This window comes from Streptomyces sp. NPDC031265, from assembly GCF_055570295.1.
On the sequence record NZ_JBVIHM010000020.1, the window covers coordinates 97,673 to 151,517 of the forward strand.

Consider the following 53,845-nt stretch of genomic DNA (forward strand, 5'->3'; position numbering starts at 1 on the left):
GTAAAAAGGAAAGAAAGAAACACAGAAAAGACGAAACGGTTGGGGCGGCCCTCTACCAAGCGAACGGGGGTGAGCGGGTTCAAAAAAAACGCGGGGGGGGGGGGGGGGGGTGGTGGGGGGTTCCCCCCGCCACCCCAACCCCCCCCCACCGACGTATGCACCGCCCCCACCCCACGTGAATGCCGCTCCCACCCACGTAAATGAAGCTTCAACCGTCCTGTGTCACACGCGAGTTGGCGGGCAGTCAAGGTGACTGGCACCGGGCGCACATGGCATGATCGGCCTTCGCGTTACTCCCGAGTAACGACCCCCCTCCTCCCATCCGAAGGTCACATCCACGTGCGCACGTTCACCACACGCCTCCTGGTGCCCGGCCTGGCCACCCTGGCCCTCGCCGCCACCGGCTGCTCCTCGACCGGGCACAGCAGTGCGGCGCAGCCGGGCAGCACCGCCACCACCGCGGCGGCCGCCGACGACACGAAGCAGCTCGACGTGGCCGCGGCGCCGCAGGAGGCGTCCGCGCCGACGGCCGTGGCCCGCACCCGTACGGGCAAGGGCCGGCCGGAGAGGTCCTCGCTGAAGGTCGCCTCCTACGACAAGACGAGCCGACGGGCCGTCATATCCACCGCCCCGCAGCGGCACACCGCCGCGCCCAGCCACTCCCCCGCGCCCGACAAGCCCGTCGCGGTCGGCGATGTCATCGCCAGCGCTCCGGCGCCGGGCGCCCCCAACGGACTGCTCGCCAAGGTCACCGAGGTCGTCGGGAAGACCGGGAGCGGCACCGAGGTGAAGACCGCGCCCACGACGCTGGCCTCGGTCCTCAAGGACGACAAGGCCGACGGCAAGGTCCCGGTCGACCCGTCCTCGGTCAAGGTCGAGCCCCTGATGAAGGGCGTCACCTTCTCCTGGGCCAAGGGCAAGGGCCTCACGTACGGGCCCAAGGGCGCCAAGCTGCCCCTCGGCAATCTGCGCCTGGACGTGAACGCCGCGGTGGACACCGCCAAGGACGCCCCGGCCTCCGCCGGCGCCGCGGTCTCCGGTTTCGTCCAGCTCGCCCCCGAGGTGGAGTTCTCGTACGACGGCAGCTCCGGCGGCTTCGGACCGCGCTCCGCGTTCCTCGGCATGAGCGGCGACTGGTCCTCGCAGTGGGCGCTCAAGGGCCGCGCCGCCGCGAGCACCGGCGCACCCAAGCGCATTCCCTTCGCCAAGCTGCACAGTGCGCCCGTCATCCAGGTCGGGCCGGTCCCCGTCGTCGTCAACCTCGACCTGACCTGCTACGTCCAGGTCGAGGCCGACGGCCATGTCACGCTCGACGTCCAGCAGGACGTCAAGGGCGACTTCCGCGTCGGCGGCAGCTACACCTCCGGCAAGGGCTGGACCCCGGTCAGCACCTCCGCCGTGCACAGCTCGCCGGTGACGGCCACCGTCACCGCGGCCGGGCGCGTCAAGGGCGCCCTCGGCGCCGAGGCCTCCGTCGGTCTGTACGGGGCCGTCGGCGTCAGCGCCGACTTCGCCCCCTATCTGCGCGGCGAGGCCGACGCCAAGGCGACCGCGTCCTCCGACGGCAAGGCGTCCGTCTCCGGTGCCTGGGCCGTCTACGGCGGCCTCGACCTGAGCGGCCAGCTCCACTTCCAGCTGTCCCTGTTCGGCACGCCGGTCATCGAGCGCCGCATCCCGCTCGGCGCCCTCCACCGCGAGTGGCCGCTAGCGAGCGGGCACGCGGAGAGCTAGGGCCTGTCCCCGCCCCCGAAGAGGGGTGAGTGGGCCGGAAGGCGGGTCGCCTTCCGGCCCACTCGTGTGTACGCGCCCGGGGCGCGCGGAGTGTCAGAGCACCGTGATGCCGAGCATCCGCGCGCCGCTCTCGCTGCGCGGCCGGTGGCGGCTGCCGGGCGCGAACACCACGTAGGTACCGGCGGCGTGGCGCTCCTCCCCCTCGATCACCTCCCCGCTGAGCACGTAGTAGCGCTCCTCGGTGGCGTGGACGTCGATCTCGGGCCACTCACTGCCCGGCGCGAAGTCGATCAGCCAGCCGCGCGCGTGCTCGGTGATCCCCACTCTGCGGCGCACGATGCCGGGGGCGACGTCGATCGGCTCCACCTCCTCGACGCGCACGACGGTCTTCAGCGGTCCTGTTCCGGTGATCTCGCTCATGGCACCACTGTGGATCACATCGGATCCGCTGCCCGAGAGTCCAGAAAGACATCTGCGGGTACATTCCTGCCATGGACCGTCACCGTGTCGTGGCCCTGATCAACCCACCGCAGTCGCCCTTCGAACTCGCCTGCGCCGCCGAGGTCTTCGGCGCCGTACGCCCGGATCTCCCCGACGCGTACACCTTCGAGGTGTGCACCGAGCGGCCCGGGCCGGTACCGACCACCGTCGGCTGCCCGATGCTCGTCGAGGCCGGGCTCGGCGCGCTGGAGACGGCGGACACCGTGGTCGTGCCCGGCTGGCAGCCGGTCGGCGGGGCCGTGCCGGAGGCCGTCCTGGACGCCCTGCGGGCCGCCCACCGGCGCGGCGCCCGGATCGTGTCCATCTGCACGGGCGCCTTCGTCCTCGCCCGCGCCGGGCTGCTCGACGGCCGCCGCGCCACCACCCACTGGCGCCGCACCGACCAGCTCGCCACCGAGCATCCCGAGGTCGAGGTGGACCCGGACGTCCTGTACGTCGACCACGGCGACGTGGCGACCAGCGCCGGGAGCGGGGCCGGGATCGATCTGTGCCTGCACCTCGTGCGGACCGACCACGGCGCGGCCCACGCCGCCCGGATCGCCCGCAGCATGGTCCTGCCGCCGCACCGCGAGGGCAGCCAACTCCAGTACGCGGCCCCGCCCGTGCCCGCCCGGGCCGCCGACGAGTCACTGGCGCCACTGCTCGAATGGGCCGACGCACGCCTGCACACCCCGCTCACCCTCGACCGGCTCGCCGCACACGCGGGGCTCTCCGGCCGCACCCTCGCCCGGCGCTTCAACGGCCAGCTCGGCGTCAGCCCCGGCCAGTGGCTGCTGCGCCGCCGCATCGACGCGGCGCGGGTCCTCCTGGAGGAGACCGGCCTGCCGGTCGAGGCCATCGCCACGCGCGTCGGCCTCGCCTCCGCCGTCAACCTCCGCCGCCGCTTCCGCACCGCGCTCGGGACGACACCGGGCGCCTACCGCCGTACGTTCGGGGAGGCACCGGGCGGATCCTCGGCCCGCGCCGCCCCCTGAACCCGGGGCCTCTCGGCCCCCGGCCACCCGGTCGCCGCCCACGAGGTGCGGGCCACCGGCCCCGGGGCGCATTCTTGCTCTATCACCTACCGCGCGGCACGCGGACGAGGGCAGACCGATGACTGAGAGCGCCGAGAACCAGCACTGGGCGCCGGGAAGACTGACCGCACTGCTCACCGGGGCCGTGGCGGAGGCCATGCGCGCCGTCGGCGGCCACGTGGGAGGCGTGTACCTGCGCTCCAGCACACCCGGGCTGCTGCGGCTGGCCGTGCTCTCCGGGCTGCCAGGACCGCTGTTCCGCCCCTGGTGGCGCATGCACGTGGACCGGCCGTTCCCGGTGGCCGACGCCCATCGCCTCGGCGTCGAGATCCAGCTCGCCGACCCCACCGAGACCATGCGCCGCTACCCCCAGCTGGCGGCCGGGCTGCCGTTCCGGTTCGGCTCGGTGTACGTGCCCGTGGTGGGGGCGTCGACGGCGTACGGAGTCCTCAGCGTGCTGCGCCCCGCGTCACTGGACGCCTCCTCGGCGCCCCTGGACCGCGACCGCCTCACGGAGGCGGCACAGGCCCTGGGCGCCGCCCTCCTCGAACTGGAGGCGGACGGCCCCGGGGTCGTCTGGGACGGCGAGCCGCTGTGCGTACAGCCCCCGACCGACGGCGCTTCCCCGGGGCACGCGGGCCGCGGCACCCCCGGGGACGGCGCGGCCGATCTGCTCCCCGAGGGCGTGTTCACGCTGGACCGCCTCGGGCTGTTCAGCTACGTCAACCCGCGCGCCGCCCTGCTCCTCGGCCACCCGCCCAGCGAACTGCTCGGGCGGTCCCTGTGGCACGCGGTGCCGTGGCTGGAGCAGCCCACGTACGAGGACCATCTGCGCGGCGCGCTGCTGTCGAGGGACCCCGTGCACTTCCAGGTCAGACGCCCGCCGGCACCCGGTGAGGGGCCGGGGTCCGGGGAGCGGTACGGCGACCGGCTCTCGCTGTCCGTCTACCCGGGACCGAACGGTCTGACGTTCACGGCGGTCCCGCTGGGCCGGGATGCCGGCGCCGCCAAGGCCGCCTCCCTCCCCGGCGGCACCGCCCTCGACGGGCAGGAGCGCGGCGACCCGCCGTTCGGGCCGCTGACGGCCCCGGCGGCGCTCGCGGACGACCCGGCCGCCCCCGCCGCGGCGGCGAACCGGACGGAGGCCCTCTACCCGCCCGTCTTCCTCGCCCTGGCACTGAGCGAGGCGGTCACCGCCCGCCAGGTCTCGGCCGTAGTGATGCAGGAGCTGCTACCGGCGTTCGGCGGCCGTCGCCTCGCCATCTATCTGCTCCAGGACCGCCACCTCTACCTCGCCTGGGAGAGCGGCTTCCCCAAAGGCTTCCTGGACCCCTTCGACGGGGTCGCGCTCGACGTGCGGCTGCCCGGCGTCGAGACGCTCACCAGTGGCCGCCCGCTCTTCTTCGAGTCCATGCAGCAGCTCGCGGCGGCCTATCCCGGCATCGCCCTCGACGCCGAGGAGGGCGCCCGCGCCTTCCTGCCGCTGATCGCCTCCGGCCGGCCGGTCGGCTCCTGCATCCTCGGCTTCGACCGGCCGCGCGGCTTCAGCCCGCAGGAGCGCACGGTCCTCACCGCGCTCGCCGGGCTCATCGCCCAGGCGCTGGAGCGGGCTCAGCGCTACGACACGGAGGCCGCCCTCGCCCGCGGCCTCCAGGCGGCCCTGCTCCCCCACCGCCTTCCCGTACACCCCCAGGTGGAGACGGCGGGACGGTATCTGCCCGGCACCCAGGGCATGGACGTGGGCGGCGACTGGTACGACGTGGTCGAGGCCGGGGACGGACTGGCCCTGGTCATCGGCGATGTCCAGGGACACGGGGTGCAGGCCGCGGCCACCATGGGTCAACTGCGCAGCGCGGTACGGGCCTTCGCGCTCGGCGGGCATCCGCCCGAGGAGGTCATGAGCGGCACCAACCGGCTGCTCATCGACCTCGACCCGGGCCAGTTCGCCAGCTGCTGCTACATCAGGCTCGACCCGCTCACCGGCGCCGCCCGGGCCGCCCGCGCCGGACACCCGCAGCCGCTGCTGCGCCAACCCGACGGCCGTACCGAGGTCCTGGACCTGCCCGGTGGCGTGGTGCTCGGGGTGGCCCCGGACGCCGTGTACCCGGTGGTGGACCTGTGCCTGGAGCCGGGGGCGGTGCTCGCCCTGTACACCGACGGGCTGGTCGAGCGGCCGGGCAGCGACATCGACGAGGGCATCGAGCGGCTCCGCGCGGCCCTGTCCCGCGCCGCCACCCCCACCCGCCGCACCGGCCCGTCCCTGGGCGGCACCGCGGACCTGCTCATCGAGGAGGCCCGCCAGGCCACGGACCGCCCGGACGACATCGCGCTCCTGCTGACCACCCGCCGCGCCACGCGCTGACGCCGGGCGCGGCCCCTTCCGGGCACCGTGACCTTCGCCGCAAACCGTGCCTCCCCGTTGTGGACCGGACCGGGGAGCGGATCAAGTACGCACGACATCACGTACGAGCGCGCCGCGAAGCCGCTCCGCCGCGCGGGAGTCCAGCAGAACACCCCATGACGACCGGGTACTTCACGTCCGTGGACGATGTCTCCGCGCGCCTCGCCGAGACCGGCTATCGAGATGCACGTGTGCCGCAACGCGCACCAGCTCGGCGGCCTCCTCGCACGGCTGCTGCCGGTGTGACGGGGCCGCCGGACAAGCCCTAACCGTGGGCGGGTTCGATGTTCTGGTTGGCGTGGAAGAGGTTGTGCGGGTCGTAGGCGCGCTTGACCGCGGCAAGGCGGTCGTACTGGTCGCGGTAGGTGGCCCTGACCCGCTCCTGGCCCTCGCCGACGCCGATGAAGTTCACGTAACTGCCGCCCATGGAGTGCGGCTGCAGTTCCTCCCAGTAGTCCACGCACCACTGCTTGACGGTCTCGGCGTTGGCCGGGTCGGGGTCGATGCCGCCGATGACCCCGGACCAGACGGCGTCCCGGTAGCCCCAGGCCGTGTCGCCCGGCTTGACCCGGTGGGCGGCGCCGTCGACCGGGTACAGGTGCATGGTGGAGAGGTCGGTGGGGATGCCCTCGGCGTACTTGGCGTGGACGTCGATGGCCCCGTCGGTGATGCGGTCGAAGAACGCGCCGCGCCAGTACCACTGCAGGCCCTTGGGGATCAGCTCGTCGAACATGCTCTGCACCATCGGGTACGGCATGGGCGCCGTGAAGTGGAAGGCGGGCGGGCCGGGTTCGCCGACCGGCTCGAAGACCTTCTCGGCCTCGTCCGGGTCGCCGGTCCAGCACCACACCACGCCGCACATCTTCTGCCCGTGGATCTCCTCCGGGAACGGCGGCCCCGGCGGGACGACGAGCACCGCGAAGAACCCGTTCAGGTCCTCGGGCGCCTGCGGCAGGAACTCGCGGTACCACCGCAGCACGTCACCGATGCGGTCGAGCGTCCAGAGGGTGACGCCGAGCACCACGGTGTGCACCGGGTGCAACGAGAAGGTGAAGGCGGTGACGACGCCGAAGTTCCCACCGCCGCCGCGCAGCGCCCAGAACAGGTCCGGGTGGTTGCGCTCGTTGGTGGTGACGAAGCTACCGTCCGCGAGCACCACGTCGGCCGCCAGCAGGTTGTCGATGGTCAGGCCGTACTTGCGGGTCAGATGGCCGTGGCCGCCGCCGAGGGTCAGTCCGCCGACGCCGGTCGTCGACATGATGCCGGCCGGGGTGGCCAGGCCGAACGCGTGGGCGGCGTGGTCCAGGTCGCGTATCAGGGAGCCGCCGCCGACCTGGGCGATCTCCGCCGAGGGGTCGACGCGCACCCAGCGCATGGGCGACAGGTCGACGGTGACGCCGTCGTCCACCAGGCACAGGCCCGGGCCGCTGTGCCCGCCGCCGCGGACGGCGAGTTCGAGGCCGTGGTCGCGGACGAAGTCGACCGCGTCGATGACGTCGCCCGCGTCCGCGCACCGGACGACCGCGGCGGGCCGCCGGTCGATCATCGCGTTGTAGATCGTGCGGGCTTCGGTGTACTCCGGGTCCTGCGGGCCGATGACCGGACCGCGCAGTACGGTCCGCATCGCCTCCAGCGTCGTGCCGTCCATGGCGATCTCCTAGCAGCGGCACGGTACGGTCCGTGGACCCGCCCGGCCCTTCCCCTGCTGGGCCGCCGGTGGGTTCGTGCACGCCGGTGCCCCGGCGTCCCCACCGGTCTCGGCCGTGAACGGGCGCCACAGGGCTGACACCTCAAGCGTCTCGCCGCGAGCGGAGACTCGCAATCCCCGGCCGCCCCGGCCCCGGAGATGACCGGGCCCGGTCGCGGGCGCACGATGGGGTCATGGACGGGCGTATCGGTGACATCAGTACGCCGGGGCGTCTCGCCGGCCCGGCGGAGGGCATCAGCCCCGAGGAACTCGCCCTGGCGGCCCGCAACCACGGGCTGCCCCTGGAGGCCCTGCGCTACGACGTCACCCCGCCCGGACTGCACTACGTACTGGTCCACTACGACATCCCGTACGCCGACGCGGACGACTGGGAGCTCACCGTAGGCGGCCGGGTGCGCACCGCGCTCACCCTGGACCTGGCGGCCCTGCGCGCCTTCCCGGCGGCCACACACCGGGTGACCATGGAGTGCGCGGGCAACGGCCGGGCCCGGCTCGCCCCGCGTCCCGTCAGCCAGCCGTGGCTGGTCGAGGGGGTGGGGACCGCCGAGTGGACCGGGGTGCCGCTGCGCACACTGCTCGCCGAGGCGGGGATGGAGCGGGACGCCGTCGAGGCGGTCTTCACCGGCGCGGACCACGGCGTCGAGCGCGGGGTGGAGCAGGACTACCAGCGCAGTCTGCCGGTGACGGACGCGGTCGGCCGGGACCCCGAGGTGCTGGTGGCGTACGAGATGAACGGCGCCCCGCTGCCGCCGCAGCACGGCCACCCGCTGCGCCTCGTGGTCCCCGGGTGGTACGGCATGGCGCACGTGAAGTGGCTGCGCGCCATCACGCTCACCGCGACCCCCTTCACCGGCTTCCAGCAGCAAGTCGCCTACCGCTACCGGCAGTCCGCCGACGATCCCGGTGATCCGGTCACCCGCATGGCCCCGCGCGCGCTGATGATCCCGCCCGGCTTCCCGGACTTCATGTCCCGCACGCGGGTCGTACACCCCGGCCGGATCCTGCTGGAGGGCCGGGCCTGGTCGGGGCGGGCGCCCGTCACCCGCGTCGAGGTGAGCACGGACGACGGGCACAGCTGGTACGAGGCGGAACTCGCCCCGGCGGACGGCCACGACTGGGCCTGGCGCCGCTGGCGGGCGCCCTGGACGGCCACCCCTGGCAGCCACGTCCTGAGCGCCCGCGCCACCGACGCCGAAGGCGCCACCCAGCCGCTCGCCCAGCCCTGGAACCGCGGCGGCTTCGCCAACAACCTCGTCCAGCGGGTCGGTGTGTTCTGCCCGCGGGACGGCTGAGCCGCAAGGCAGGTGCGCTCAGGAGGGCTTCGTGGCGGAGAGCGCCGTGACCTTCACGGTGTTGTCGCACTCGGCGATCACGCCGTCGTCCAGGGCGGTCTGATGACGCCCGGCACCCGGTACCCCGAGGACGAGCGTCGGGTACGAGACCGGCTCGGCACCGGACGCGCAGATCCCGTCGGCCTCGCCCTGGACCTGGACGAAGGTGAGCTTCGTCCAGGCGTGGGCGCCGGGGGCGAGCGTGACCGTGGAGGCGGTGCCGGTGTGGGTGGCGGCGAGGGGGACGTTGTGGTCCGGTGAGCCGTTCCCCGCGCCGCCCACGGTGACGAACCCCTTCACCGTGCAGGGGTGCGCGGAGGTGTTGGCGAACCCGACGACCGCCGCGCCCGTGCCCGTACCCGGCGGGCGGTTGGCCGCCTGGTGGGCCGGGGTGACCTTCAGGTCGCTGATCCCGCACTTGGGGGCCGCGTGCTTGGGCTTGGCGGTACCTGCCGGGGCCGTGGGGGCCTTCGCGGTGGGTGCGGTGGTGTGCGGTGTGGCCTGGGCGCTCGGGATGACGGGGGACGCGGCCCCCGTGTCGCGCCCCTTGCCGCCGCCCGGCTCACAGCCGACCACCAGCACACCGGCCACCACGGCTGTCGCCGCCACCGTCATCGCCCGACGCATGTGTGAGTAGTCCATGACTCCCCCGAGGATATGGCCGGTACACCCCGGCACTCGCCGTACAACACACCGCGGCGGCCGCAATGGTTCACACGTATGGTCGGGTGTGGCACGACGGTTACAAACCACCGTCCAACACCGCCGAAAGCGGCACATCCGCCACCTCGGCGGCGGGACGCGACAGATACAGCGCGGTGTGGAAGCAGCCGTCGCTCTCCTTGCCCCGGGGGTCCTCACCGGCCGCGGTCACCGCGTCCACGGCGTAGCGCCGCTCCTGATCATCGGTGAAGCGGCGCTGCGGGAAGGTGGGAGCGGTCAGCTTCTCGGTGACCAGGCCGTGGGCGGCCAGGCTGTGCGCGATGTCCCGGTAGGAGCCGGTGCGCAGCACGAACGCCGCCACCCACACGGGGCCCTCGATGCTCGCGAGGAGCGGTGCGAAGGTACGGGCGGAGAGGAAGCTGGCTCCGCCGGTGACGGTGATCAGGCGGGTGTGCCGTACGGCCCGGAGCAGCGCCCGGCTCGGCGGCGCCGCCTCCAGGTTCTCGGCGAAGCCCTCGTCGAGCAATCCGACCGCCTGCGCGTACGCGACGGCGTGCCCGGCCATGTCTAGCCCGATGACGCGCGCCGCGTCGGGGTGGCGGTGGGCCGCGTAGAAGGAGCGGTCGCGCTGCTTCAGCTCGGCAGTGGTGAGTGCGGCGGTGTGCGCCGAGGTGTAGTGCTCGTACAAGTCCTCCAGGGTCAGGTCGTGGTGGAGGAGGGCGGCGTTGACGCCGTACGAACAGCAGAGGTCGAGCACGGTCGCCGGGCCTTGCTCGCGCCCGGCGGCCGTACGTGCGGCGAGCAGGCGCCGGAACACGCGCTGGGCGTGGTGGGGTGTCCGGTATCCCCAGGGGCGCAGCGCGCGGAAGTAGGCGCGCGGGTCCGGCTGGTCGTAGGCGTCGTCGAAGCGCGTCATCCCCTGGGTGCCGGAGTGCGCCGTACGCGACACGTCGTCCCCTGCGGGAACTTGGCCCTTCGGCTGTGCCTCGGTCATGACCGCCGCCCTTCCCCGCGCGCCGCCGTGGTGCGCCAAGCCATACGTAACGTGGCGCGCGGGCGGCGGGGAAGGGCGCGAATCCGCCAGGGCGGGCGCCGGTCTCCCCCGTGTCAGCGGAACGCCACCACCACCGCACCCCACTGGGCCGTCGTGGTGCCGGTCGCCGCGCACGACGGGTCCGCCGGGGCGACGCGGTAGGCGCCGGACAGACGGTAGGACGACAGCCTCAGCACGGGCAGCGCGCTCCACTCGGTCGAGTAGACGGGCGCGGTACCGCTGTTGGTGCCCACGGCGGCCACCACCAGGTCACCGGGCGCGCACTCCACCCTGCTGTGGCTGGTGGTGAAGGCGGTACCACCGGCCTCGCCGTGGGCTTCCGCCCGGGCCACGACCGTGCTGACGCCCCGGAACTCGTCGACCGCGATGTGGTACTTGCTGGCGCTCGGGTACACCACCCGGATCGAGTCGGCGGTGGTGAGCGGGTGCACGTGGAAGCCTGCCAGGAGCAGGGTGCGGTGCCTGCGGGTGTCGGTGACCTCGCCCACGACGCGGAACCGGTCCCCCTGGGTGTCGGTCACCGTGACCGGGCCGGGGCAGGTGCTGGTCAGCATGACGCTGACGATCAATGCGTCCCCGCCGGTCACCGGGGAGGTCACCGGAAGGTCGACGTCTGTGTCGGAGAGGATCTGCGCGTCGGATGCGGGGCGGCCCACCCAGGCGGGGCGCGCCTGCACCACACGCGCCGGAGAACCGCTGGAGGGCGACCGGCCGGGGCCGGCGGAGGCGGGCAGCCGAGGGTCGGCCGAGACGGGCAGGCCGGGGTCGGCGCTCCGTGACGCGGTGGCGGGCGGACAGGTCTCGGCCTCCGCGGGACCGCCCCCTCCCGGCGAACCGCCCGCCGAGCCGACGAGCCCGAACACGGCCACGGCCCCGAGCACGGCGCCGACCCCCAGCAGGCTGCCGTGCATCAGCGCACGGCGCCCGGGACGGACCCGCGCGCGGGGTACGGCGGAGACCTCGGGCTCGGCCGCACCCGCTTGCTGAACCTCCCCTTCCGGGGGCTCGGCGGGCTGCTCTCCGGCCTCCGGTTCCGGTTCCCCGTCGCCGCCCGCACCTTTGGCCGAATCGAGCCGGATGCGCGTCCACGCGTCCTTCCAACTCGCCAGCGCTTCTCCCCGTACGCCGAACGCCCGCAGCAGCGCCTGCACCCGGTCCCACGGCGGCAGCGACGGACGCTCGTCGTTCAGCGCATGGGCGATGGTCGTCCGCGGCAGCCCGGTACGCCGCTGCAACTCGCGCAGGGACAGGCTCTCCACCGCCTTGAGCGCCCGCAGCGCCCCGACGAACTCCCCGACCGTGCCCAGCGCCCCCGGATCCGGCAGACCGCCGCCGTCCGGTCCCGGTCTGTCATTCTCGATGCTCGTCATGACTCCCCCATTGACCTCGGACCCGCGGCCGGTTCGACCGCCGGGCGGCCGGATCGTACGCCGCGCGCCGCCACCGCCGATATGGATCAATCAGCCACGCCCCGCAGCCCCTTGGCCGGCGCAGTCGCGAGGAAAGCGAACGCCGACGCCCGCCCGTGCCCGGCGAAAACCGGGGCCCGGCATGATCGGAGCGACGACGCACAAGACCCTCACCCTGAAGGACGACCATGCCGTTCCAGCCCGACCGACTCTCCGTTCCGCTCGTCCAGGCGCCGATGGCGGGCGGCGCCTCCACCCCCGAACTGGCCGCCGCCGTGAGCGGAGTGGGCGGACTCGGCTTCCTGGCCGCCGGATACCGCACCGCGCAGGGCATGCGGGAGCAGATCGTCCGGACCCGGGAGCTGACGGGCGGCCCGTTCGGGGTCAACCTCTTCGTGCCGGGTCCCCCGGCCCCGTCGAGCGCCGAGGCGGTGGCCGCCTACCGTGCGGAGCTCCTCGCCGAGGCCGCCGAGTACGGCATCACCCTGCCCGTGCCCACCGACGAGGGCGACGACGACGGGTGGGACGAGAAGCTCGACGTACTGGTGCGCGAGCCCGTGCCGGTGGTGTCGTTCACCTTCGGGCTGCCCGGCGCGTCCGTCGTCGAGGCGCTGCACCGGGCGGGCAGCCATCTGATCGGGACCGCCACCACCGTCGCCGAGGCCGAGGCGGCTGAGGCCCGCGGGGTGGACGCGCTCTGCCTCCAGGGCCCGGACGCGGGCGGCCACCGGGCCACCCACGACGCCCAGGCCGAGCCGTCGGACCTGCCGCTGCCCGACCTGCTGGCGGCCGTCCGCGAACGTGTGCGGATCCCCCTGATCGCGGCGGGCGGCCTCGGCACCGGGGAGGACATCGCCGCCGCGCTGGCGGCCGGTGCCGTCGCCGCGCAGCTCGGCACCGTATATCTGCGCACCCACGAGTCGGGGGCCTCGCGGACGCACCAGGACGCCCTCGTCGACCCGCGCTTCGACCGCACCGTGGTCACGCGCGCGTTCTCCGGGCGGCCCGCGCGGGGCCTGCGCAACCGGTTCATCGACGCGCACGACGCGAGCGCCCCCGACGCGTATCCGCAGGTGCACCATCTGACCAAGGAGCTGCGCGCCGCCGCGGCCAAGGCCGGGGACGCGGACCGGCTCCATCTGTGGGCGGGCAGCCGCTTCCGCCTCGCCCGGGCCGTACCGGCGGCCGCCCTCACCCGCGACCTGTGGGAGGCGGCCCGGGCGGCCGCCATGTGATCCGCTCTCCCGTTGTCCGCGCGCGTTTGACAGGTCCTCGTCGCGGACACCATGATTCCACTAGTCAACTAGTGGAATCATGGAAAGGGGGGAGGCGCGTGCGCGACATGACCGCTCCTGGCGCGGCCGACACCCGGTGGGCCCTGGAAGCACGTGGGCTGGGGAGGAAATACCGACGGGGCTGGGCCCTGCGGGACTGCACCTTCCGGATTCCGGCCGGGCGCATCTGCGGCCTCGTGGGACCCAACGGCGCCGGAAAGAGCACCCTGCTGAATCTGGCCACCCGGCTCGTCGAGCCGAGCGCCGGGGAGCTGCGGATCTTCGGCACCCCGGCCGACTCTCCCGCCGCCATGCCCCGGTACGCGTATCTCGCCCAGGACAAGCCGATGTTCAAGCGGTTCACCGTGGCCGAGTCGCTGCGCCTGGGCCAGGAGCTCAACCCGGGCTGGGACCAGGCGGCGGCCGAGCGCATCGTGCGCGCCGGGCGGATCCCGATGGATGCCCGGATCGGCACCCTGTCGGGCGGCCAGCGCACCCGCGTGGCCTTCGCGCTCGCCTTCGGCAAGCGGCCCGAACTGCTGCTCCTGGACGAGCCGATGGCCGATCTCGACCCGGTCGCCCGCGACGAGCTGAGCTCGCTGCTGATGTCCGAGGCCGTCGAGCGCGGCACCACGGTCCTGATGTCCTCCCACATGCTCAGCGAGCTTGAGCACATGTGCGACTACCTCCTCGTCCTCGCCGACGGCCGGGTCCGGATGGCCGGTGAGACCGACGAGCTGGTGCCGATGCACACCCTGGTCACCGGGGTCGCCACGGACCAGGGCCTGCCCATCGCGCTGAGCACCCACACGGTGATCGAATCCCGCACCGCGGGACGGCAGTTCACCGCGATGGTGCGCACCGAGGGCCCGTTGACCGGCGACTGGCAGCTCGCCGAGCCCAGCATGGAAGAGGTGCTGCTCGCCTACCTCCGCAACCCCGAGGCGCCCGCGCTGCTTTCCCCGGCCGCCGCTCCCGGCCACCAAGAGGAGTACGCCGTATGAGCACGCTCACCCGCCCCGCCGTCGCCGAAGAGCCGGCCCGCACCAAGCCCAGGAGGCTGCGCGGACTGCTCTGGCTCGTGACACGCCAGCACCGGGCCGTCCTCTTCGCCTGCGCGGCGGCCATCGTCCTCGGCTCGGCCTGGATCATCTACCAGCGCGGAGTCCTGCTGGACGACGCACACGCCGCCGGCTGGCCCTCCACCCCTGTCGACGACATCGACGGCGCCCTGCGCCTGCGGCTGGAGAACAGCTTCGAAGGCATCGCGCGCTACGTGGGGTATCTCCCGCTGCTCTTCGGTGTCTTCCTCGGCGCCCCGCTCCTCGCCTCGGACCAGGAGAACGGCACGGCGCGGCTGGTCACCACCCAGTCGGTGCCCCGGACACACTGGCTGCTGTGGAAGCTCGGCTTCACCGTGGTGCTCGTCGCGGTGACCACCGCGGTCCTGGGCGCGCTGCTGACCTGGTACTGGCACGCCGCCCGGCCGTTCGTCTCCACCGACTGGCTCGAAGCGTCGATCTTCGACAACACAGGCCCCGTACTGCTCACGACAGCGCTGTTCACCACGTCGCTCGGCATCGTCATCGGCGCACTGGTGCGCCGTGCGGTGACCGCGATGACGCTCACCTTCTTCGGCGCGTTCGCCTTCTCGGTGGCCTTCGACTACCTCAAGCCGCACCTCGCCACACCCCGACGGGTCGCGTTCCCCCTGGACGGCGACCACCCGGCGGTGCTCAACGGCTCGGTCCAGGTGGACCAGTGGATCGGCACCGCCTCGGGCAAGCTGTACGGGTGGGGTACCTGCGTCAGTGACGCCGACTCCGACGCCTGCCGCGCCCGGAAGGGCATCGTCAACTCGGTGTGGGACTACTTCGGTTACGACCAGATGGCCACCCTGCAGTGGACCGCGGCCGCTCTGCTGGCCGTGGCGACCGCGGCCCTGCTCGCACTGGCCGTGTGGCGGACCCGCCGCCAGGCGTTCTAGGGCCTGTCCGGCCCGGAGCGGGAAACCGGCGGCATAGGCTGTACGCCACGGTACGAAGGGTGGAGCACCCGGGTGTTGAGGCCCGGGACTCGCATCCACCAGACACCCACGACGCGAAGGAGGCAGGTGCGATGGTCGTGTTCCGCGTGGACCGCCGCAGCGGCCTGCCCGCCTACCTCCAGATCGTCCACCAGGTGGAGCAGGCGCTGCGCATGGGGGCGCTGGCCGAGGGCGACAAACTACCGACGGCGGCCCAGGTGGCGGCCACCACGAAGGTCAACCCCAACACCACTCTCAAGGCCTACCGGGAGCTGGAGCGCTCCGGGCTGGTCGAAGTGCGCCAGGGGGCGGGGACGTTCATCACCCGCTCGCTGGCCACCCCGCAGACCGCTCCGGAGTCACCGCTGCGCACCCGGCTCGGCGAGTGGCTGCGCGAGGCGCGGGCGGAGGGCCTGAGCGAACACGACGTCACGACGCTGTTCGACGCCCTGCTCACCGAGACCTTCCCGGCGGCGGCGCCCACGCACACCCCCGCCCACTGAGCACCGACCGGCCCCGAGGGCCTGTCGTCGAATTTCCGCCTGCCCCGCGACGCCTGGCACGCTCCCCCGAGCTCTTCGAGCAGGGGGGACCCCCACTCGCCGCACCGGACGAAAGCCCGAGTACGTCCCGTACGAGGACTTCCGCCCGGCACTCCCCCGAGCTCTTCGAGCAGGGGGGACCCCCAGAGCACGCACCAGAGGCCGCGGACCGCCCTCGGGCGACGACGGGAATGTGACGACACGCCCCGGGCCGAGCGGCGCCCCGGCTTATGCCGAGCGGCGTACGCGTGCCGCCTTGCGGGCCTCGGCGAGTTGCTGGGCCTCGGTGGTCCGGCGGCTGCCGCCGGAGCGGCCGGGGGTGGTGCCGATGCCCCGGAACGGGGCTCCGCCGCGCTTGGGGCGCTCGGCCGCCGGCGCGTTGCCGATCGGGACGCCCGACGGGGTCTGCGCGCCGGTGATGCGGTTCAGCTCGGCCTCGCCGGAGCGGACCTGGGTGATCTGCGGCCGGATGCCCGCATCCGCCATCAGCCGGGTCATGTCGCGGCGCTGGTTGGGCGTCACCAGCGTGACGACGCTGCCGGACTCACCGGCACGGGCGGTACGGCCGCCGCGGTGCAGATAGTCCTTGTGGTCGGCGGGCGGGTCGACGTTGACGACCAGGTCGAGGTCGTCGACGTGGATGCCCCGGGCCGCGACGTTGGTCGCCACCAGGGTGGTGACCTGCCCGTCCTTGAACTGGGCCAGGGTGCGCGTGCGCTGCGGCTGCGACTTGCCGCCGTGCAGCGCGGCCGCCCGTACTCCGCTGCTCATCAGGTGCTTGGTGAACTGGTCTACGGCGTGCTTGGTGTCCAGGAACATGATCACCCGGCCCTCGCGGGCGGCGATCTCCGTGGCGGTGGCGTACTTGTCGGCGCCGTGCACGTGCAGCAGGTGGTGTTCCATCGTGGTGACCGCGGCCGCCGAGGGGTCGACGGAGTGGACCACCGGGTCGGTCAGGTACTGGCGCACCAGCAGGTCCACATTGCGGTCCAGGGTGGCCGAGAACAGCATCCGCTGCCCGCCGGGGCGCACCAGGTCCAGCAGCTCGGTGACCTGCGGCATGAAGCCCATGTCGGCCATCTGGTCGGCCTCGTCCAGGACGGTGATGTCCACCCGGTCGAGGCGGCAGTCGCGGCGCTCGACGAGGTCCTTGAGGCGGCCGGGCGTCGCCACGACGACCTCGGCGCCCGAGCGCAGCGCCCCGGCCTGCCGTCCGATCGACATCCCGCCGACGACCGTGGCGAGGCGCAGCCTCAGCGACCGGGCGTACGGGGTGAGCGCGTCGGTGACCTGCTGGGCCAGCTCGCGGGTGGGGACGAGGATCAGGGCCAGCGGCTGCTTGGAGTCGGCGCGCTTGCCCGCCGTACGGGCCAGGAGCGCGAGGCCGAAGGCGAGGGTCTTGCCCGAGCCGGTGCGGCCCCGGCCGAGTACGTCACGGCCCGCGAGCGAGTTCGGCAGCGTGGCCGCCTGGATCGGGAACGGCACCGTCACACCCTCGCCGGTGAGCGCCGCGAGCAGGGGGGCGGGCATGTCCAGGTCGGCGAAGGCCTCGGCTGCGGGCAGTGCCGGGGTGAGCGTGGCGGGGAGCGCGAACTCGCCCTGCGGGGCGGAGGGGCGCCGGGTGCGGCCGCCGGAGCGGCTCTGCGCCTGCGCCTGGGCCTGGGCGCGGTAGCGGGCGCCGCCGGAGCCGGAGCCCTTGCGGGCGCCGAAGGAGCGGTCATTCGTGCGAGCTGATCGGTTCATACAGAACCTTCCTCGATATGGCACGTATCGAGGAATTCGCGGCGGATATGACTGCCGGGGAATCGCAAGAACGAGCCGAAAGAAAAGACGAAAACGAGCCCGGGTCGGCCGCGACGCTGCGGGCCGTTGCCGGGCCTCGGAATACCTGCCGCGCGCCGGCCCGAGGGGATGACCCCGGCGGGGCGATGGTGCGCGCGGCGGCGGTACCCGGTGTCATGCACACCGTGGAGTGCCGTCCACGGCGCGGCGGGCACGCACCCCGCGAGGGGCGCATGCCCGGAGACAGCAACGAGCTGGGGCCCGTACACAAAGTGCGGGCCCCAGCTGCGTCATACTTGCGCTTCAGCGACGTCAGGCGGGGAGGATGTTCTCCGCCTGGGGGCCCTTCTGGCCCTGCGTGACGTCGAAGGTCACCTTCTGGCCTTCCTGAAGCTCACGGAAGCCCTGGGTGGCGATGTTCGAGTAGTGGGCGAACACGTCCGGGCCGCCACCCTCCTGCTCGATGAAGCCGAAGCCCTTTTCCGAGTTGAACCACTTCACGGTGCCAGTAGCCATGTCATATCTCCTTCGGGGCATTGCCCTGGGATTCACACTGTGTGAATCCCGGCGTCGCCGTGATGATTGCCCCGTCCGGATAACTGCACCGGAAATACAAAAGTGCCGGACGGAAGAAACCCGCCCAGGCACTTGAAGTCTTTGGGAACCACAACTGCAACTGGATCAACCGTAGCACGGTGTGGCCGTCCCGTACAGCAAATGCCGACTTCCCCAGCCACGCCCCCGGGAATCCCTGATCCCCCAAGGAAAAATCACTCAACCAACCCCGAACCTGCCGCCACAGATGTTTGCGTACGTAAAGCTTACTTTCGGGGTACGGGGAGGAGCGGCGGGGTGGCGCGGAGGAGGCGGTGAGGAGGCCGGGTGAGGCGCCGAGGACGGGCCCCGTGCCTGTGCCAGAGTGTGCCCGTGCTCACCGAGGCCCCGCAGCTCCCCTTCTTCACGGCCGACTTCACCTCCCCCGCGCAGTGGGTCGCGGGCCGCTCCTGGGCGTATCCGGACGGCGGCCCGGTCAACCCCGGCGACGACAAACTCGACCACCTGGTCCCCGACGCCGCGTACAGCCGCACCGGCACGTTCTGGGCGAGGCGCCGCCCCGAGGGCGCGTGGAGCACGGGGCTGCTGACCACCGAGGGCAGCGACGAGGACTTCATGGTGCGCGCGGGCGACGTCCTGGAGGCCCGGGTCCGGCTGCCGCACGCCACAGGAGCCTGGCCGGCGATCTGGACCTGGCGGGACGGCGGCCAGGAGGTCGACGTGTTCGAGTACCACCCCGACAACCCCGACCTCCTGGAACTGACCAACCACGTCCGGGACGCCCACCACTCCTACCGCGATCCGTCCATCGCCCCCGGCGGCCTCCTCGACCTGCGGGTCGAGTTCGGCGCCCGCTCGGTCACGTGGTGGGTGAACGGCGCCCACGCCTTCGCCGACCACCGCGGAGTGGGCAGCCGCTGGCACGCCCACCTCATCGTCAACCTCTCGGTCAGCGCGGGCCGCTTCCACCCGGCCCCCGCCCCGGAGGTGTCGGAGATGTCGTTCGAGGTCCCCGGGCTGCGGGTGTACCGGGGCGGGCACTGACGTCCCGTCAAAGGCGGGACGCCGTCCCGTTGATGTCCTTGGTTTCCAGGACATGCACGCGGGCGCCCTCCGTCGCGACAGCGATCATCGCTCGGCCCAGTTGCTCCGTCGTGGTGACGTGGTTCGGGGCCAGTCGTCTCAGGACGGGGTAGAGCGGCTTCGTGAACACGTACGCGGCCCGGTAGAGGCGGGTCTTCGAGGTGATGCCGTGCAGGGGCTGGATGTATCCGGGGCGGAACATGTACGCGTCCAGGTCCAGCGCCAGCAGGTCGTTCTCCGTCCTGCCCTTGATCCGGGCCCACTTGATCCGGCCCTGCTCAGTGGCGTCGGTGCCCTGGCCGGAGACGTAGACGAAGGTGGAGCGCGGGTTCCAGGAGGACAGGGCGCGGGCGGCCGTGAGGGTGAGGTCGTGGGTGATGCGGCGGTAGGTGTTCTCGTCCATGCCCGCCGAGGAGACGCCCAGGCAGAAGAAGCAGGCGTCGTATCCGGTGAGTTGGGCCTGGGTGGCGGGCAGGCTCATCAGGGCAGCCAGGTCGGGGTGGACGAGTTCGCGCAGTTTCGGGTGCTCGGCACCGAGCGGGGTGCGTCCCACGGCGAGGACGCTCTCGACCCTGTCGTCGCGCAGGCACTCCCGCAGCACCCCCTGGCCGACCATGCCGGTCGCGCCGAAGAGGATCACCTTGATGGGCATGGACTCGCTCCCCGTCTGTTCTTGTGACCGTTCTTGTCACCGACCGGCGAAGTTCCGTGACGTCGAAGGGTGTTGAGGTCTGCGTATCACGTCCGGCGCCCCGTCGAGGCGGTTGGCGTCCGCGAAACCCGTTGTTGCACCTGCCCGGCGGGCGCTCAGGCGCGGTCGTCGGTGCGGAAGGTGACGTCCTTGCCGGAGAGCGTCGCGGTGAGTCCGTCGGGAGTCGTGGTGAGGGACTTGAGCGCCAGGCCGTCCGGGATGCCGTCGAGCTTCAGCTCACGCTCCAGCATGCCGGTCACGATCGTCCGCATCGCCTTCGGCAGGCCGTCGCCCACCTTCACGGACCGGAAGGCGAGCGCGTGGTCGCCCGCCATGTCGACCCGTGCACTCGCCGTGGCCTTGCCGACCAGCGGCAGGCTCGCGGTGGCCGCGACGCGCGGCTCCGCCTTCGTACTGTCCTGGCTGTAGCCGATCTCGACGCCGAGCGCGGCGGACAGGTCCTGGTAGGACACGAAGGCGGTGGCCTTGGCGGAGGCGGCGTGGGCCTCGGAGGCGTCCGATGAGCGGCGCAGACGGTCGAGCTCGACATTCAGCGTGGTGATCGGGAGCCTGCCGCCGTCGCGGCCCGCGGGGATGTCGGACGCTTCGATGTCGACGCGGTCGAGCGTTCCCCCGGCCAGCTGGGTCAGTACCGGAAAGCCGTGCACCTGCACGTGCGGCGCGGCCTTGAGCCCCTGGGCCTTCTGGAACGCGTCGGCCGTACGGTGTTCCGTCCAGGCGGCCGCGGCCCGGTCGCCCGCCACGCCCAGCCCGGCCAGGACGACCGCGGCGACGGCGTACTTCCGCCACCCCCGAAGCGCCCAGCCCGCCACAGCCCGCGGCCTCATGCGGAACCCTCGCGGAGTACGGGGTGCGCCGAGATCCCGCACGCGGCACGGAAGGCCCGCAGCAGCGGGGCGCGCAGCAGGTCGTCCGGTACGTCCTGGCGTGCGGCGACGGTGCTGACCAGGCCGGTCAAGGCCAGCTGCGCCCGGATCGCGCCCTCCAGGTCATCAGGGTCCGCGAAGGCGGCGAGGGTCTCGGTGCGGTGGTCGCCCAGATCCCCCATGCCCTCCACTCCGGCGAGCGCGCCGGGCAGCACCGGCAGCCCGGAGTTGAAGAGCAGGGCGAGCCGGGAGCGGTGGCGCAGCGCCAGGTCGACCAGATCGGCCGAGGCCCGCCGGTGCCGCTCGGGGCCGTCCGGCAGGGCGCTCCAGGTGGCGCGCAGGGCGGCGAACTCGGTCAGCGGCCCGATGAGCGTCGCCGCGAGCAGCCGCTCCTTGGAGGGGAACCGGTGCAACAGCCCGGTCTTGGAGTAGCCGACCCGGTCCGCGATCTCCTGCACCGAGGTGCCGAGGTAGCCCTGCGCGGTGAAGAGCTCGGCGGCGGCTTCGACGATCTCGGCGTCGAGCTCGGCGCGCGTCGGGCGTGGCATGACGGTCCTCCCCTGAGCCTGGTCGGCTCACCGTAACAGACCATCTGGTCCATGATGGACCAGATGGTCTGCCACCCCGGCCGTCCCCTCCTCAGTAGTCGACCGGGGGCCGCCGTCGACCGTCGGCCGCCGTCAGTACGCGCCGTTCACGTTGTCGATCGAGCCGTATGTGTTGGCCGCGTAGTTGCACGCGGCGACGATGTTGGCGACGGGGTCGTAGCTGTCCGTCGACGTGCCGGCGACGTGGAAGGCCTGGAAGGTGGGGTCGATGACCTGGAGGAGGCCCTTGGAGGGCGTGCCGGCCACGGCGTTGGAGTCCCAGTTGTTGATGGCCAGCGGGTTGCCCGACGACTCGCGCATGATGTTGCGGTAGATGCCGTCGTAGGAGCCGGGGATGCCGTGCTGGGCCATGATGTCCAGGGACTGCCGGATCCAGCCGTCCAGGTTGTCGGAGTACGTCGCCGTCTTCGCCACGGCGGCGGTCGCCTGCTGGGGCAGCGTGGTCGTACGGGCCGAACGGTCGGCCCGGGCCGAGGTGGCCGTACGGTCGGCGGACGCCGCCGGAGCCTTCGCCTTCTTGCCCACCGCCAGTTCGAGGCCGGGGTGGATCAGGGCCGGGTTGCCGCCGATGGCCTGGCGGTTGTCCTGGTACAGCTTCTTCCAGCCGCCGCTGACGTCGAGGTCCTGGGCGATCTTGGAGAGGCAGTCCCCGGCGACGACGGAGTAGGTCGTCGCAGCGGCCTTCTTCGCCACGATCGGCTTGGCGGACACCGCGCCCTTCGCGGCGGCCGCGACGGCGGGCGCGGACTTCGCGGCGGTGCCGGAGTGCGGCGCCGCCGAAGGCGCGGCACCGGCGCCGGTCGCGCCGAGCACCGGAATGATGAGCGCGGCGCCGCCCGTACCCGCGGCGGCGATGCCCCGGGTCAGGGTGCGGGACTTGGGGCGGCGGTGCTTACCCGTAGCGGGCATGGCGAATTCCTCTCCTTCGCCTGCGAGGTGAGCTGTCGGGTTCGGGCGAGAGCTGCCCGGCCGCGGCGCACGCGGCTTCACCCCGAGCCGTTCCGTCTCCGGATTCGGCGGCCTACCTGGTTTCCCCGCTCCTGCCATTTCGTGTGTGGGGGGTTTCCGGACAGCGGCAGGATTCGGCGGTCCATCCGGATTTGACGGTGACCGTAAACGAATAGGACTGGCCGAAACAAGACCTCAATTCACCACGGCAGCCGCGAGAAAGATCCACCACGGGCGGGAAATGCGGGCCCCTGCCTCCCCGCACCCCCAACTCGCCCCGCGCGGAACGGAATGCGCGCGTCACGGGGGGCCCGCCGACAAGGGGCCGCGTGACCCATTTCACTCCTTGCGTCGGTAATAGCAATTACACCGACAGCACCCAAACGAAATCTTAAGCCGCCCTATCATTCCCAATGAATAGATTGGCGACATAGGAGGGAAACTGCCCCTCTGGGGTTCATTTCGGACATCGAGAGAGGGGCTCGGCAGCCTCAGCTCGGGGACCCGAGCAGCTCCATCTCCTCGTCCGTGAGCCGCAGCGCGCCCGCGGCGACGTTCTCCACCAGGTGTTCCGGGTTGCCGGTGCCGGGGATGGCCAGCACGTGCTCGCCCTGCCGCAGCGTCCACGCGAGGCGGACCTGTGCGGACGTCACCCTGTGAGCGCGGGCGACCGCGAGGACCGCCTCGCTGTCCGTGCCGCCTCCCTGTCCCGCACCGCTCTCGCGCCCCTCCCCGGCGATGGCGAAGAACGGGACGAACGCGATGCCCTGCTCCCCGCAGAGCCGCAGCACTTCGTCGGAGCCCGTACGCCGGCTGTCCAGGCCGTACCGGTTCTGCACACAGACCACCGGCGCGATGGCCTGGGCCTCCGCGAGGTGCTCGGGGGCGATGTTGGAGATGCCCAGGTGGCGGATGAGCCCGGCGTCGCGCAGCTCGGCCAGTGCGCCGAAGTGCTCGGCGAGCGAACCCGGCCCGTTGAGGCGCAGGTTGACCACATCGAGGTGGTCGCGGCCGAGCTGGCGCAGGTTCTCCTCGACCTGGCCGCGCAGCTGCTCCGGCGTGGCCCAGGACAGCCACTCGCCCGACGCGTCGCGCCCCGGACCGACCTTGGTGACGATGACCAGATCGTCCGGGTAGGGCGCCAGCGCCCGGTTGATGAGTTCGTTGGCGGACCGGAGCCGGGAGAAGTAGAAGGCCGCGGTGTCGATGTGATTGACGCCGAGTTCGACCGCGCGCCGCAGCACGCCGATGGACCGCTCGCGGTCGCTGGGCGTGCCGAGGTCGAACGCGGCGCTGCCGGTGAGGCGCATCGCGCCGAATCCCAGCCGGTTGACCGACAGGTCACCGAGTTTCCAGGCGCCCGCGGCCGCCGCGTTGATCGTCTCCGTAGTCATGATCGCAGTCTGCCATCCGCGCTCGCGTCGCTGAAACGACCGAACTCCATCGCCTCATGGGAGAAGTACGGCCGGAAAGCACCCGTCGCATTTGAGCCCTCTCGGCCGCGTTGCCGCGAATCCACGCGGTGCTGCAAACGATCAGACAGGATTGCCCGGAAAGGCAACGGGCAATGAAAACGCGGTATTCCGAAGCCGAAACGACCACCACTGGGGGGACAGTTAAATGCACGAGAGACGGAGACTGAGCCGAAGAAGCGTATTACGGACGGGGCTGGGTGCAGGGGGGCTGGCCATGGCGGCGAATCTGCTGCCCGTTCCCGGGTTGCGTTCCGGCCCCGTCTGGGCCGAATCGCTCGGCACCGCCCACACACCCGTCGCCGGCGTCTCCTTTCCCGAATGGGCCCGCTTCGCCCGCATCGCGGACGGCACCTTCGACGACGACGCCGACCCGAACCTCGACATGAAGCCGGTGATCGCCGGACTCAAGGCGCAGAACGTGAGCGTCATCGAGGTCGACACCATCTTGTCGAACTGGCTGACGGACCAGCAGTTCACCGAGCACATGGGCAAGGTCAGGAGCTTTGTGCAGCTGGCGCACGCCGCCGGGATCCGGGTGGTCATGTACTACCCGTCGATGGAGCTCATCAGCGCGGGCGGCGAGAAGGGCCCGTCGTTCTACAAGAACAGCGACGGCAAGGACCGGGTCCAGCGCGGCCTCGACGGCAAACCCAACGTCTTCTACGGCAGCCTGGTCGTCTGGGTCGACCCGGGAGACGAGAGCTGCTGGCTGAGCCCCAACTCGCCCTGGCGGGACTACTACCTGACCCGCGTCAAGGCGCTCGCCGCCACCCGCCTCGACGCGATCTGGCCGGACGTGCCGATCTATTTCGACGGCGCGCTGAGCTGGTGCGACACCTCGACCTGGGCGACCGCAGCGTTCAAGGCCGACACCGGCCTCAGTATGCCCGTCAAGGCCGACTTCACGAACCTCACCTTCCGGCGCTACGTCGAGTGGCGCCACCGCAACCTGCTCCAGTGGCAGCTCGACATCGCCGCCGCGGGGCGCTCCGTCAACCCCGACCTGGTCACGTTCGTGGAGACCGTGACCATGGACTACCAGTACTCCACCCTGGTCGGTCTCGACGGAGCCTATCTACGCAAGGCCGAGGGCGTCAGCCATGTATGGGAGGTGGACATCCTCGGCGACTACGACGGGATGCGCCACGCCACGGCGACCGACTGGACGTGTCTGATCTCGATGTACAAATACGCGCGCGCCGCCAGCGGGACCAAGCCCGCCTGGGCGTTCTCGTACGGCTGGAAGGCCGACGACGCCTCACTGGTGATGGCCGAGGTGCTGGCGGCGGGCTGCAACCCGTACGAGGTCAAGACGCCGTTCAAGACCGAGACGACCGACAAGGCGATGCGGACCCGGATGTACGGGTTCGCCCGGCGCCCTCGGGGTTTGCGCCAGAGCCTGCCCGGGTGGGGTCAGGCGGCCCGCCACAGCGCGGGCGCGTTCGGCGGCTCCCAGCCCGGCTGGGCGGTGTGAGCCTGGAGGAGGCAGAGGTAGGTGCGGCCGCCGTGGCCGACGCGGTCGCCCGGGCCGTAGGCGGTGCCGACGGCCCAGGTGGTTCCGGGCGGTGGGCCGGTGGGCGTGGCGGTCGGCGTCGGCGACTGGGCCACGTCGAGCACGAAGTCGAACGCCGCCTCCTTCGCGCCGCCCGCGTCCCGTACGGTCATGAGCAGCCGTGCGTCGAACAGCGAGTCGGTGTTGTTGCGCGGTTCGCCGGGGAAGTAGAGCTGCGTGGTGAGCACCGGCCGACCGGGGGCCTGGGCCTTCACGTGGAGATGGCGGGTGCGGCCCGGGTAGAGCCCCGGCACGACGGTGGTCAGCGTGAACGCCCCGCGCGCGTCGGTGTATTGGTGGCCCCGGAGGCGGAAGCCGGTGTTGTCGTACGCGCCGTTGGCGTCCGCCTGCCAGAAGTCGGCACCTCGAGCCGATGCAACGGCGGCGCCCCACCGGCAGCCTCACACCCGTTGCCGCCCTCCCCCGGTAACACGGTCGCCCCACGCATCCGCCCACTCCCGACTGCGGTGCCGCACGGCGGGACCGCCGCACGAACGACGAGATGGTCCAGACCAGTTGGTCCGGGCATCACGATGGCGCGCGGGCGGGGCATGCGGAACACCGCCTTCAGAAGTCACTGCACGACGCAGCGGCGAACGGCCCGGAGGCTGTGGCGGTCAACCCCGTCGGCGAACAGCGCGAAGACCGCCGCGCAGCCGCCCTCCGACAGCAGGGCGATGACCAGCAGCACCCATGGCCACCGCCTGCGCTCATGTTGGGGGTTGTACGGGCCTCCGGAGCGGGGCAGCGGGCCCCACGAACCCGGCGGCGTCGGGGGCTGGGGCCGGGGGCCCATCGGCCGGGGTCGCTGGGGCCGGGGCCCGATGGCTCGCTCATGCAACCAGGGCGATTCAGGCCGCCCGCGCCCGCGACTCGCCGCCACCGGTCGGTCGGCCCGACCCCGGAGGGACCTCCCCCTTCTCCCATTTCTATGTTCGATCGAACATTTATGTGTTAGAAAAGGGCCATGGGTGTCGCCAATCGTCTCGATCTGACCCTGCGGCTCGTACAGGGCTCCGGTCAGGTCTCCGTGTCCGAACTCTCCCAGCGACTGGGGGTGTCCGAGATGACCGTGCGCCGGGATCTGGACGCGCTGGAGCGCCAGGGGCTGCTCCGGCGGGTGCACGGCGGGGCGGTCGCCGGGCCGCCCCGTGAGGAGGGCGCGGGGTTCGCCGCCCGCGAGGCGTGGCAGGCCGCTACGAAGGACCGGCTCGGTGCGGCGGTGGCCGCGCTGGTGGAGCCCGGGTCGCGCGTGCTGCTTGACGCCGGAACCACCACTGTGCACGTCGCGGAGCACCTGGCCGCCCGGGCCCCGCTCACGGTCGCGGTGCTCAGTCTCCAGGCGGCGGCCTGCCTGGCGGACCGGCCCGGGATCGAACTCCTCGTCGTGGGAGGCCGCTCCCGGCCCGGCGAGTGCTCCTTGGTGGGCCCCCTGGCCCTGCGCACGCTGGAATCCCTCGTCTTCGACTGCTTCGTGATGTCCATCGGCGGCGTCCACGCCGACCACGGCTGGTCGGAGTTCTCACTGGAGGACGCGGCCGTCAAGCAGGCCGGGCTCGCCCAGGCCGCCCGCACGATCGGGGTGGCCGACGCGACCAAACTCGGCGTCCGCGCGTTCGGCCAGGTCGCCCCGCTCGGCTCGGTGCACGGCTTCGTCACCGACGCCGCGGCAGAGGACGCCGACACCCACCCCAGCGGTCCGGCGACGCTGAAGGCGTTGCGGGACGCGGGCGTCGAGACGGTCCTCGCCCGATGACCGCCGGCATCGACACCCCCGACCGCCGCGGCCGCACCGGCCTGGACCAGCACGGACGCGACCTGACCGGCAACCCGCAGGTGCGGATCACCGACGTCGAGGTGCTCTCCTGCGACTGGTACGTCCTGCGCAAGACCACCTTCGACTACCGCCACAGCGACGGCCACTGGAGCCGCGAGCAGCGCGAGACGTACGACCGGGGCGACGGCGCGACGATCCTCCTGTACGACGCCGACCGCAGGACCGTGCTGCTGACGCGCCAGTTCCGGTTGCCCGCGTACGTCAACGGGCACCCCGACGGCATGCTCGTCGAGACCGCCGCCGGGCTTCTCGACGGGGACAGCCCGGAGGAGGCCATCCGGCGGGAAGCGGCCGAGGAGACGGGCCACACCGTCGGCGTGCCCGAACCGGTCTTCGCGGTCTATATGAGCCCCGGCTCGGTCACCGAGCGGCTGCACTTCTTCGCGGCCCCGTACGGCCCGGGCACCGCCACCGCCGAAGGAGGCGGGGTCGCGGCCGAGGGCGAGGACATCGCCGTCGTGGAACTCCCCTTCGCCGAGGCCCTGGACAGGGTCCGCAGCGGGGAGATCACCGACGCCAAGACCGTCATGCTGCTCCAATGGGCGGCCCTGGACGGCCCGTTCGCCGTCCGCCTGCCGCCTACGGCAGCGACCACCGGTTGACCCACAGGCCGGAGTCGTCGGTGAGGACGAACACGTACGGCCACCGGGCCGCCTGCGGGTCGTCCTTCATGGTGACGGCGCCCACCGCGGCCCGGACGGCGACCGCGGTGGTGTGCTTGTGCTGCCCGTTCCGCTGCCATGAACCCATCGTGTTCCCTCTCCGACCCCAGGCCCGACACAATCCGGACAATCCACCGAGGCGAACACCGGGCCACCCCCCACACACCCCCACTCTCCACCACAATCAAACAAAAAATTCCAACAAAACTGTTCAGTTTCTGGTCGTCGAGGCGTAGGTTCCGGTTCGGATCAGTTCGCGCGACGAAGCGGGTACGTATGCAATCTCTGGCCGAAGGGCTCCGGCTCCCCACCAATGGGCTCGACTACACGATTCTGGCGATCTACTTCGTCGTGGTTCTGGGCATCGGCTTCGCCGCCCGCGCGAGCGTGAAGACCAGCCTCGACTTCTTCCTCTCCGGGCGCTCGCTGCCCGCCTGGGTGACCGGGCTCGCCTTCGTCGCCGCCAACCTGGGTGCGACCGAGATACTCGGGATGGCCGCCACCGGCGCCCAGTACGGCGTGGCGGTCGTCCACTGGTACTGGATCGGCGCCATCCCCGCCATGGTCTTCCTCGGCCTGGTGATGATGCCCTTCTACTACCGCTCCAAGGTCCGCTCGGTGCCGGAGTTCCTGCTCCAGCGGTTCGACGCGTCCGCGCACCTGCTCAGCTCGGCGCTGTTCGCCTTCGCCGCGATCCTGATCGCGGGCGTCAACCTCTACGCCCTGTCGATCGTGGTCGAGGCGCTCCTCGGCTGGCCGCAGTGGGTGGCCATCGTCGTCGCCGGGCTCTTCGTGCTCGCGTACATCACCGTCGGCGGACTCTCCTCGGCGATCTACAACGAAGTGCTCCAGTTCTTCGTGATCCTCGCCGCGCTCATCCCGCTGGTCGTCCTCGGCCTCAAGCGGGTCGGCGGCTGGGGCGCGCTCAGCGACAACCTGGAGTCGGCGCACGGCCACAACTACCTCACCGCCTGGGGCGGCACCGGTATCGGGCAGAGCAACCCGCTCGGCGCCAACTGGCTGACGATCATCCTCGGGCTCGGCTTCGTGCTCTCCTTCGGCTACTGGACCACCAACTTCGCCGAGGTCCAGCGCGCCCTCTCCGCCAAGAACCTCAGCGCGGCGCAGCGCACCCCGCTGATCGCGGCCTTCCCCAAGATGTTCATCGTCTTCCTGGTGATGATCCCGGGACTGGTCGCCGCCGCCCTGGTGCCCAACATCGGCACCCCGGGCTCGGGCCTCACATACAACGACGCCATCCCGTATCTGATGCAGGAGCTGCTGCCCAACGGTGTGCTCGGCATAGCCGTCACCGGGCTGCTCGCCGCGTTCATGGCGGGCATGGCGGCCAATGTGTCGTCGTTCAACACCGTCTTCACGTACGACATCTGGTCCAAGTACGTGAAGAAGGGGCAGCCGGACGCGTACTACCTGCGCTTCGGGCGGCTGATCACGGCGATCGGTGTGCTGGCCTCGATCGGCACCGCGTTCATCGCTTCCAGCTTCTCCAACATCATGGGGTACCTCCAGACGCTGTTCTCCTTCTTCAACGTGCCGATGTTCGTGGTCTTCGTCATCGGGATGTTCTGGAAGCGGGCCTCGAAGAAGTCCGGTGTCTGGGGGCTGCTCGCGGGCACCACGGCCGCGATGGTCAACTACTTCTGGATCTACAAGCAGGGCGTCGTCTCCATCCCCACCGACCAGGGCGCCAACTTCGTCTCCGCGATCGTCGGCTTCGCCGCCGGCGCGATCGTCATGGTCGTGGTCACGCTCTTCACCGCGCCCAAGCCCGAGGCCGAGCTCGCCGGTCTGGTGTACGGGACGGTCTCGCCCGGTCTGGAGGAGCCGCCCGCCGAGGGCGACGGCGCCTGGTACCGCAGGCCCGCGCTGCTCGGCTGGGGAGCGGTGGTCCTCGCCGCGCTCTGCTACCTGCCCTATTCGCTCTGATCGGAGGCCCGGACCATGTCTGAACTGCAACGCGAAGTCTCCGAGCTGGAGAAGAAGTCCGCCACCGCGGCCCGGCTCTTCGACATCCGCCGGATCATCGGCGGCCTCTTCACCCTGTACGGAGTGATCGTCACCATAGCCGGGCTGACGGCCTCCGACGCCGACCTCGACAAGGCTCAGGGCATCAACATCAACCTGTGGACGGGCCTCGGAATGCTCGCCCTCGGCCTGTTCTTCCTGGTCTGGCTGTGGCTGCGGCCCCTCGCCCCGCCCGCCCCGGAGGACGACGGAGCCGGGCCGGACGGGGTCTGAGGTCGGTCGCGCGGGACCCGGACAGGGGGGTTCCGCGCGCCCCTCCCCGCCGTCTTCCTCCGCCTTCTCGTCACATTTCCCCGTTCGATTCCGTCAGGGAAGTGATCGCGAAAGCCGGCCGGTGCGTTCCGGGGGCACACGCAGAACGAGGAAGTAGGGAAGAACCATGACCACGAGCGCTCTCGCCGAACTGCGTTCACAGGTGCGCGGCCGTGTCCTGCTGACCGGTGACGACAACTTCGACCAGGCACGACAGCCCTGGAACCTCTCGGTCCAGCAGCCTGTCTCGGCTGTCGTCGAGGCCGCCGACGCCGACGACGTCTCGGCTGTGGTGCGCTACGCGGCGGCCGCCGGACTCGTCGTGGCGCCCCAGCCCGGCGGCCGGGGCGCCAGCGGTGACGTGGAGGGAGTGATCCTGCTCCGTACAGGCAAACTCGACGAGCTGCACGTGGACGCCGCCGCCCGCACCGCGCGCGTCGGCGCGGGCGTCCTGGGCGGGCAGGTCCAGGCCGTGGCCGGGCCGCTCGGCCTGACCGGGCTGCCGGGCAGCTCCCCGCTGGTCAGCGTGGTCGGCTACACGCTCGGTGGCGGGCTCAGCTGGTTCGGGCGCAAGTACGGCTGGGCCGCCGACAGCGTCACCGCCTTCGAGGTGGTCACCGCCGACGGCACCCAGGCCCGGGTGACAGCCGACTCCGACGCCGACCTCTTCTGGGCGCTGCGCGGCGGCAGCGGCGACTACGCCCTGGTCACGGCCATCGAGTACGACCTGCACCCCGCGCCCGCACTGTTCGGCGGCCGGGTGGTCTGGCACGGCAGCCAGGCGCCCCGCGTCCTTGAGGCCTTCCGCAAGATCACCTCCAACGCTCCGGACGAACTGACCGCGTGGATCAACCTGCTCCAGATCCCGAACGGCCCCTCGCTGGTCACCGTGGACAGCACCTTCCTGGGCGAGGAGGCCGAGGGCCGGGCACTGCTCAGCGCACTCGACGAGATCGAGGGCGCGAACACCGACACCAGGGCCATGCTGCCGGTCGCCGAGCTGGGCGAGATCACCGGCGAGCCGACCGAGCCCGGGCCCAGCGCGAGCCGCGCCGAGCTGCTCACCGACCTGGACGACAAGGTCGCGGCGGCGCTGCTCGCGGAGCCGATCGACCCGCTCTTCGGTGTGCACATCCGGCACCTGGGCGGCGCCTTCGCCGCGCCGACGGAGAACCCGCAGGGCCCGCTGACCGAGCCGTACACGCTGTCCATGTTCGGTGTGCCGTTCACGCCGGAGCGCGGGGCCGAGATCGCCGCCCGCCAGGAGGCGCTGGTCCAGTCGGTCGCCCCGTACATCAGCGGCCGCAAGCCCTACACGTACCTCTCCCCCGGTGACACCGCTGCGGCGGCCTTCAAGCCCGAGGCGCTGGCCAGGCTCCAGCAGGTCAAGCGCGACCGCGACCCGCGCGGCGTCTTCCGCAGCAACTTCCCGGTCCTCGGCTGACGGTCCTGATAGAGAGGACGGCGCCCCGCGGCGGGGGCCGTGGGGCGCCGTCGTCCGTTACGAGCGGGTCAGGACAGCTTGCCGTCGTAGTCCGGGAGCTTGAAGGTGCGCTCGGCGTGACCGCCGACCAGGTCGGTCGTGTTGTTGCCGAAGTTGGCGATGACCGTGTAGCCGCGCGCCTCGATCTCGGCCCGCTTCTCCGTCTTGTACGTGCTGACCTCGTGGAACAGGTCCGGCAGATCGCGTACGTAGAGGCCGGTGACGGGGTAGCCGACGGCCTTGAGGTTGTACGAGGTGAGGGACTCGATGATGCCGGGGCGGGCCGTCACGAAGAAGACGGCGACCCCCTGGGCACTCGCTTCGCGCACCAGGTCGCGGACGGACTGGATGGCCGGGGTCGGGAACGTCCAGAAGTGGTGGAAGTCCGTCTCCAGCGAGGTGTTGTCGATGTCCAGGACGATCGCCGGCTTCTCGCCCGCGGGCGAGGCGGCGATGCGCTCCTTGAGGTACGGGCGGGCGGTGTCCACGACGCCCTGGACATCGCGCAGCCAGGTCGCGTAGTCGACACCCTTGAGCGCGGCGATCCCGCCGGAGGCGGAGGCCTGGGCCACGACGGAGTGCGGGGCCGCCGCGGGGGCCGCCTGGGAGGCGGTCGGCGCGGCTATGAGGGCGGTCGCCGCTGCGGCCACCGTGACGGCCGTGCGCGTCGTCCAAGCAGTGTGGTGCATGGGGGTTGGTGCTCCTCTGTCGCGATGGTGGGAGGCCGTGGGGGACCCGCCGGGCCTCGGCGATCGGCACGGGCGGCACGGAATTGGCATGCGCACGGCCAAGAATGATCAGCCGGTGGCGCAATGTCTACTGGTCGGTAGGAAACTTCTCGCATACGCGGGGTGAATCCACGGGAATGCCTCACGAACCCGCCCCATACGGAAGGCGAGCCACCGGACAGACGGGGCGAGCATGGCCCACGCGCAGGCGGGCAGGAGCCGTAGGACCCACCGGGGAATTTATTTTCCAACCTCAACTGTTGCCATATACATCGAGCTGATACCCGGCTCGACCCCGACGACAGCGCGGACCGACGGGTCCGCCTCCCCCGGCAGCGAGGCACCATGAACACCACCCCGGAGCAGCCCGCCGAGACCGTGGCCCGGCTGCGCGCCACCTTCCGCACCGGCCGCACCAAGCCCGTCGAGTGGCGCACCACGCAGCTGCGACGCCTGCGCGAGATGCTCGCCGAGCGCGGCACGGACCTGGTGGAGTCGCTCCACGCGGACCTCGGCAAGAGCCCCGCCGAGGTCCAGCGCACCGAGATCGGCTTCACCGTCCGGGAGATCGACCACACCCTGGACCACCTCGCGCAGTGGCTGCGCCCCGAGCCCGCGCCCGTCCCGGAACACCTGGGCGGGGCGACGGCGTGGACGCAGTACGACCCGCTGGGCGTCGTCCTGGTCATCGCGCCCTGGAACTATCCGGCGCAGCTGCTGCTCACCCCGATGATCGGCGCCCTGGCCGCCGGGAACGCGGTCGTGGTCAAGCCCAGCGAGCTGGCTCCGGCCACCTCCGCCGTGCTGGCGCGGCTGCTGCCCGAGTATCTGGACCCGGACGCGGTGGCCGTGGTGGAGGGCGGCATTCCGGAGACGACCGCGCTGCTGGCCGAGCGGTTCGACCACATCTTCTACACCGGCAACGGCACCGTCGGCCGCATCGTCATGGCCGCCGCCGTCCAGCACCTCACTCCGGTCACCCTCGAACTGGGCGGCAAGTCACCGGTGTTCGTCGACCGGGACGCCGACATCGCCACGGTCGCGGCCCGGCTGGCCGCGGGCAAGTTCCTCAACGCGGGCCAGACCTGTGTCGCACCCGACTACGTCCTCACCGACCCGGACACCGCCCGCGCCCTCGGACCGGCGCTGGCCCGGGCCATCGAGGCCCTGTACGGAGCCGACCCGCAGGCCTCCGCCGAGTACGGCCGCATCGTCAACGAGCGCCACTTCGACCGCCTGAGCGCGCTGCTCGACTCGGGCCGCGTCGTCACCGGCGGCCGGGGCGACCGCGCCACCAAGTACCTCGCGCCGACCGTCCTCGCCGATGTCGACCCCAAGGCGCCGGTGATGCAGGAGGAGATCTTCGGCCCGATCCTGCCCATCGTCACGGTGCCGGGCCTGGACGAGGCCATCGACTTCATCAACGACCGCGACAAGCCGCTGGCCCTGTACGCCTTCACCGAGTCCGGGACCACCCGCGAGCGGCTGGCCTCCGAGACCTCCTCGGGCGGCCTCGGCCTCGGCCTGCCGCTGGCCCATCTCACCGTATCCGACCTGCCGTTCGGCGGTGTCGGGGAGAGCGGCATGGGCAACTACCACGGTCGCTACTCCATCGAGACGTTCAGCCACCGCAAGGCCGTGCTGGCTGCTGGGTGACGGCGGTGGGGGCCGGGACGGATCCCCGTTCCGGCCCCCTGTGCACCGGTGCACCTGTGTGCGCACCTGTGTGTGCACCTGTGTGACCGCTACACCGGGCCGTAGAGCGCGGCGAGTTCGGCCGCGAGCTGCGCGAGCCGCTCGCGGGCCTGCGGGGGTTCGAGTATCTCCACGCGCGCCCCGAGACCGGCCAGTTGCGCGGCCACGACTTCCGGGGACGGCCCGTCGATCTCCATCTCCAGCCATCCGTCGGCCCGTTCGCCGCCCAGGCGCAGGCGGCCGCCGAACAGGACCCCCAGGACGCGCCCGGCCGCGGGCTCGGCCCGTCCCCGTACGGTCGCCCCCCGCATCCGCTCCTCCATCGGGGCGGCCAGGGCGCGCCAGGCCGTGGCCAGATCGAAGCCCTCCGGCCGGACGACGGGGTCCGCGGTCACCTCGACCGAGGTGATCCGGTCGAGCCGGAAGATGCGCAGACCGTCGTGGACGGATCCGGCGGCCACCTCGTCTCCTCCCCGCGCTCCCTTCTCCGTACCGGCCACGAGATACGGGACTCCCGCCTTGGTGACGAGGCCCAGCGGGTCGACCGTGCGCGTACCGGCCGGGCTGCCGGGGCGGGCGTATCCGAGCCGGATCCGCAGGCCGTCCACCACCGCCCGTTGCAGCGCGTCCAGCAGGGGCGTGCCCGCCGAGACGGGCAGGCGCGACCAGTCCGTGCCGTCCGTGACACCTGCCTTCGACGCGGCCTCGGCGTCGGACCGGAGCGTCGCGGGCAGGGCCCGCACCAACTTCCGCAGCGCGGTGCGCAGTTCTGGCGAGTCCGCCGACGGCCCCGCGACCAGGAACATCGCGCGGATCTCGGCGGCGGTCAGGCCGGTGAGATCGGTACGGGCCCCGCCGACCAGGGACCAGCCGCCGCCCCGCCCGTGCTGGGAGTACACGGGGATACCGGCGGCGGCCAGCGCCTCCAGGTCGCGGCGCGCGGTGCGCTCGGACACCTCCAGCTCCGCCGCCACCTCACGCGCGGTCACGCGTCCGCGCGTCTGAAGGAACAGCAGGGTCGCTACCAGACGGTCAGCTCTCATAGCGATCATTCTCTTGGGAAAACTGGCCAGGAGATGGCCAGTTTGGCTTCCAGGATGAGTGCAGATCGAGCGCGGAGAGATCAGCGGACTGATCAAGAGCCGCGCCGTACACACCATCAGGGAGAGATCATGATTGTGGTGACCGGAGCAACCGGGAACGTCGGACGACACCTCGTACAGACCCTGGCCTCGGCGGGCGAGTGGGTGACGGCGGTCTCCCGCCGCGCCCCGGCCGGGGAGATGCCGGGCAACGTGGAGTTCCAGCAGGCCGATCCGGCCCGGCCCGAGAGCCTCAAGCGGGGCTTCGACGGGGCCGACGCGCTGTACCTCCTCGTCCCCGGTGACGGCGAAGGCCTCGACCCGTACGCCATCCTCGACACGGCGCGGGCCGCCGGGGTCCGGCGGGTCGTCCTCCAGTCGTCGCAGGCCACTGCCACCCGGCCGCACTCCCCCGCGCACGCCCGGCTGCGCGCCTTCGAGGACGCCGTACGGGAGTCGGGCCTCCAGTGGACGGTCCTGCGGCCCAGCGGGTTCGCCTCCAACGCCTACATGTGGTCGCCCTCGGTCCGCTCCGAGCGGACGGTCACGGCACCCTTCGGCGACGTCGGCCTGCCCGTCATCGATCCGGCCGACATCGCCGCGGTCGCCGCCGTGGCCCTGCGCGACGGGAGCCACGCGGGCCGGACGTACGAACTCACCGGACCGGCCCCGGTCTCGCCGCGCGAGCAGGCCCGGGCGATCGGTGACGCGCTGGGGACAGCGGTGCGGTTCGTCGAGCAGAGCCGGGCCGAGGCGCGGGAGCTGCTGATGCGTTTCATGCCGGAGCCGGTGGTCGAGGCCACGCTCGGCATCCTCGGCGAACCCACGCCCGAGGAGCGGCAGGTGAGTCCGGATGTGGAGCGCATCCTGGGCCGGGCACCGCGTACGTTCACGGCCTGGGCGGCGGACAGCGTCGTGGCCTTCAGATGACGTCCGCAGCCGGGGCGGCCCCGTCCCGGGCCGTGCCCGGCCCGCCCTGGCCGGGCGCATCGGCGGCTGCGGCGACGCGCACCGCCCAGCGCTGCTCGACCTTGGCGAACCGCCAGTACGCCAGGGCCGCGGCCCACACCGCGACGAACAGGCCGACGATGATGAAGCCCACGTTGTCCAGGTCGAGGTCCGCGACCCAGCCGGTGACACCGTCGCTCAGATCGAGCTTTTCGTGCAGGACGCCCACCAGCTCGATCGTGCCGATCAGGAAGGCCACCGCGATGGAGAGCCCGGTGATGGTGAGGTTGTAGAACACCTTGCGCACCGGGTTGGAGAAGGCCCACTGGTAGGCGAAGTTCATGAACGTACCGTCGATGGTGTCGAACAGGCTCATCCCCGCCGCGAAGAGCAGCGGCAGGCACAGCACGGCGTACCAGGGCAGCCCGGCGGCCGCCCCCGAGCCGGCCATCACCATCAGTGTGACCTCGGTGGCGGTGTCGAAGCCGAGCCCGAAGAGGAAGCCCAGCGGGTACATCTGGCCGGGCCTGGTGATCGACTTGGTGAAGCGGCCCAGGAGGCGGTTCATGAACCCCCGTGAGTCCAGGTGCTGTTCCAGCTCGGCCTCGTCGTACGTTCCCTCACGCATGGCCCGGAAGACCCGCAGGATGCCGACAAGGGCGAGGAGGTTGAGCGCGGCGATGAGGTAGAGGAACGATCCGGAGACGGTCGTTCCGACGACTCCGAGGGTCTGGTGGGTCTGCGAGTCGTCGTTCATCAGGGTGCCCGCGAGCTGCGCGCCCCCGGCGACCAGCGCCGCCATCGCGACCACGACGCTGGAGTGCCCGAGCGCGAACCAGAAGCCGACCGACACCGGCCGCTTGCCGTCGGCCATCAGCTTGCGGGTGGTGTTGTCGATGGCGGCGATGTGATCGGCGTCGAAGGCGTGCCGCATGCCGAGGGTGTAGGCGGTGACGCCGAGGCCCAGGCCGAACGTCTTCGAGCCGACCTCGTAGTGCTCGGGCACGACGAGCAGGAAGAGTATGCCGAACGCCACGACGTGCAGGGCGGCGATCACCGCCAGCAGCCAGGCGGTGCGGACGGTGTCCTCACGCCGCCACTGGAAAGTGGCGGGCAGGGTGGGCAGGGTCATTCGTTCACGCTCCAGCACCTCGTGGATCATTAGCGAGATGCCGTGGCCGGTCTCCTGGCTTCCGGGGTATCGCACCGTCCCCGCCTTCCCAGCGGCCTTACGGCCCCCAGTGGCACAACGGGACGGGCTACCCGAAGCCGTTCATGGCCTGAACGACATGGGGCCCGATCACAGTGGCGAGGGCCGCTCCGGTCTTGCACCGGTCTTCCCGAACACCACGGCTCGCCAACCGTAGGTGCGACCCGCCTCACCTGCAAGTCTGGCTGCGGGCAGGGGGATTGCAGATCACATTTCGGGCGCGCCGCCGGGGACCGTCCGCCCACCTCGCAGCACGCGGCGGGCCCGCCGCTCGGCCCGACTCCCCACCCTCCGGTCGGCGCGGGGAACGCCGGGCGGCGGTCGATGCGGGCGCGGACCTCGTCGGAGCCGAAGTGGTAGTCGATGCGCCTCACGGCCTCGGCCCAGCCGCGCACGGAGCCCGCGCCGGAGAGCGCCTCGGTCACGAACGGGTCGGTCCACCGCTGCACCGCACGCCGCCACAGCTCCGCGGGCGGCTCCTCCACTGCGGGGATGGCGCGGCCCGTTCGGGTCGCCCCGGTCAGCCGTGCAGGGTCGTGGTCCGGAGCTGGGGATCGGACCCTGTCTCCGCCTCGGTGAACCGTTCCGTGACCCAGCGCTTGTGCGAGAAGAGGACGGTCTGGTCGGTGTAGTGGGGCGATTCGGGGTTGGAGGACTGCCCGTAGGTGAGGATCGTACGGGTGCGGGGACCCTGCGACGTCAGCTCCGTGGCCATGATGAAACTGGAGCCCGACGCGTAGTCCTCCGGGGAGTTCGGGCCTGTGGCGCCGCCGCTGCCCGACGTGGGTGACGCGTTCACGACGTTGAAGCAGCCCTCACCGCCGGAGCAGCCGGGCAGCGGGATCCCCGCCCAGCGCTGCACGCTGCCTATCGGCGCGTCCAGGGGCACCTTGTCGGCGGCCAGCCCGCGCACGGCGTCGGCCAGCGCGCGCCGCACCTGCGGATCGTCGCCGTTGAGCCCGCGCGGGGTGGTGAGCGGCTGGGCCGGGTCGTACGGAACGCGCCACCACGGGTGCCGGCCGCCCACTTGGGTGCGGAACGCCTGCCACAGCACGGCGCCGCGGCTGTCGGCGTCGTCGCGGGTGTCCCAGGCCGCGAGGACGCCGCAGGCGGCGCGCACATCCACCTCGGTGCCGTCGGTGGCGGTCAGGACGGGGTGTGCGCGGCACATCGCGACCGCGTCGTCGCGGCCCAGCTCCGCCGTGTAGTTGCGGTTACCGAGCATGCTCGCCCGCAGCGTGGACAGGGTGAACCCCGGCGTGCCGAGTCCGTCGGTGCCGTCGCGCCGGCCCGCGATCATCTGGAGCCCGAGCTGGGCGCGCGGCCCGAGCGGCACTCCGGCGCGGTACATCCGCGGGTAACCGGTCAGCGGCGCCGAGGGGTTGGTCAGGGTCGAGTCGTTGTTGGAGTTGGCCACGTAGTCGGTCCGGGTCAGCCGGGGCTGGTGGCCGGGGCCGAAGATGCCCGGCACGACCGCGTCGGGGTCGTTGCCCCAGTCGCAGCCCGAGGTCGAACCATCGAGCACGCCCGCCACATCGTGGTCCTCGCCCGGCAGGGCGCACCGCTTGAGCCGGTCGTCGGTGACGTTCGGCACGGCGGAGGAGTCGTTGAAGTACGCGGTGCCGGTGGTGTCCGTGGCCATCGTGTACGTCCAGGGGATGCCCTGGTACGTCTGGTGCGCCTGCTTGAGCTGGGCCACGGACTGCGCCCTGCCGATCGCCAGCCACTCGTTCATCGAGCGCAGGTTGTCGGCGTTGGCATCCCTCAGGGCGTACGCCTCGGTGCGCGTCCAGCCCTCGGCGAGGACCGGCCCGTACCGGGAGGTGTAGAGGGTGGTGGTGACGGTGGAGGGCTTGCCGTCGGCGCCGCGGACCGTGACCGGTACGGTCCGGCGGGTCATCGGCACCGCCTTGCCGTCGACGAGGTGGCTCGTCGGGTCGCCGGGCGTGAGGGTGAGGCGGTAGAGCGAGGCGTGGTCGGTGTAGCTCGTGGTGTGCGTCCAGGCGAGGGCGCGGGTGTGGCCGATCTCGACGAGCGGGGTGCCGTAGATGCTCGCGCCCGCGACGTCGATGACGCCCGGGATCGTCAACTGCACCTGGTAGAAGCGGTCCCCGCCGATCCACGCCAGGTGCGGGTTGGCCAGCAGCATGCCGTCGCGGCCTCGGGTCACGTCACGACCGAGCGCCCAGCCGTTGCTGCCGAGGTCGTCGCGGCGGGGGCCGGTGCGCCTCGACGGGGTCGACGGGGTCGAGGCCGAGCCGCTCGCACCGGCGCCGCGCGCTGCCGCCGCCCCACGTAGCGGCTTCGTCGGCTTCGTGGCCTTGCCAGCGGTCGGCGGGGCCGCGGTGGCGATGGCCTGCTTGAGCGCCGTCGCCCCGGCGGCGCCGTTGACGTCGTAGACGAGGTTCCAGATGTCCATGGCGCTGATCGGGCCGACCCAGGGCTTGCCCTTGCACGTCGGATCCGGCAGGTGAGCGGCGCCGGTGTCACGCAGATACCGGTTGTACCCGGCGGCGTACCCCTCGACCATCCGGCGCAGCTCGGGCGTCGGGCCGAGCGGCGCCGGGCGGTCGAGCAGCCGCCGGACCGTACCGGCCTGCCGCAGACCCTGGTGGTAGGTGTCGCTCGCCAGGTTGGGGGTGCCGTCGGCGGTCGTCTCCGTCGGGCCGAGGTACTTGGAGCGCTCGCCCCTCAACGTCATTACCTGGTCGGCGAGTTGGCACAGGTTGTCCTGCGCGAACGCGTACCCGTATCCGTACCCCAAGCCGCCGTAGTCGTGGGCCAGGACGTGTGGGATGCCGTACTCGGTGCGGCGGATCTGCGAGGTGTAGCCGTGGTCGCCCACCCGTTTGCCGTCCGATTCCGCCTCGGCGGACGCGGGCGCCGGTAACAGCGCGGCGGCGCCGGAGGCGAGGCAGAGCGTGGCCACAACAGAGCCCAGTCTCCGCATATTTCGCGTCTTTTGGCGCACCGTCAGGTGATGTCGGTTGCTCAGCATGTGCGTAAGCGTGCCGGAACCCGGCAATCACCACATCAACCCGTCGACCGAACTTCGCGCCGGGCGGTGGACCCATGGATGTACACCCTGGGGTGGATCGGGCGCGCTGACCTGCTTGTTGGGCCGCTCCTCACACGCAGGCGTGGTCCAGCAGACCGGCCCAGGTGCGGGGCCCGACCAGCCCGTCCACGTCGTGGCCGCGGTAGCCGCACACGTACTGGAAGCTCTTCACCGACTTGGTCGTCCCGCTGCCGAAGATGCCGTCGACGCGGGTGCTGATGCCCTGGTCGGTGAGCTTCTGCTGGAGGAACCGGACGCAGGTGCCCCGGTCGCCCTGGGAGAGGAACGGCCGGGTCTGCGCACATCCGGCGGCGCTCGGCGCCCGGGTGGCGGCCGTGGCCGCGTCGGCCGGGGCGAGCATGCCCCCGCCGCCCAGCACTCCCGCGCTGATGAGGGCGACGACGAGGATGCGTACCTGCTTCATGGGGCCTCCGGTGGATGGGGGCGACCGCGTGTGGCGCGACGCGTGTCGCCGTACTCCGGCGGGTGTCGGTTTGCCGCCGGAACGCCAGCATAGGGAGCGGGGTTGCCGTACGGCGTCACACAGGGGGTTGAGATACCTCCTGCAACCGGAGCGGTGGGCGGCCCGGCTCTCCACCTGGTGCGGCAGCCGGCTGCCACCGGGTGAGGCAGGCAGCCGCCACCCGTCGCTGTGCGGGCGGAGGCGCTTCCGCCGGCCGTGGGCCCGGGCCTCCCGGACCACGCCCCCGGCCCAGGGCCGTCAGCGCGCCGGCAGCAGCTCCACCGTGACGAAGGCGACCACGGCCGCCAGGATCACGACCGGCATCATGGCGGAGCCGCCCAGCAGGAGGACCACGAGGACCACACTGCTCACGGGCAGCCTCAGGACACCGGTCGTGGCGGCAGCCATGCCCGCCGCCATCCCCGGTACGACTCCCAGACCCGGCAGGGGCGCGAGCAGCACCCCCACGGCGGCTCCCAGGAAGAGCGCCGGGAACACCGGTCCGCCGCGCAGACTGCCGAGGCAGAGCGCGTAGGCGGCGCTCTTGAACAGGAGGACCGTCAGCAGCGCGCCGACACCCCAGGCGTGCGGGTCGGCGGCCAGTCCGCCCAGCGTGGCCTGCCCGGACGAGGCGACGTCCGCCGGCGAGCGGCCGGTGATCAGCGCGTAGAGCGCGGCGCACGCCGCGGCGCCCAGGGCGCAGCCGATCGTACGGACCAGTGCGCGACCGGCGACGTACGCCGCGACCGACCGGCCGACCGCGAGCACCCGGTGCAGGGCGACCGTGAGGGCCACGCCCAGGACCAGCGCCCAGACCACGTCACCCGCGTCCACACGGGGGAAGGGCGTGGGCAGCTTCAGGGCCAGGCTGCCGGTCTCCAGACCGGTCCAGCGCCCGAAGCCGGTGAACACCAGGGACCCCACCCCGCTGGACAGCAGGGCCGGGAGCATGACCGCGAAGAGCTGCGGGCCGCCGACGCCCGCGACCTCGATCAGGAGGACCGCGGCGACCAGCGGGTTGCCGAAGATCGCCGCGATGGCCGCGGCGGCTCCGGCCGCCCCCAGGAGCGTCGTGCTCTGCGGGGTCGCGGAAGCCCTGGCGAGGTCCCTGAACCAGAGGGCGAGCCCGCCGCCGAGGGCGATCAGCGGTGCCTCGGGCCCCAGCACCGCGCCGAACGGCAGACAGGCCGCCGCGGCGAGCAGCACACCGGGCAGCACGGCCGAGGAGGCGCCGCCGACGTGCAGTCCCGCGGCCGGGATGTGACCGCCCGCCCCCGGCAGCCGTGTCGCTACCAGACCCACCGCTGCCCCGGCGAAGAGGAGCAGGGGCAGTGGCCACCACCACGGCGGAAGGTCCCAGCCCAGGGTGTGCGGAAGCCCGGCCCACAGCGCGTGTTCCAGTTCGTGCAGCCCCACCATGAACCAGAACGCGGCGAGGGACACCGGGATACCGATGAGTGCGCACAACACGAGCGCCATGAGGTAGCCGGGCGTCCGGAGCATGCCCCTCAGCAGGTCCGCCTCCTGCGGCTGCGTCCCGTCGGCGGTCACGGCTCCTCCTCCGGGTACTCGGGGGCCTCGCCCCGGCGGCGCAGCCCGACGCGGACCGCGCCGAAGAGGACCTTGGCCATCACGCCCACCACGATCAGATCCGCGAGCATCTGCACGGTGGTCAGCGCACGGCTGGTGCCGGTGGTGGGCGCGATGTCGCCGAAGCCGACGGTCGCGAACACCGTGACCGTGAAGTACAGCGCGTCGGTCCGGCTCAGCGGCTCCGAGAACGACGACGGCCGGTTGTCGGCGAACAGGAAGTACGTCGCGGAGAACAGCACGAGGAAGAGCGGCACAGCGGTGGCCAGCGCCTCGATCGCCCGCAGCCGCGGATACTCCGCATGGGTGATGGCGGCGATCTGCCAGGCCGTGAGACAGCCGAAGAGCGCCAGCCCCAGCACGAGCATCACGGCGGTGCCGACGCCGACTCCTCGGTCCAGCGGGGCCAGGTAGTACAGCGCGATCAGCAGAACCGCCGAGGCCACCGAGCGCAGCAGATGGCCGGCGAGGGCGCGGCGGCGGCGCCGATCGCCCGGGCCTGCGCGTTCCATGGGCCGCTCCGGTGTACGCGTGGTGCTGTCGGGCGCCCGGCGCGCCCGGCGCCTGTCCGCCCTCTGCTTCAGGAGAGACGGGGACGGACGGTCCCGCCACCGGAGGCGGAGGAGACCCCCGGCGGCCCTCCTCCGGAGTGCGACCTCGTCCTACCGAAGGTAGGAAGGGATCACCCCCGTGATCGGAGACAGGCATGGACGACTACCCACTCCTCAACCTCTTCTGGACGATGCTGTGGCTGTTCCTGTGGGTGATGTGGTTCTTCCTGCTCTTCAAGGTGGCCACCGACATCTTCCGCGACCACAGCCTCGGCGGCTGGGCCAAGGCGGGATGGCTGGTCTTCGTGCTCGTCCTGCCCTACCTCGGTGTCTTCGTCTATCTCATCGCCCGTGGACAGGGCATGGGACAGCGCGACGTGAAGCAGCTCAAGCAGCAGGAGGACGCGTTCCAGCAGTACGTCCGCAACGCGGCCGGAACCGGCGGGGGCGGTTCGGTGGAGGAGCTGAGCAAACTCTCCGCGCTCAAGGACAAGGGCGACATCACTCCGGAGGAGTACGAGCGCGCCAAGGCCAAGATCCTGGCGTGAGGCCGGTGGGCCGCCGCTCCCGCCTCAGGGCGATGGCGTGGGTCCCTCGATCTGTTCGCTGATCCACTGCATGCTGCTCGCTTCCATCCCCTTCACATACGTCACAGCGTTGTGTCGGCCGCCCTGGATGACTTCGAGGTGGGTGTGGATCGGGCCCTTGTTCCCGTAGGTGGCGATGTACTTGTTCACCTTGGGGATGACGGACGACTCCTTCGTGCCGTACTGGAAGGCGAGGTACACGTCCGGCCCCTTGGCGGCGATCAGCTGCTTGGAGAGCACCTCGGGGTTGTTCTCGGCCTTCTCTTTGGGGTGGCCGTTCCACAAGCGCGAGTCGGGGACGATGTCGGGGCCGGAGGCGATGACGGCCTTGAACTTGTCGGGGTGCTTCAGCACGGCCTTGAGGCCGGCGAAGCCGCCGGAGGAGGAACCCATGAAGGCCCAGCCGTCGCGTGACTTGATCGTGCGGAAGTTCTGCCGCATGAGGTCGGGCACGTCCTCGGTCAGCCAGGTGCCCATCTTGGGCTGGCCGGGGATGTCGCTGCCGTCCCAGTAGAGCCCGCCGTCGTCGGGCTTGGGGTTCAGCACCGGCATGGCCAGCAGAAACGGTTTGCCCTTGCCCTCCTCGGCCCACTTGGAGATGGACGACTCCAGCTTGAGGTTGTTGTCCATCCAGTAGTTGTTGGGGAAGCCGGGGCCGCCCGGGAGTGCGATCAGGACGGGGAAGCCGCTCTTGTCGTACTTCGGGTCGTCGTACTCCTTGGGCGCCCAGACCCACACCTTGCCCGTGAAGCCGGACTTCTTTCCGGTGATCTTCACAACGCCGACGTGCGTCCCGTTGCCCAGCGTGCTGGCGATCTTGAAGTCGGCGGCCGGTCCGGTCGGCATCAGGGTCTTGGAGTCCACCGGCTTCTGCGGGGTGCCGTCGCCCTTGTTGTCGATCTTGCCGTACGAAATGGGGTCGCCCTTGTCCGTGAAGGGCGGTATCTCGAAGTAGCTCATGACCGGCCAGGCGATCGCCCCGAGCAGCCCCACGCAGACCACGGCGACGAGCCATCGCCGGGCCTTGGAAGCGCGGCGGTGGCCACGGGACTCATAGGTCTCGGCCCCGCTCCTGGCCTTGGTGGACGTGTGCGACATCAGTGGCTCCGGCATGCTTCGGCCCCTCGGGGCACGACGGTCGTGTTCCGCCTCCGGGGATGGACAAAGCAGATACAAGGGTTCCAAATTTGCCGAATCGTGATCAACGCTTGACGGGGAGCGGACCGACACGAACAGGAAGGGACGCAGAAGATCACCGCCGAGATCACCGCACTCGGTGGCCGGACCGCCGCCGGCGGCAAATTCCGGAGGAGATCGTCAGCGGCCACCCCTGCGCCGTTTCTCAAGCCGCACCGGTTGATGCCGTCGCCCCGACTGGACGGGCGGAGCGACCCCCGGCCCGCCCGCCGACAGCAGGACCGCTACTGGAGCGGCCGCCGCCCCCGCGCGATGCGGGCCTCGATGCGCTGGGCGTCCGGGACCCGGAGTGCGCGGGTGAGGTCAAGCGCGTGGGTCAGATGCGCGACGGCCTCGGCCGGCCGTTCCAGTTCGTCGAGGCTCTCGCCGAGGCCTTCGAGGGCGCGGGCCTCCTCGTACGGCGACCGGACCTCACGGGCCAGTTCGAGGGCCCGCCGGTGGGAGCCGAGGGCGTCGGCCGGAGCCGCGTCCGCCCGCTGGACCGTGCCGAGGGTGTTGAGCGCCTCGGCCTCGCCTCCGAGGTCCCCGATCTCCCGGCACAGCGCCACACTCGCGGTGGCGTTCTCCAGGGCGTACGCGTGGCAGCCGCTCAGGACCTGGACCTCGGCCAGATACGTCAGCACATAGGCCTGTCCCATGCGGCTGTTGAGGGAGCGGACGGCGTCGAGCGCCTCCTGGAGGTCCTTCTCCGCCTCCGTCAGCCTGCCGGTGCGCTGCTTGATCCTGCCGAGGTGCGCGAGCGCGTTGGCCGCGCCCAGGCGGGCGCCGAGTGATTGGTAGAGGCGCGACGCCTGCCCGACGCTCTCCAGCGCCTCTTCGTACGCCCCGGTCAGGCGCAGTACGTCGCCGAGGTCGCTCAGCACGTTCGCCTCGCCCAGCTCGTTGCCCAGATCACGGAACAACACCAGGGCCCGGCGGTGGCAGGAGACGGATTCCGCGTACGCGCCGGTCGACTTGCGTACGTCACCGAGGGCGGTGAGCGCGTTGGCCTGGCCGAGGCGGTTGTCCAGGGCGCGGTGCAGTTCCAGCGCGCGTCCCATGCTGTCGGCCGCCTCCGCGAAGCGTCCGGTGAGCTGCTCGACATGGCCCAGCTCGATGAGCACCTGGGCTTGGCCACGCGCGTCCCGGTTCTCCCCGAACAGGCGCAGACAGTGACGCAGCGAGCTCTGCGCCTCCTCGTAGCGTCCGGTGCGGCGCAGGATGGAGGAGAGGTCGTGGAGCGCGATGGCCTCGCGGCCCGGGTCCCGCAGGCCGCGGAAGATGTCGAGGGCGGCCAGCAGGTTGCTCTCGGCCGGTTCGAACTCGGCCTGGAGCGTCTCGATGACCGCGGTGTTGCGCAGCGCGACGGCGCGACCGAGCGGGTCCTCGGTCAGGAGCGCCGCGCCGAGCGCCGTCCGGTGCAGCGCGAGGGCGTCGCCCCAGTAGCCCTGGGTGCGCATGAACTCCGCCATGGCGGCGGGGAGTTGTACCGCGTGCTCGCCGTGGCCGTGGCGGGCCGCGTGGGCGACCGCCGCGCTCAGGTTGGCGTGTTCGGCCCGCATCCAGGCGAGCGCCCGCCCCTCCTCCGCGACCGGCGGCAGAGCCGGCGGGGCGGGGGTGCGGGGAGTGAGGGCCGGGGTGTCGTAGCGGGCGAAGGAGCGACTGGCTCCGAGGGCCGTGTGCAGGTAGTAGCCGAGCTGGCGCTCCACGGCCTGCGCCGCGTCGGCGCAGTCTCCGGCCTCGTGCTCCGCGTCGGTGAGGGCGCGCGCGTAGTCGCGCACCAGGTCGTGCATCCGGTAGCGGCCGCGCGAGGGTTCCTCGACGAGATGGTGGTCCTCCAGCTCCTCCAGGAGGCGGCGGGCCGTCGGCAGGTCCGTGCCGTGGAGCGCGGCGACGGCGTACGCGTCGAAGTCGAGACCCGGCTGCCGCCCCAGGCGGCGGAAGAGCAGCTGCTGGTCCGGGGAGAGGTCGCGGTAGGAGAGCTCGAAGGCGGCCCGTACGGAGACGTTCTCGGAGCTGAGCGCCGCCAGACGGCCGCTCGCGGCGGCCAGGTCGGCGATCACGTCCTCGGCGCTCCACGCGCGGTGGTGGCGCAGCCGCGCGGCGGTGAGGTGCAGGGCCAGCGGCAGGTGTCCGCAGAGCCGGGCGAGTTCGGCGCAGCCGGCGTCCTGGGCCGTCAGGTCCGCGCGCCCGGCCTTGGCCACGAGGAGCCGTACCGCCCGGTCCTCGGTCAGCACGTCCAGCGTGACCGGCACCGCGTCCGCGAGCGCGACCAGCCGTCGGCGGCTGGTGATCAGGACGAGCGACCCCGGCGTGCCGGGCAGCAGCGGCTCCACCTGTTCGCTGCCGCGGGCGTCGTCGAGGAGGACGAGGTAGCGCCCGCCCGCGAGTTTGCCGCGCCACATTCCGGCGCGCGCGGAGAGGTCGGCCGGGATGCGCTGGGGGTCGGTCCCCAGGGCGAGCAACAGGCTGGTCAGCGCGGTGCCGAGGTCGACGGGCGGCGTTCCGTGCGTGTGCGCGTGCAGGGAAAGGAACAGACTGCCGTCGGGAAAGTCGGCCGCGAGGCGGTGGGCGACGTGGACGGCGAACGCGGTCTTGCCCACTCCCGGCATGCCGTCGACGGCGTGGATGCCGACCACGCCGGAGGCTCCGGCGGATCCGTCGCGCACCGCCGAGACCAGGGCCTCGACCTCGCGCTCGCGGCCGGTGAAGGCGGCGACGTCGCGGGGCAGGGACGTCGGTACGGTGGCGTCGGCGTCCAGGGCCTGCGCGGGCGGCGGGGCGTCGTCGGTCAGGATGTCCAGGTACGCGGTGGCCGCGTCGGGGCCCGGCTCGACGCCCAGTTCGTCGATGAGTGTGCGGCGCAGCCGGTGGTAGACGGCCAGCGCCTCGGCCCGCCGTCCGCTGCGGTGCAGCACCCGCATGAGCTGTATGTGGAAGGCCTCGCGCAGCGGGAACTCGACGACCAGACGGGACAGCTGGGGCAGCAGTCCGTCGTGCCGACCGCACCGCAGCTCCGCGTCGCAGCGCCATTCCAGCGCCTGCATCCGGGCCTCCTGCCACTGCCCGAGCCGGGCGCGCTCGTCTTCGGCTAGCGCCGGGAACTCGTCGAGCGGGATGCCGCGCCACAGCGCCAGCGCGGTGTCCGCTTCCCGTACGACGGTGTCCCAGTCCTCCGCCAGGCGCGCGGCCCGGGCCGCGTCGAGGCGCTCACCGAAGACGCGGGTGTCCAGCTCGCCGTCCTCGACGTCCAGGAGCATGCCTCCGGGCACCGCCCTGATCCGGGTCTCCGCTCCCAGCGAACGGCGCAGCCGCAGCAGGTGGTTGTGGAGCGAGGCGCGGGCGGTGGCCGGTGGGCGCTCGCCCCACAGCGCCGTCTCCAGCCGGGCCAGCGGTACCGCACGGCCGGGCGTGAGCAGCAGTGCGGTCAGCAGCGCCCGGCCCTTGGGCGACGCGAGTGTCCGCTCGACCCCTTGATCGTCATGGACGGACAGCGGACCGAGCAGCCCGAACTTCACGTGTTCTCCCGGGTATATCGGGCCTGGCCGGGCCCCCGTGGCGTGCATCGTAGCGCGCCACCTGCGCTGAACATGTCAGAGGTTTCCCGCGCCGCGCCGAACCCGTCAGAAGTTCTTCGCGCCCGCCCTGATCGCCTCGCGGATGCGGTGATAGGTGCCGCAGCGGCAGATGTTGCGTATCTCGTCGAAGTCCGCGTCGCCGATCTCGTGACCGGCGGCGCGGGCCTGGCGGACCTTGGCGACGGCAGCCATGATCTGGCCGGGCTGGCAGTAGCCGCACTGGGCCACGTCGTACTCCAGCCAGGCCTCCTGCATGGGGTGCAGGTCCTTGCCGACGGTGGCGGGCAGGCCCTCGATGGTGGTGACCTCGTCGGTCGGCCGGACGTCCTTGACCCGCACGGAACAGGGGTTGAAGGCCTTGCCGTTGATGTGGCTGGTGCAGGCCTGGCAGACGCCGAGGCCGCAGCCGTACTTCGGACCGGTCACGCCGAGGACGTCGCGCAGCACCCAGAGCAGCCGGACGTCGTCCTCGACGTCCACCGACACCGGCTTGCCGTTGAGGACGAAGGTGTGCAGAGGCACGGATGCTCCTAGTAGGCGCGGCTGAGGCCGTCGGTGGGGGACGCGGGGATCGGCGGGACGGTCGGCAGCGGTTCGAAGCCGAGCGGGCCGTCGTGGTTGATCGGGAAGGTGGTCGGCATGGTGCCGGTGGCCCGGCCGTAGGCGCAGGCGACCGCCGCCATCGCGCCCGCGACGGCCAGCTCCCCCGCCCCGCCCGGCTTGTCGCCGGTGGGCGGCATCACGATGATCTCCAGCTCGGGCGGGGTGTTCCACTGCCGGGTGTAGAAGTAGTTGTCCCAGCTGCCTTCGAGGAAGTGGCCGTCCTTGAGATGGAGGCCGGAGCTGAGGGTGACGGCGATGCCGTCCATGATGCCGCCCATCATCTGGGCCTCCAGGCCGCGCGGGTTGACGGCGAGCCCCACGTCGACGGCGCACACGACCCGGGTGACCCTCGGGCCGGTGTACGCGTCGGGGATGTGGCGCCCGGTCGTCTCCGGGCGGCAGTCGATCTCCGCGAGGACGGCGACGAACCCGTGGTACTCGGGATGCAGCGCGATGCCCTGCGCGGTGCCCTCGGGCATGCTCCGGCCCCACTCCCCGACCTGGGCGACCTTGTCCAGGACGGCCCGGGCCCGGTCCTCCTTGAGGAACTGGCGGCGGAACCGGTAGGCGTCCTTGCCCATCCGCGCCGCGAGCTGGTCGACGACGAGCTCCTGGGCGCAGCGGACGTTGGGCGAGTAGATGTTGCGCATGCTGCCGGTGTGGAAGCCCTTGTCGACCTCGCTGAGCAGCTGGGTGGTGACGCCGAAGTGGTACGGGCTCTGCTGGGTGAGCTCGAAGATCGTCTCGGAGAAGGCGAGATCACCGACGGGCAGTTTGGCCGCCATGGACGTGATGATCTCGCCGAGCCCGTGCCCGAAGTCGGTGGCCACCGAGGTGTGCCGCTGCTCGTACGAGAGGACCTCGCCCAGCGCGTACGTCGCCCGGACCCGGGAGGTGGACATCGGGTGGGTGCGGCCCTGGCGGAAGTCGTCCGTGCGGTGCCACATCAGTTTGACGGGCTTGCCCATCGCCTTCGATATCTGGGCGGCCTCCAGAGCCGCGTCGAAGAAGAGCTTGCGGCCGAACGAACCGCCGCCCTCGGTGACGTGCACCTTGACGGCGGGCAGCGGCAGGCCGAGCTTGAGCGCGATGGTCTCCTGCGCGGTGATCGGGGTCTTCAGCGACGCCCAGATCTCGGCCCGGTCGCTTCTGACGTCCGCCACCGCGCAGTTGGGCTCAAGGGCGCTGTTGCTGGCAAAGTGAAACGTGAAGCGCGCGTCCACGGAGTGGACCAGGGGCTCCAACGCCGGGACAACCAAAGGCAGTTCGGCGGCGCGCAGCTCCTTGAGGACGGTGGCGTCGGACGCGCCCTCCTCGGTGCCGGGGCCCCAGGACACGCGCAGCGCCCGTACGGCGTCGATGCACTGCCCGAACGTCCGCCCGCGCACGGCGACGCCGGTGGGGACGGTGACGACATCGGTGATGCCGGGCATCGCGAGGACGTCCGCCCGGTTCTCCACCGACCATACCGTTCCGTTGATCGTCGGCGGCCGGCACACCATCGTGGGCAGCGCCCCCGGCACGCTGACGTCCATGGCGAACTGCTTGCGCCCGGTGACCGCCGCGAGCGCGTCGATGCGGCCGCGCGGGGTGCCGATGACGCCGAACTGCGCGGGCTTCTTCAGGGTGACCGGGATCCGGACGGTGGTGCGGCTCGCGGCCTTCACCGCCAGTTCGCCGTACGTGGCGCTCTTGCCGCGCGGGGAGGTGACGACCCCGGCCCGGGTGGTCAGCGTCGAGGCGGCTTCGCCGAACTCGGCCGCCGCGGCCTCCACGAGCCGCGCCCGGGCGGTCGCCGCGGCCACCCGGATCGGGGTGTAGGTGGCGATGGTGGTGTTCGACCCGCCGGTCATCTGGTTGAAGAGCAGCTCCGGCCGCGCGTCGGCCAGGGTCACCCGGATCCGGTCGAGGGGCAGGTCCAGCTCCTCCGCGATCAGCATGGCGGAGGAGGTGGTCACGCCCTGGCCCACCTCGGCGCGGGGCAGCACGAAGGAGGCGGTGCCGTCGTCGTGGACCTCGATCCTGATCAGGCCGGCCGTCGGCAGGGCGGCGTCCGTGAGCATGTCGTTGAGGTCGTAGATCTCGGACGGGCCGGGCAGCGACGGGACCGCCGCCTCGGCCCGGGCGGGTGCGACGGCCGCCTCGCCGAGCTGCGCGGCCACCGTCAGCGTCGAGGCCGCGAGCACATATCCCAGAAACCGCCGCCGCCCCACCTCGGGTGCGGCGGACCCGTCCTCCTGCTCCGGACGACCCGAGGCTGCCATCGACTGTCCCTTCGTCACCTGCACCGTCTGCGCCGTGTCAGAGCGTCACACATTCCTCATGAATAACACCAGGCGCGAAACAGGCCTGGTGTTATGTGATCTGGCGGGGCGTCGGTTCAGCTGGTTCGGCGGTTCAGAAGGGGGTCGGCACCCTCCGTGAGCCGTGCCGCCGGGGTCCGGATCCCCGACGGCGCCCACGGACGGGTTGCCGCCCCGCGCTCAAATCCTTGTGGGCGACCGCTACCCAAGTCAATCCTCTGGTTTTCTTTCAAAGATCCAAGCAATAGCTTGGAGTTCATGACTCTCGACGACCTCCGCGTCTTCGTCGCCGCCTGCGAGAGCGGCAATCTGAGCGCCGTGGCGCGCGATCTGTCCCGTACGCAGTCGGCGGTCAGCCAGCACGTCAAGCGGCTGGAGGCCGAGCTCGGCCTGCCCCTCCTGGAGCGCCGCCCCCGGGGTGTCGCCCCCACCCAGGCCGGGCGCATCCTGCAACAGGCCGCCGCCCAGGGCATCGGCCGGTTGGAACTGGCGCTGCGTCAGCTCCGTGAGCTGAGGGAGGGCGACGGCGGCACCGTCCGGATCACCACCGGAGCAACCACCGTGCGCCACTTCATGTCCGACGGGGTCGTGCGGTTCCGCCGTGCGCATCCCCACGTCAAGCTGGAGTTCCGTACCGAGAACTCCAGCCGGGGCTGCTTCAGCGCCCTCGCCGCGGGCGAGTCCGACCTCGCCTGGATCACCATCGGCACCCCCGCGCGTGGCATCGAGCAGCGCCCGGTCATCGAGCTGCCCTGGGTCCTCGCCGTCCACGCGGACGACCCCCTCGCCCGCAGGAGCAGCATCGAGGTGGCGGACCTGGCCGAGATCCGCCACATCCAGCTGCCCGCGAACTCGACGTCCCGCCACCACCTGGAGGAGCAACTCACCTCGCAGGACATCCAGTTGGCGTCGACGACCAGCGTCGCGGACTGGGACACCGCCATCCTGCTGGCCGAACTCGGGCTCGGCCACGCCGTGGTGCCGGCGCTGCCCGGATGGACCACTTCCCGCCAGGGCGCCCTGCGCTTCGTGCCCCTGCCGATGCTGCCGCCGCTGGCGGCGGGCTGGGCGGTGCGCCAGTGGGACGCGCTCGGCCCGCTCGCCCAGGAGTTCGCGGGCACGGTCGTGGACAGCCTCACGGGCGCCGCATAGCAGGGCCGGTACGGCGGTCGCGCACCGCCGGGACGGCCGCGACCAGCATCAGCACGCCGGTGAGCACGAACGCCGAGGAGTAGCCGGTACGGTCCGCGAGCACCCCGAACCCCACCGCGCCGACACCCATCCCGCCGTCGTACGCCAGGTTCCACAGCGCGCTGACCGTGCCGTAACTCGCCGTGGAGACACGTGCGTACATCAGCGTCAGGCTCGCGTTCTGGGCGATGCCGAAGCCCGCGCCGAACAGGGCCACCCCGCCCAGCACGGCGACGGGCGTGCGGAGCAGCGCGGTCAGGAGCACCCCGGCGGCCGACAGGAGCAGACCGGGCAGGACGAGCCGAGCGGCGCCGTGCCGGTCGCCGAGGCGGCCCGCCCACCAGCGGCCCGCCGTCGAGACGGCGGGCTGTACGAACAGGGCCGCCGTGGCCACCGCGCTCATGGACGACGGAACGGCGAGCGGGACGAAGGTGACGACGATGCCCGCCGCCACGGCGGTGGCGGCGAAGGTCACCCCGGGCCGCACCAGGGCGCCGGTGCGCAGCCCCGCGAGCACGCCCACCGACTCACCGTGCATCAACTCCCGGTCGGGCAGCCACGGTACGGAGGCGATCGCGACCAGCGCGACGGCCGCCGCGGCGACCGAGACCGTCCCGTATCCGACATGTGCGCCGAGCCAGATGCCCAGCGGAAGCGCCACAAGATTCGGCACCCCGCCCACCACGCCGACCAGGGCGAGCCCCTCACCCCGGCGCTCGGCCGGGATCAGCGTCGCGGTCAGCGCGCCACCCGCGACCAGGGTGAGCGCGAAGCCCAGGCCGCGCAGGAAGCACACCCCCACGATCCACCCCATGGTCCCGGAGACGGTCAGCGCCAGGGCGGGCGCACCCAGCAGGAACAGCCCCGTCGCCAGCGCCGGCCGATAGCCGTAGCGGGCGATGAGCCGGGGCGCGCCCAGCTCGCCCAGGACCGTGGCCAGCATCAGCGCGCCGGTGGCGAGGCCCGCCGTGTCGCCGCCCGCGCCGGACTCGCGCGCGTACAGCGGTACGGCGGACAGCAGCAGGAAGAAGCTGGCCGAGGCGCCGACCATGCTGACGAAGCGGAGCATCAACGCCCGTGTCAGGAGCGGCGGTCGAGCGGGGGCAGCCGGGGTACGGGAGGGCAGGGAGGTCGTCATACGGCCGACGCTAGGGGCCGACCGGACCACCGGTAAGCTCCAATTCCATGGCTGTCCAGTGGTCCGGTCGCGCTCCCGGCCTGCTGCTCGCGCTCGACCGCGAGAGCGGCGAGCAGCTGCGCGCGCAGCTGGAGCGGCAGCTGCGCGAGGCGATCCGCTCGGGGAGGCTCCAGGTCGGCGAGCGGCTGCCGTCCTCGCGTGAACTCTCCCTCGGCCTCGGGGTGTCGCGGGGCCTGGTGCAGGAGTGCTACGCCCAGCTCCAGGCCGAGGGATACCTCGTGACCCGGGTCGGTGCCGCGACCCGGGTCGCGGCCGGTGCGCACCCGCCACCGGCGCCCGCGCCGCCGCCCGGGAACGGGGACGGGGGGGTGGGTGAACTCTGATGGGGTGTTCCCTAAATGGGGGGCTTTCCCCTCCACGCCTTTCCTCC

Annotated in this window: 45 protein-coding genes, 1 pseudogene and 2 riboswitches; of the genes and pseudogenes, 20 read left to right on the plus strand and 26 right to left on the minus strand. The window is 71.9% G+C overall.

Going from position 1 to position 53,845, the window contains the following annotated elements; translation table 11 throughout:
• The first annotated feature begins 339 nt into the window (after positions 1 to 339).
• Positions 340 to 1,731 carry a hypothetical protein gene (locus ACZ499_RS27030; RefSeq protein WP_468678700.1) on the plus strand — a complete coding sequence of 464 codons (1,392 nt, stop codon included), beginning with the start codon at positions 340 to 342 and terminating at the stop codon, positions 1,729 to 1,731.
• A gap of 93 nt (positions 1,732 to 1,824) precedes the next feature.
• Here ACZ499_RS27030 and ACZ499_RS27035 read toward each other — a convergent pair whose 3' ends face one another.
• Positions 1,825 to 2,151, minus strand: coding sequence for a cupin domain-containing protein (locus ACZ499_RS27035; protein WP_361385986.1), 327 nt, complete (start codon positions 2,149 to 2,151; stop codon positions 1,825 to 1,827).
• A 71-nt stretch (positions 2,152 to 2,222) separates the two neighbouring features.
• On the opposite strand from ACZ499_RS27035, the gene ACZ499_RS27040 reads away from it, so the two are divergent.
• Together ACZ499_RS27040 and ACZ499_RS27045 are read left to right on the plus strand one after the other, a co-directional pair.
• Positions 2,223 to 3,206: a GlxA family transcriptional regulator gene (locus tag ACZ499_RS27040; RefSeq protein ID WP_468678704.1), complete on the plus strand. Its 984-nt coding sequence runs from the start codon at positions 2,223 to 2,225 to the stop codon at positions 3,204 to 3,206.
• Positions 3,207 to 3,324: 118 nt separating this feature from the next.
• Positions 3,325 to 5,607 (plus strand): SpoIIE family protein phosphatase, encoded by a 2,283-nt coding sequence (locus tag ACZ499_RS27045; RefSeq protein WP_468678706.1) that lies wholly within the window; start codon positions 3,325 to 3,327, stop codon positions 5,605 to 5,607.
• Positions 5,608 to 5,911: 304 nt separating this feature from the next.
• On the opposite strand, the gene ACZ499_RS27050 is transcribed toward ACZ499_RS27045, so the two are convergent.
• Positions 5,912 to 7,294, minus strand: a complete 1,383-nt coding sequence (locus tag ACZ499_RS27050; protein ID WP_468678708.1) for an FAD-binding oxidoreductase — start codon at positions 7,292 to 7,294, stop codon at positions 5,912 to 5,914.
• 233 nt (positions 7,295 to 7,527) lie between these two features.
• On the opposite strand from ACZ499_RS27050, the gene ACZ499_RS27055 reads away from it, so the two are divergent.
• Complete coding sequence (locus ACZ499_RS27055; RefSeq protein WP_468678710.1) at positions 7,528 to 8,646, plus strand: sulfite oxidase; 1,119 nt, start codon at positions 7,528 to 7,530, stop codon at positions 8,644 to 8,646.
• A gap of 18 nt (positions 8,647 to 8,664) precedes the next feature.
• Here the strand turns inward: ACZ499_RS27055 and ACZ499_RS27060 are convergent, their stop codons facing one another.
• The 3 genes from ACZ499_RS27060 to ACZ499_RS27070 form a co-directional block, all read right to left on the minus strand.
• Positions 8,665 to 9,327, minus strand: a complete 663-nt coding sequence (locus ACZ499_RS27060; protein WP_468678712.1) for a DUF4232 domain-containing protein — start codon at positions 9,325 to 9,327, stop codon at positions 8,665 to 8,667.
• Positions 9,328 to 9,427: 100 nt separating this feature from the next.
• A complete protein-coding gene (locus ACZ499_RS27065) occupies positions 9,428 to 10,342 on the minus strand; it encodes a hypothetical protein (protein ID WP_468678713.1) in 915 nt (304 codons plus the stop codon).
• Positions 10,343 to 10,455: 113 nt separating this feature from the next.
• Positions 10,456 to 11,772: a helix-turn-helix domain-containing protein gene (locus ACZ499_RS27070; protein WP_468678716.1), complete on the minus strand. Its 1,317-nt coding sequence runs from the start codon at positions 11,770 to 11,772 to the stop codon at positions 10,456 to 10,458.
• A 227-nt stretch (positions 11,773 to 11,999) separates the two neighbouring features.
• Between ACZ499_RS27070 and ACZ499_RS27075 the strand changes: the two genes are divergently transcribed.
• The 4 genes from ACZ499_RS27075 to ACZ499_RS27090 all read left to right on the plus strand — a co-directional run bounded on the left by ACZ499_RS27075 (position 12,000) and on the right by ACZ499_RS27090 (position 15,614).
• Positions 12,000 to 13,046 carry a nitronate monooxygenase gene (locus ACZ499_RS27075; RefSeq protein ID WP_468678718.1) on the plus strand — a complete coding sequence of 349 codons (1,047 nt, stop codon included), beginning with the start codon at positions 12,000 to 12,002 and terminating at the stop codon, positions 13,044 to 13,046.
• A gap of 107 nt (positions 13,047 to 13,153) precedes the next feature.
• The gene (locus tag ACZ499_RS27080) at positions 13,154 to 14,089 is read left to right on the plus strand and encodes an ABC transporter ATP-binding protein (RefSeq protein WP_468678797.1); all 936 of its coding nucleotides are present in this window, start codon (positions 13,154 to 13,156) and stop codon (positions 14,087 to 14,089) included.
• Positions 14,086 to 15,072: an ABC transporter permease gene (locus ACZ499_RS27085; protein WP_468678721.1), complete on the plus strand. Its 987-nt coding sequence runs from the start codon at positions 14,086 to 14,088 to the stop codon at positions 15,070 to 15,072. Before ACZ499_RS27080 ends, ACZ499_RS27085 begins: the two co-directional genes overlap by 4 nt.
• 131 nt (positions 15,073 to 15,203) lie before the next feature.
• Complete coding sequence (locus tag ACZ499_RS27090) at positions 15,204 to 15,614, plus strand: GntR family transcriptional regulator (protein ID WP_468678723.1); 411 nt, start codon at positions 15,204 to 15,206, stop codon at positions 15,612 to 15,614.
• Between the two features lie 267 nt (positions 15,615 to 15,881).
• On the opposite strand, the gene ACZ499_RS27095 is transcribed toward ACZ499_RS27090, so the two are convergent.
• On the minus strand, positions 15,882 to 17,396 hold the full coding sequence (locus ACZ499_RS27095; protein ID WP_468678725.1) for a DEAD/DEAH box helicase: 1,515 nt from the start codon (positions 17,394 to 17,396) through the stop codon (positions 15,882 to 15,884).
• A gap of 351 nt (positions 17,397 to 17,747) precedes the next feature.
• Complete coding sequence (locus ACZ499_RS27100; RefSeq protein ID WP_101391331.1) at positions 17,748 to 17,951, minus strand: cold-shock protein; 204 nt, start codon at positions 17,949 to 17,951, stop codon at positions 17,748 to 17,750.
• Between the two features lie 411 nt (positions 17,952 to 18,362).
• Here ACZ499_RS27100 and ACZ499_RS27105 point away from each other — a divergent pair, with 411 nt between their 5' ends.
• Positions 18,363 to 19,034: a beta-glucanase gene (locus ACZ499_RS27105; protein ID WP_468678728.1), complete on the plus strand. Its 672-nt coding sequence runs from the start codon at positions 18,363 to 18,365 to the stop codon at positions 19,032 to 19,034.
• A 7-nt stretch (positions 19,035 to 19,041) separates the two neighbouring features.
• Here the strand turns inward: ACZ499_RS27105 and ACZ499_RS27110 are convergent, their stop codons facing one another.
• The 5 genes from ACZ499_RS27110 to ACZ499_RS27130 form a co-directional block, all read right to left on the minus strand.
• Complete coding sequence (locus ACZ499_RS27110; protein WP_468402348.1) at positions 19,042 to 19,725, minus strand: Rossmann-fold NAD(P)-binding domain-containing protein; 684 nt, start codon at positions 19,723 to 19,725, stop codon at positions 19,042 to 19,044.
• Between the two features lie 155 nt (positions 19,726 to 19,880).
• Positions 19,881 to 20,612, minus strand: a complete 732-nt coding sequence (locus ACZ499_RS27115; protein WP_468678729.1) for an LmeA family phospholipid-binding protein — start codon at positions 20,610 to 20,612, stop codon at positions 19,881 to 19,883.
• The gene (locus tag ACZ499_RS27120; RefSeq protein WP_468678730.1) at positions 20,609 to 21,199 is read right to left on the minus strand and encodes a TetR/AcrR family transcriptional regulator; all 591 of its coding nucleotides are present in this window, start codon (positions 21,197 to 21,199) and stop codon (positions 20,609 to 20,611) included. The genes ACZ499_RS27115 and ACZ499_RS27120 overlap by 4 nt, the downstream gene beginning before the upstream one ends.
• Before the next feature lie 132 nt (positions 21,200 to 21,331).
• Positions 21,332 to 22,168: a LysM peptidoglycan-binding domain-containing protein gene (locus ACZ499_RS27125; RefSeq protein WP_468678732.1), complete on the minus strand. Its 837-nt coding sequence runs from the start codon at positions 22,166 to 22,168 to the stop codon at positions 21,332 to 21,334.
• A gap of 4 nt (positions 22,169 to 22,172) precedes the next feature.
• A riboswitch (cyclic di-AMP (ydaO/yuaA leader) is annotated at positions 22,173 to 22,357 on the minus strand.
• Positions 22,358 to 22,698: 341 nt separating this feature from the next.
• On the minus strand, positions 22,699 to 23,601 hold the full coding sequence (locus ACZ499_RS27130; RefSeq protein ID WP_468678733.1) for an aldo/keto reductase: 903 nt from the start codon (positions 23,599 to 23,601) through the stop codon (positions 22,699 to 22,701).
• Between the two features lie 295 nt (positions 23,602 to 23,896).
• Between ACZ499_RS27130 and ACZ499_RS27135 the strand changes: the two genes are divergently transcribed.
• A complete protein-coding gene (locus tag ACZ499_RS27135) occupies positions 23,897 to 25,156 on the plus strand; it encodes a hypothetical protein (protein WP_468678735.1) in 1,260 nt (419 codons plus the stop codon).
• On the opposite strand, the pseudogene ACZ499_RS27140 reads toward ACZ499_RS27135, so the two are convergent.
• Positions 25,096 to 25,593: pseudogene (locus tag ACZ499_RS27140) on the minus strand (carbohydrate-binding protein); the annotation flags it as partial. The gene ACZ499_RS27135 and the pseudogene ACZ499_RS27140 overlap by 61 nt on opposite strands.
• 608 nt (positions 25,594 to 26,201) lie before the next feature.
• Here ACZ499_RS27140 and ACZ499_RS27145 point away from each other — a divergent pair.
• Positions 26,202 to 26,990 (plus strand): DeoR/GlpR family DNA-binding transcription regulator, encoded by a 789-nt coding sequence (locus tag ACZ499_RS27145; RefSeq protein WP_468678736.1) that lies wholly within the window; start codon positions 26,202 to 26,204, stop codon positions 26,988 to 26,990.
• Positions 26,987 to 27,673 carry an NUDIX domain-containing protein gene (locus tag ACZ499_RS27150; RefSeq protein ID WP_468678738.1) on the plus strand — a complete coding sequence of 229 codons (687 nt, stop codon included), beginning with the start codon at positions 26,987 to 26,989 and terminating at the stop codon, positions 27,671 to 27,673. The genes ACZ499_RS27145 and ACZ499_RS27150 overlap by 4 nt, the downstream gene beginning before the upstream one ends.
• Here ACZ499_RS27150 and ACZ499_RS27155 read toward each other — a convergent pair.
• Positions 27,651 to 27,821, minus strand: a complete 171-nt coding sequence (locus tag ACZ499_RS27155) for a hypothetical protein (RefSeq protein WP_468678739.1) — start codon at positions 27,819 to 27,821, stop codon at positions 27,651 to 27,653. The two genes, ACZ499_RS27150 and ACZ499_RS27155, sit on opposite strands and share 23 nt — an antisense overlap.
• Before the next feature lie 188 nt (positions 27,822 to 28,009).
• Here ACZ499_RS27155 and ACZ499_RS27160 point away from each other — a divergent pair, with 188 nt between their 5' ends.
• The 3 genes from ACZ499_RS27160 (at position 28,010) to ACZ499_RS27170 (ending at position 31,475) form a co-directional block, all read left to right on the plus strand.
• The gene (locus tag ACZ499_RS27160; protein WP_468678742.1) at positions 28,010 to 29,680 is read left to right on the plus strand and encodes a sodium:solute symporter family protein; all 1,671 of its coding nucleotides are present in this window, start codon (positions 28,010 to 28,012) and stop codon (positions 29,678 to 29,680) included.
• 15 nt (positions 29,681 to 29,695) lie between these two features.
• Positions 29,696 to 29,992, plus strand: a complete 297-nt coding sequence (locus ACZ499_RS27165) for a hypothetical protein (protein WP_468678744.1) — start codon at positions 29,696 to 29,698, stop codon at positions 29,990 to 29,992.
• A 166-nt stretch (positions 29,993 to 30,158) separates the two neighbouring features.
• The gene (locus ACZ499_RS27170; protein ID WP_468402359.1) at positions 30,159 to 31,475 is read left to right on the plus strand and encodes an FAD-binding oxidoreductase; all 1,317 of its coding nucleotides are present in this window, start codon (positions 30,159 to 30,161) and stop codon (positions 31,473 to 31,475) included.
• Between the two features lie 68 nt (positions 31,476 to 31,543).
• Here the strand turns inward: ACZ499_RS27170 and ACZ499_RS27175 are convergent, their stop codons facing one another.
• On the minus strand, positions 31,544 to 32,203 hold the full coding sequence (locus ACZ499_RS27175; RefSeq protein ID WP_468678747.1) for an HAD family acid phosphatase: 660 nt from the start codon (positions 32,201 to 32,203) through the stop codon (positions 31,544 to 31,546).
• Between the two features lie 384 nt (positions 32,204 to 32,587).
• On the opposite strand from ACZ499_RS27175, the gene ACZ499_RS27180 reads away from it, so the two are divergent.
• Complete coding sequence (locus ACZ499_RS27180) at positions 32,588 to 33,898, plus strand: aldehyde dehydrogenase family protein (protein WP_468678748.1); 1,311 nt, start codon at positions 32,588 to 32,590, stop codon at positions 33,896 to 33,898.
• Positions 33,899 to 33,987: 89 nt separating this feature from the next.
• On the opposite strand, the gene ACZ499_RS27185 is transcribed toward ACZ499_RS27180, so the two are convergent.
• The gene (locus ACZ499_RS27185; protein ID WP_468678749.1) at positions 33,988 to 34,980 is read right to left on the minus strand and encodes a helix-turn-helix transcriptional regulator; all 993 of its coding nucleotides are present in this window, start codon (positions 34,978 to 34,980) and stop codon (positions 33,988 to 33,990) included.
• A 129-nt stretch (positions 34,981 to 35,109) separates the two neighbouring features.
• Here ACZ499_RS27185 and ACZ499_RS27190 point away from each other — a divergent pair, with 129 nt between their 5' ends.
• Complete coding sequence (locus ACZ499_RS27190; RefSeq protein WP_468678750.1) at positions 35,110 to 35,949, plus strand: NAD(P)H-binding protein; 840 nt, start codon at positions 35,110 to 35,112, stop codon at positions 35,947 to 35,949.
• On the opposite strand, the gene nicT is transcribed toward ACZ499_RS27190, so the two are convergent.
• From nicT to ACZ499_RS27215, 5 genes are all read right to left on the minus strand, one after another.
• A complete protein-coding gene (gene nicT, locus ACZ499_RS27195; RefSeq protein WP_468678752.1) occupies positions 35,942 to 37,099 on the minus strand; it encodes a Nickel transporter NicT in 1,158 nt (385 codons plus the stop codon). The genes ACZ499_RS27190 and nicT overlap by 8 nt on opposite strands.
• A 27-nt stretch (positions 37,100 to 37,126) precedes the next feature.
• Positions 37,127 to 37,334: riboswitch (cobalamin riboswitch) on the minus strand.
• Positions 37,335 to 37,697: 363 nt separating this feature from the next.
• Positions 37,698 to 40,106: a penicillin acylase family protein gene (locus ACZ499_RS27200; protein WP_468678755.1), complete on the minus strand. Its 2,409-nt coding sequence runs from the start codon at positions 40,104 to 40,106 to the stop codon at positions 37,698 to 37,700.
• A gap of 199 nt (positions 40,107 to 40,305) precedes the next feature.
• Positions 40,306 to 40,659: a peptidoglycan-binding domain-containing protein gene (locus ACZ499_RS27205; protein WP_468402367.1), complete on the minus strand. Its 354-nt coding sequence runs from the start codon at positions 40,657 to 40,659 to the stop codon at positions 40,306 to 40,308.
• Between the two features lie 297 nt (positions 40,660 to 40,956).
• Positions 40,957 to 42,201, minus strand: a complete 1,245-nt coding sequence (locus ACZ499_RS27210) for a chloride channel protein (protein WP_468678799.1) — start codon at positions 42,199 to 42,201, stop codon at positions 40,957 to 40,959.
• Between the two features lie 44 nt (positions 42,202 to 42,245).
• Entirely contained in the window at positions 42,246 to 42,800 is a 555-nt protein-coding gene (locus ACZ499_RS27215) for a potassium channel family protein (protein ID WP_468678756.1), read from the minus strand.
• Positions 42,801 to 42,994: 194 nt separating this feature from the next.
• Here ACZ499_RS27215 and ACZ499_RS27220 point away from each other — a divergent pair, with 194 nt between their 5' ends.
• Positions 42,995 to 43,387: an SHOCT domain-containing protein gene (locus tag ACZ499_RS27220; RefSeq protein ID WP_468678758.1), complete on the plus strand. Its 393-nt coding sequence runs from the start codon at positions 42,995 to 42,997 to the stop codon at positions 43,385 to 43,387.
• Between the two features lie 24 nt (positions 43,388 to 43,411).
• On the opposite strand, the gene ACZ499_RS27225 is transcribed toward ACZ499_RS27220, so the two are convergent.
• From ACZ499_RS27225 to ACZ499_RS27240, 4 genes are all read right to left on the minus strand, one after another.
• On the minus strand, positions 43,412 to 44,539 hold the full coding sequence (locus ACZ499_RS27225) for an alpha/beta hydrolase (protein ID WP_468678759.1): 1,128 nt from the start codon (positions 44,537 to 44,539) through the stop codon (positions 43,412 to 43,414).
• Positions 44,540 to 44,847: 308 nt separating this feature from the next.
• Positions 44,848 to 48,120 carry an AfsR/SARP family transcriptional regulator gene (locus ACZ499_RS27230; RefSeq protein WP_468678761.1) on the minus strand — a complete coding sequence of 1,091 codons (3,273 nt, stop codon included), beginning with the start codon at positions 48,118 to 48,120 and terminating at the stop codon, positions 44,848 to 44,850.
• 105 nt (positions 48,121 to 48,225) lie between these two features.
• The gene (locus ACZ499_RS27235) at positions 48,226 to 48,702 is read right to left on the minus strand and encodes a (2Fe-2S)-binding protein (RefSeq protein ID WP_468678763.1); all 477 of its coding nucleotides are present in this window, start codon (positions 48,700 to 48,702) and stop codon (positions 48,226 to 48,228) included.
• 8 nt (positions 48,703 to 48,710) lie between these two features.
• Positions 48,711 to 51,047, minus strand: a complete 2,337-nt coding sequence (locus ACZ499_RS27240) for a molybdopterin cofactor-binding domain-containing protein (protein WP_468678765.1) — start codon at positions 51,045 to 51,047, stop codon at positions 48,711 to 48,713.
• Between the two features lie 297 nt (positions 51,048 to 51,344).
• On the opposite strand from ACZ499_RS27240, the gene ACZ499_RS27245 reads away from it, so the two are divergent.
• On the plus strand, positions 51,345 to 52,238 hold the full coding sequence (locus tag ACZ499_RS27245; protein ID WP_468678767.1) for a LysR family transcriptional regulator: 894 nt from the start codon (positions 51,345 to 51,347) through the stop codon (positions 52,236 to 52,238).
• Here the strand turns inward: ACZ499_RS27245 and ACZ499_RS27250 are convergent.
• Positions 52,222 to 53,415 carry an MFS transporter gene (locus ACZ499_RS27250; protein ID WP_468678769.1) on the minus strand — a complete coding sequence of 398 codons (1,194 nt, stop codon included), beginning with the start codon at positions 53,413 to 53,415 and terminating at the stop codon, positions 52,222 to 52,224. The genes ACZ499_RS27245 and ACZ499_RS27250 overlap by 17 nt on opposite strands.
• Positions 53,416 to 53,462: 47 nt before the next feature.
• Here ACZ499_RS27250 and ACZ499_RS27255 point away from each other — a divergent pair, with 47 nt between their 5' ends.
• Positions 53,463 to 53,798, plus strand: coding sequence for a GntR family transcriptional regulator (locus tag ACZ499_RS27255; protein WP_468678770.1), 336 nt, complete (start codon positions 53,463 to 53,465; stop codon positions 53,796 to 53,798).
• Positions 53,799 to 53,845: the final 47 nt, after the last annotated feature.

Coding starts and splice junctions, on each gene's coding strand:
- ACZ499_RS27035 (WP_361385986.1), bottom strand. CDS start 2,151: ATGAGCGAGATCACCGGAACAGGACCGCTGAAGACCGTCGTGCGCGTC.
- ACZ499_RS27040 (WP_468678704.1), top strand. CDS start 2,223: ATGGACCGTCACCGTGTCGTGGCCCTGATCAACCCACCGCAGTCGCCC.
- ACZ499_RS27045 (WP_468678706.1), top strand. CDS start 3,325: ATGACTGAGAGCGCCGAGAACCAGCACTGGGCGCCGGGAAGACTGACC.
- ACZ499_RS27050 (WP_468678708.1), bottom strand. CDS start 7,294: ATGGACGGCACGACGCTGGAGGCGATGCGGACCGTACTGCGCGGTCCG.
- ACZ499_RS27055 (WP_468678710.1), top strand. CDS start 7,528: ATGGACGGGCGTATCGGTGACATCAGTACGCCGGGGCGTCTCGCCGGC.
- ACZ499_RS27060 (WP_468678712.1), bottom strand. CDS start 9,327: ATGGACTACTCACACATGCGTCGGGCGATGACGGTGGCGGCGACAGCC.
- ACZ499_RS27065 (WP_468678713.1), bottom strand. CDS start 10,342: ATGACCGAGGCACAGCCGAAGGGCCAAGTTCCCGCAGGGGACGACGTG.
- ACZ499_RS27070 (WP_468678716.1), bottom strand. CDS start 11,772: ATGACGAGCATCGAGAATGACAGACCGGGACCGGACGGCGGCGGTCTG.
- ACZ499_RS27075 (WP_468678718.1), top strand. CDS start 12,000: ATGCCGTTCCAGCCCGACCGACTCTCCGTTCCGCTCGTCCAGGCGCCG.
- ACZ499_RS27080 (WP_468678797.1), top strand. CDS start 13,154: ATGACCGCTCCTGGCGCGGCCGACACCCGGTGGGCCCTGGAAGCACGT.
- ACZ499_RS27085 (WP_468678721.1), top strand. CDS start 14,086: ATGAGCACGCTCACCCGCCCCGCCGTCGCCGAAGAGCCGGCCCGCACC.
- ACZ499_RS27090 (WP_468678723.1), top strand. CDS start 15,204: ATGGTCGTGTTCCGCGTGGACCGCCGCAGCGGCCTGCCCGCCTACCTC.
- ACZ499_RS27095 (WP_468678725.1), bottom strand. CDS start 17,396: ATGAACCGATCAGCTCGCACGAATGACCGCTCCTTCGGCGCCCGCAAG.
- ACZ499_RS27100 (WP_101391331.1), bottom strand. CDS start 17,951: ATGGCTACTGGCACCGTGAAGTGGTTCAACTCGGAAAAGGGCTTCGGC.
- ACZ499_RS27110 (WP_468402348.1), bottom strand. CDS start 19,725: ATGCCCATCAAGGTGATCCTCTTCGGCGCGACCGGCATGGTCGGCCAG.
- ACZ499_RS27115 (WP_468678729.1), bottom strand. CDS start 20,612: ATGAGGCCGCGGGCTGTGGCGGGCTGGGCGCTTCGGGGGTGGCGGAAG.
- ACZ499_RS27120 (WP_468678730.1), bottom strand. CDS start 21,199: ATGCCACGCCCGACGCGCGCCGAGCTCGACGCCGAGATCGTCGAAGCC.
- ACZ499_RS27125 (WP_468678732.1), bottom strand. CDS start 22,168: ATGCCCGCTACGGGTAAGCACCGCCGCCCCAAGTCCCGCACCCTGACC.
- ACZ499_RS27130 (WP_468678733.1), bottom strand. CDS start 23,601: ATGACTACGGAGACGATCAACGCGGCGGCCGCGGGCGCCTGGAAACTC.
- ACZ499_RS27135 (WP_468678735.1), top strand. CDS start 23,897: ATGGCGGCGAATCTGCTGCCCGTTCCCGGGTTGCGTTCCGGCCCCGTC.
- ACZ499_RS27145 (WP_468678736.1), top strand. CDS start 26,202: ATGGGTGTCGCCAATCGTCTCGATCTGACCCTGCGGCTCGTACAGGGC.
- ACZ499_RS27150 (WP_468678738.1), top strand. CDS start 26,987: ATGACCGCCGGCATCGACACCCCCGACCGCCGCGGCCGCACCGGCCTG.
- ACZ499_RS27155 (WP_468678739.1), bottom strand. CDS start 27,821: ATGGGTTCATGGCAGCGGAACGGGCAGCACAAGCACACCACCGCGGTC.
- ACZ499_RS27160 (WP_468678742.1), top strand. CDS start 28,010: ATGCAATCTCTGGCCGAAGGGCTCCGGCTCCCCACCAATGGGCTCGAC.
- ACZ499_RS27165 (WP_468678744.1), top strand. CDS start 29,696: ATGTCTGAACTGCAACGCGAAGTCTCCGAGCTGGAGAAGAAGTCCGCC.
- ACZ499_RS27170 (WP_468402359.1), top strand. CDS start 30,159: ATGACCACGAGCGCTCTCGCCGAACTGCGTTCACAGGTGCGCGGCCGT.
- ACZ499_RS27175 (WP_468678747.1), bottom strand. CDS start 32,203: ATGCACCACACTGCTTGGACGACGCGCACGGCCGTCACGGTGGCCGCA.
- ACZ499_RS27180 (WP_468678748.1), top strand. CDS start 32,588: ATGAACACCACCCCGGAGCAGCCCGCCGAGACCGTGGCCCGGCTGCGC.
- ACZ499_RS27185 (WP_468678749.1), bottom strand. CDS start 34,980: ATGAGAGCTGACCGTCTGGTAGCGACCCTGCTGTTCCTTCAGACGCGC.
- ACZ499_RS27190 (WP_468678750.1), top strand. CDS start 35,110: ATGATTGTGGTGACCGGAGCAACCGGGAACGTCGGACGACACCTCGTA.
- nicT (WP_468678752.1), bottom strand. CDS start 37,099: ATGACCCTGCCCACCCTGCCCGCCACTTTCCAGTGGCGGCGTGAGGAC.
- ACZ499_RS27205 (WP_468402367.1), bottom strand. CDS start 40,659: ATGAAGCAGGTACGCATCCTCGTCGTCGCCCTCATCAGCGCGGGAGTG.
- ACZ499_RS27210 (WP_468678799.1), bottom strand. CDS start 42,201: ATGCTCCGGACGCCCGGCTACCTCATGGCGCTCGTGTTGTGCGCACTC.
- ACZ499_RS27215 (WP_468678756.1), bottom strand. CDS start 42,800: ATGGAACGCGCAGGCCCGGGCGATCGGCGCCGCCGCCGCGCCCTCGCC.
- ACZ499_RS27220 (WP_468678758.1), top strand. CDS start 42,995: ATGGACGACTACCCACTCCTCAACCTCTTCTGGACGATGCTGTGGCTG.
- ACZ499_RS27225 (WP_468678759.1), bottom strand. CDS start 44,539: ATGCCGGAGCCACTGATGTCGCACACGTCCACCAAGGCCAGGAGCGGG.
- ACZ499_RS27240 (WP_468678765.1), bottom strand. CDS start 51,047: ATGGCAGCCTCGGGTCGTCCGGAGCAGGAGGACGGGTCCGCCGCACCC.
- ACZ499_RS27245 (WP_468678767.1), top strand. CDS start 51,345: ATGACTCTCGACGACCTCCGCGTCTTCGTCGCCGCCTGCGAGAGCGGC.
- ACZ499_RS27250 (WP_468678769.1), bottom strand. CDS start 53,415: ATGACGACCTCCCTGCCCTCCCGTACCCCGGCTGCCCCCGCTCGACCG.
- ACZ499_RS27255 (WP_468678770.1), top strand. CDS start 53,463: ATGGCTGTCCAGTGGTCCGGTCGCGCTCCCGGCCTGCTGCTCGCGCTC.